This window comes from Desulforamulus aeronauticus DSM 10349 (genome assembly GCF_900142375.1).
Lineage (GTDB): Bacteria > Bacillota > Desulfotomaculia > Desulfotomaculales > Desulfotomaculaceae > Desulfotomaculum > Desulfotomaculum aeronauticum.
On record NZ_FRAR01000015.1, the window covers coordinates 57,672 to 115,342 of the forward strand.

The window sequence follows — 57,671 nt, forward strand, 5'->3', positions numbered from 1 at the left end:
GCCTGCAGGTTTGTCCAAAGGGTGCCCTTGTAAAGCGGGGTGAAGAAAATGCGTAAATCCTTAAATATCTTATTAGTTGGCGTGGGGGGGCAAGGTACGATCTTAGCTACCCGCGTCTTAGCCAAAGCTGCTCAGGAGGCAGGCTACGACATCAAAGTATCTGAAATCAAAGGCATGGCCCAGCGTGGCGGCAGTGTCGTAACGCAAGTGCGTTTGGGCGAAAAAGTGTACTCCCCGCTCATTGCCGAAGGATCTGCCGATGTTATTTTAGCCTTTGAAAAAATGGAAGCACTGCGTTGGTTGCCTTACCTAAAACAGGATGGTCACATCATTATTAACGACCAAGCCATTGCACCGGTACCTGTCTTAACGGGTGCCGCTGTATACCCCGAAGATTGCCTTGAGCGTGTAAAACAATTGGCCTGCCATACCATGGTAGTGGATGCTTTGAACATTGCTGTGGATTGCGGCAATCCCAAGGCTGCTAACGTTGTCCTGATGGGCATGTTAGCGAAGCGCCTACCCATCACCAAAGAAACCTGGCTTAAAGCGTTAAAAGCTCGTGTCCCGGAAAGATTTATCGACGTCAATCTAAAAGCCTTTGAACAAGGATTTAATTTATAGAAATAGTCTTTAAAAATCATACCGGTAGTCACTATTAGCCATCGGCTCAAAAGCTGATGGCTAATAGTCGATAGTTCGACACAAAGTTACCTTCCAGAAAAACCTACGAGACAAGCTTAGCAGCATGTGCTATAATGTAAATCGCAACGAGGAATTGTGACTAATCCATTGACAAACAGGAAATAAAATTTACACTATTCAGATTTTGTGCAAAACTCAGCGATATGTATACGGAATATCTGTTGACAGACCAATAGGACAGGTGTTAATATTTCTGTGGAGTATACTTGTATACGGTTGCTCTGGATTGTGCATTTTTAGACAACTTATTGCCTGCTTTTCCAGGGTAAGGACAAGTTTGTCTTTTTTTGTCTAACTTGAATCAAGCGTTAGATACTAAGTAACTATCTAACGAACGATTTGGTTAATGGAAAAGAGGCTGTGCCATTTATGGCGGGATAGAAAAAAACTATCCTTTTTTCTCACAAAAAAACGGAGGTGAACTTAATGACCGAAGCCAAGAAGACTCCTCTCTTGGACGAACTCGAAAAAGGCCCCTGGCCCAGTTTCGTAACAGAAATGAAGAGAGCCGCTGCCGCAAACCTTTCCGCCCAAGACTTGCTTGGTCAGCTTGAGCTTTCTTATGAAGACAAGAAAGCCCACTGGAAGCACGGTGGTCTGGTAGGTGTTATGGGTTACGGTGGTGGTGTAATCGGTCGCTATTCAGACGTACCCGAGCAATTCCCCAACGTAGAACATTTCCACACTGTACGTATTAACCAGCCTTCCGGTTGGTATTACAACACCAAGGCTCTGCGTCAGGTTTGTGATGTTTGGGAAAAGTATGGTTCTGGTCTGACCAACCTGCACGGTTCTACCGGTGACTTGGTTCTGCTGGGTACCAAAACCGAACACATTCAAACCATCTTTAATGAAGTTTCTAACTTCGAAGAGCATCCCATGGATTTAGGCGGTTCCGGTTCCAACTTGCGTACCCCCAGCTGCTGCGCTGGCCCCGCTCGTTGCGAATTCGCTATGATTGATACCTTGGATCTCTGCCATGATTTAACCAACGAGTTCCAAGATTACCTGCACCGTCCTATGTGGCCCTATAAATCCAAAATCAAGATTTCTGGTTGCCCCAACGACTGCGTAGCTTCTATTGCTCGTTCTGACTTCTCCATCCAGGGTACCTGGAGAGACGATATCAAGATCGACCAAGAAGCTGTTAAAGCTTACGTTGCAGACGGCTTAGATATCGAAGGTTTGGTTGTTTCCAAGTGCCCCACCAAGTGCATGAGCTTTGATGGCAACGAACTGACCATCGACAACGCTAACTGCACCCGTTGCATGCACTGCATCAACAAAATGTGCAAAGCCCTGCGTCCTGGCGATGATCGTGGTGCTACCATCTTAGTTGGTGGTAAAGCTCCCATTCTGCAAGGTGCTATGATGGGTTGGGTAATCGTACCCTTCATGAAACTAGAATCCGGCTCCGGCTACGAAGAACTCAAAGAGTTCTTAGAAGCTTGCTGGGAGTGGTGGGATGAAAACGGCAAAACCCGTGAGCGTATTGGTGAACTAATCCTGCGTCTGGGTATGCGTAACTTCTTACGCGGTATTGGCCGTGAACCCATTCCTCAAATGGTAGTTGCACCACGTGCAAACCCCTTCTTCTTCTGGTGGCCTGAAGAAGTTATCCAAGATTAATTAGAAAAATGTGCGGGATTATACTGCATAAAATAATCAAACGGGGAGAGGTGAACCATTTTGGCACAAGCAAGAACCGATATCGGACCGCCGCTCTATAAAGAAATGTTGCCGCCCGTTATCCTAGAAAACTATGGAAAATGGCGTTATCACGAAATTGTTAAGCCCGGCGTTCTGGTACACGTGTCCGAATCCGGAGCCAAGCTGTACACTGTACGTGCTGGTTCTCCGCGTCTAATCAGTATCTTTTTCATTCGCGACATCTGCGATCTAGCTGACAAATATTGCGATGGCTACCTGAGATTTACCAGCCGTCACAACGTGGAATTCTTGCTTTCCGACGAAAGCAAGGTTGATCCTTTAATTGAAGACCTGAAAGCTATGGGCGTTCCCGTTGGTGGTACTGGTAACTCCATTACCAACATCGTTCACACCCAAGGCTGGGTACACTGCCATACCCCGGCTACCGATGCTTCCGGTATCGTTAAAGCCGTTATGGATGAGTTGTTCGAGTACTTCACCAGCATGAAGCTGCCTGCCAAGATGAGAATTGCTTTGGCTTGCTGCCTGAACATGTGCGGTGCTGTACACTGCTCCGACATCGCTATCCTGGGTATTCACAGAACCGTACCCAAGATTGACCATGAAAACCTGCACAAACTGTGCGAAATTCCTACTTTGACTGCTAGCTGCCCCACTGCAGCTATCCGTCCCAACCCCAAGTTGAAGTCTGTGGATATTAAAGCTGAGCGTTGCATGTACTGCGGTAACTGCTACACCATGTGCCCGTCCGTACAAATCATCGACGCTAAGAACGACGCAGTTTCTATCTGGGTTGGTGGAAAGATTTCCAACAGCCGTATCGGTCCCAGATTCTCCCGTTTGGCCATTCCTTTCATTCCCAACAACCCTCCCCGCTGGCCGGAAGTTGTTGAGTCTGTTAAGAAACTGGTTGAACTGTGGGCTGCCAATGCACAACCTGGCGAGCGTATGTCTGAGTGGATTGAGCGCATCAGTTGGGAGAAGTTCTTCGAACTGTCTGGTTTGGAATTTACCGACAAGCACATCGACGACTTCACCTTGGCTCAAACTACCTTCAGGAGCACCACTCAGTTCAAGTGGTAAGTATATAGCTGCTTGACTCTGAGTATAATATTGTAGGAGCCGCCGCCGTAAGGCGGCGGCATCTCATCATTTTACCACCCGTAAGGATGGTAGGAAACGGTGGTGTAATTAATGGAAGAGTTAAAAGCCCAAATTCTGGCCTTCCTGGAAGGTGTAAGCAAAGAGAAGCCACGTGTAATGGCTGAAAAACTCGGCGCTAAGAAAAAGGATGTAGACAAGGCTTGCTCCGACTTGGCTAAAGAAGGTAAGATCGAGTACCTGTACATCGGCACCTCCTTCGTTACCCTAGCCGGTAGAGACCACACCCCTGGCGTAGCTCACGAAGAATAATATTATACTTAACCGAAACACCCAAAAAGAGCGGACACTGTCCGCTCTTTTTGGTGTGACTCAAGGGGACGGTTCCCTTGAGTCACACCAAAAACACAAAAGGGTGACTCAGGAGAACCGTCCCCTTGAGCCTTTTGAGCCTTGAGCTTTTACATTTGCATAAAAGGTTACACTAAGGAGAAGGAGGTGCGTTGATGGGGAAAGAAGTGTTGGTTACAATAAAAGCTACTAGAAGGGATCTCGGGGATGAAAACGAGATTATTGAGTTAATTTCCCAGGGTATCTTTTATCGTAAAAAAGATTGTTATTATATTTTATATAAAGAAACAGAATTGTCGGGGTTGGCCGATGCTTCTACTACCCTTAAGGTAGAAGGTAACACCGTCACCCTTATCCGTAACGGTAGCATCAATATGAGACAAGTCTTTGAGCAAGGGCAAACCCACCGATCCCTCTACCAAAATACCTTAGGTTGCATGGAAATGGTAGTTAGACCTTGGAACGTAGAGGTTGACTTGACAGACTTTGGGGGAAGTATTAAGCTAGAATATGAATTAGAATTGGACGGAGCGGCGGTGGGTGTTAACAGTCTTGAAATTGCTGTTAAAGAAGTTTAGTCCGAACCGTCGGCCATCGGCTCTTAGCCATCGGCCTGTTTTGTAGTAGCCTAAGGTATACCTATAAAAGAAGACCATACGTTTATCCCTAGTCTTCTTTTATAGGTAAATCACGGGGTGAGGCAATAAAAGGCCGATGGCTGATGGCTGATAGCAAGGTATGAAAGCTAAATCTCCGACTATTCACTAGCCCTAAGCAAAGAACCTATCCCCCGAAGAAAGAACAGAAGGAGGTCCCCCCTTGCAAGGATTGGTAGAACAAATTAAATCTTCCCTTGTTGCCGCTTTGCAAAATGCGATTAAGCAGGCAGTGGACAAGGGTCAGGTAAACCAGACGGAAATACCGGATATTATTATTGAAGTACCCCGGGAGAAGGGGTACGGTGATTTTGCCACCAATTTAGCTATGCAGTTAGCACGTTCAGCGAAAATGGCTCCCCGAAAAATTGCCGAAGCAATAGTAGAAAACCTGGAACTGGCGGAAACTCAAGTAGAACGAGTAGAAATTGCCGGCCCGGGCTTTATTAATTTCTACCTGCGGACTAGCTGGGTCTATGGGGTTCTTCCTTTGATTCCGCAGCAAGACCGTAACTATGGCCGGGTAGAACTGGGTGATGGGAAAAGAATTCAAGTAGAGTTTGTTAGTGCCAATCCGACTGGACTACTGCACATGGGTAATGCCAGAGGTGCTGCACTGGGGGATAGTCTAGCAGCCATTTTAGATTTTGCCGGTTATCAAGTTAGCAGGGAATATTATATTAATGATGCCGGGAACCAGATAGAGAATTTCGGCAAGTCGCTGGATGTACGCTTCCAGCAACAATTAGGCCAAGATATTGCCATGATTGAAGAAGGTTATCATGGAGAGGATATCATTGATACTGTTAAGGGATATATTCAAAAACACGGTAGCAGTTTGGCTGAAGCTGATGAAAGTACCCGGCGTAAAACCTTGGCTGCCTATGCCTTGGAAGAAAAATTAACCAATATTCGTAACACCCTGTTGGATTTCGGTGTAGTGTATGATGAATGGTTTTCCGAGCAATCCCTGCATAACAGCGGTGCCATTGAGGACACTCTAAAAGAATTACAAAAAAAAGGTTATATCTACGAACAAGAAAGTGCTCTTTGGTTTAAGGCTACCGAATTTGGTGATGAGAAAGATGAAGTGGTAGTTCGCTCCAACGGTATTCCCACCTATTTTGCTGCCGACATTGCTTATCATAAAAACAAATTTGAACGTGGCTTTGACCAGGTAATTGATATTTGGGGTGCTGACCATCATGGGCATGTCAACCGCATGAAAGGTTCCATGGAGGCCTTTGGCTATAACCGTGATCAACTAGAGATTATTCTAATGCAGTTGGTTCGCCTCTTCCGAGGTGGTGAGATTGTCCGTATGTCTAAACGTACCGGTCAGTTTGTCACCTTAGAAGAATTGGTGGAAGAAGTGGGTCGTGACGCCGCCCGATATTTCTTTGTCATGCGGAGTCCAGATAGCCACTTGGATTTTGATTTGGATTTGGCTAAATCAGAGTCCAACGACAACCCTGTTTTCTATATCCAGTATGCTCATGCACGCATTTGCAGTATTCTACGACAACTACAGGAACAGGGACGTCAAGTACCCAAAGTAGAACAGATCAATGCTTCCTTGCTCACCGAGCAGGCTGAATTGGAGCTGCTACGAAAATTAGCCGAATTTCCGAGCGAAATTACGTCCGCTGCAGAGCTTAAATCACCCCACCGGATTGCCCGGTATCTGCATGATTTGGCAGGTTTGTTTCACAGTTTCTACAACAGTCACCGTGTAATTACCGACAATGAAGATCTCTCCCAGGCACGCCTGGTGTTAGTAGACTGTGTACGGATAGTCCTAAGAAATGCGTTGGGGCTGTTGGGGCTCACAGCACCAGAGAAAATGTAGGAGTAGATTTTTATGAATGAATTAATACTGTCCACTGTAACGGGTTTTGCAGTGGGCGTCCTTTTTGCAAAGCTAAAATTACCGGTACCCGCCCCTGCTACTTTGGCAGGAGTTTTGGGAGTTGTAGGATTATTCTTGGGCTATTACTTAGCCGGGCGTCTTTGGATACGGTAAACTATTGACAGGCTCATTCTGGATAGTTAAAATAATGGGATGGGCAGCCAAAATTAGACTGATTTTGACAGGAGGCAACTCATGGCCAAGTTTATCTTCGTGACCGGCGGAGTGGTGTCATCCCTGGGTAAGGGAATTACAGCGTCTTCATTGGGCCGGCTGTTAAAAAGCCGTGGTCTAAAAGTAGCAATTCAAAAATTAGACCCCTACATTAACGTAGACCCAGGAACAATGAGCCCGTACCAGCATGGTGAAGTCTATGTAACCGAAGACGGTGCAGAGACAGACCTGGATTTAGGCCACTACGAACGGTTTATTGATACCAATTTGAACAAAACCAGTAACGTGACCACCGGCCGCATTTACTCCACGGTGATCAACAAAGAACGCCGCGGGGATTATCTGGGCGGTACAGTACAGGTGATTCCTCATATCACCAATGAAATTAAAGACCGTGTTTTGCGCATGGCTCGGGAATTGGAAGCTGATGTAGTTATTTCCGAAATTGGCGGCACCGTGGGGGATATTGAATCACTTCCCTTTCTGGAAGCCATTCGCCAACTACGCAGTGATTTAGGTCGCAATAATGTTATGTACATTCACGTGACCCTGGTACCTTATCTGAGAATGGCGAATGAATTTAAAACCAAGCCAACTCAGCATTCCGTAAAAGAATTAAGAAGCATTGGGATTCAGCCCGATGTAATTGTCTGCCGGACAGAAAAAACCTTCCCTAAAGATATGGAAGAGAAGCTGGCGTTATTCTGCGATATTGATAAGGATGCCGTTATCCAGGCTGTAGATGCTTTCTCTATTTATGAAATTCCGCTGCAGATGGAACAAGAAGGGTTAGATGATATCGCCGTCGAGCGTTTGGGTTTGGAGTGCGGTGAAGCCGATATGGCTGAATGGCGGGATATGGTCAACCGGATGAAAAACCTGGAGAAAACGACTACCATTGCCTTAGTTGGTAAATATGTTTCCCTGCCCGATGCTTATCTCAGTGTTGCTGAGGCCCTGCGTCATGCTGGACTTCACCATAGCTCTGCGGTAGAGATCCGCTGGATAAATTCCGAGGATTTGGAGAAGGTTCCGGCCGAGAAGTTTCTTCAGGGAGTAGACGGTATCTTAATACCCGGTGGTTTTGGGGACCGGGGTATTGAGGGTAAAATTAACGCTATCAAATACGCCCGCGAAAATAAGATTCCTTTCTTGGGCATTTGTCTGGGTATGCAACTGGCTGTGGTGGAATACGCCCGTAACGTACTGGGTTGGCAGGAAGCCAATAGTGCTGAGTTCAACCAGAGTTGCCAATATCCGGTGATAGACCTGTTGCCGGAGCAAAAGGACCTGGATAAAATGGGTGGCACCATGCGCCTGGGAGCCTATCCCTGCAAATTAGCACCTGGTACCCATGCCTTCCGGGCCTATGAACAGGAAATCATTTACGAACGTCATCGCCATCGCTATGAGCTAAATAATGAATACAGAGCAGAATTAGCCCAGGCTGGCATGATTTTCAGCGGCACTCTGCCTAACGGCAAACTTGTGGAAATTATAGAATTGCCTGACCATCCCTGGTATCTGGCTACACAATTCCACCCGGAATTTAAGTCCAGGCCCAACAGACCACATCCGGTATTCCGGGATTTTGTAGGAGCAGCGATAAAAAATAGCAAATAGGCCTATTTGGGCCCTCAGCCTTTGGTCTTTTTAGCAATAAATCAAAGTTTATCTCAAATAGCATTGTTATCCGACACTTCTAAGTTTTCATCAGCTTTGGTCTATACCAAAGCTTTTTTCTTATCCAAAAGGTATGTTTTTATCTCACACGCGTAAAGATAACTATTGTGGATTTATCTCTTAGTCCCAGCATTATGTAAAAATGAAAAAGCCGATGACCAAGAAAAATACCCCAAAGCGAAGGAGTGGTTTTACTTGCGCAAAAAACTAATCACTGGCATTATCGTAGGCTTAGTCCTTTTTTCTCTTGCTGCCGCCGTTGCTGTTAAAGGTAACAACCAGGTTGGTGCTAAGGCTGTAGGCACTGGGGAACAAATCGCTGTCATACATATTGAAGGCCCAATAATGTCGACCGAGCCCGGTGGTTTTGGTGCTACGGGAGTAGCCGCAGCGGATAGAATTGTGGCAGACCTAAAAGAAGCTAGGGAGAACCCAAACATTAAAGCGGTTATTCTAAAACTGAATACCGGTGGCGGTACTGTTGTGGGTTCTGATGAGATTGGCCGGGAAGTGGACAGAGTAAAGAAAGCAGGTAAAAAAGTGGTGGCCTCCATGGGAGAAATGGCGGCTTCCGGTGGTTACTGGATCTCCTGCAAGGCAGATAAAATTGTGGCCAATCCCGGCACTTTTACCGGCAGCATTGGTGTGATTATGCAGCTCACTAAAATGAAAGGGCTGTATGATAAACTGGGTGTTGAAATGTATAATTTTAAAACCGGCCCGCATAAGGATATGGGTGCTACCAATCGTGACGTAACACCAGAGGAACAAGAAATTTTTCAGGGCCTAGTCAATGATACTTATGAAGATTTTGTTAAAGTAGTGGCAGATGGCAGAAAAATGGATGTGGACCGAGTACGCCAATTGGCCGATGGTAGAATATATACCGGCAAGCAGGCTAAGGAACTGGGCCTGGTGGACGAATTGGGAGATTTCACAACCGCTGTTAAGGTAACCGCGGATTTGGCGAAGATTAAAGGGGAACCGGAACTGGTGGATATAACGGGGAGCCGAAATATTTGGCAGGATATTTTCGGGGGGCTGCAGGGTAAAGGGAATGTGCTGCCTTTTCCACTGGAAGGGCTTTTGTTTATGCCAGACCCGGCGCTTTTGCCAATGAATGCAGAGCTACAATAAGGGGAGGGAATACTTTTGAGTGAAATAAATGATAATCAATCTAACCAATACGATATTCCTCAGGACCCCGACCACAACTCAGTACCTGTTAATCCAGAGGCACCAGGCCCTTTAAATTATTATGAAATCATTTACGGGGTGTTGTTTGAACCGGTGCAAACCATGAAACGGGTAGTCCAAAACCCTCCTTTGGGAGCCACCCTGGTCATTGTTATATCACTATCCTTGTTAAGCTTATTAACCAGTTTATACACTTCAGCCCATGGCGGATCAGCTAATTTTGGGCAAGAAATAGGACTACCGATTGCAAAGGCTAAGGTATTTTCTGATGCCCTGCGGGCGGCCGCCCCGATGTTGGCGATCCTAGGGTCATTATTTTTCTTTGTTAAATGGTTTTTTTACAGTGCTCTACTGCACCTGTTAGCTGATTTTTACGGCGGCCAGGGGAAGGCCCGGACGGTCTTTGTGATATACGGCTTGGCGGGTTTACCCGCGGTGTTTTTAATTCCTTTGGATGTTCTTACTACCTTGGTACTACCTAATTTAGCCACTGTAGTCAGTACCCTGGGTGGCCTAATGGTTTTGGTTTGGGGCTTCATTTTGCTCACCATTGGCATGCGAGAAGCACATTTACTTAGCACCGGCAGGGCTGTGGCAGTTATTTTAACACCTGTGGCGGCAGTATTTATTCTTATTATTCTTAGTATGGTAGGGCTGATGTCTGCTATGTCGGCTTTTATACCTAGATGGTAATAGGACAAACTGCTCAAATTCAAAATATACGTAAGAAGAGGCAGGTATTCATCCTCTAACGTCGAAAACTATGGCTACGTAAAGCTGTTATGATTTTAGGGGGAACTGAATACAATGTCTCAAGAAACTATTGATATTCTTATAGTAGATGATCAGGTGGGAATACGTAGATTATTGTTTGAGGCGCTGGCAGACGAAGGATATCTGGTTAAAATGGCTGGTAGCGGGGCAGAGGCTTTGAAAATTTTGTCTTGTACCTTGCCCGCCTTAGTTTTGCTAGACATGAAAATGCCGGGAATGACTGGTTACGAAACACTGCAGGAGATTCGTAAGCACTATGGTCCTTTGAACGTGATCATGATGACAGCCTATGGCGATGTGGAAATAATGGCCCAGACCAAAGATTTAGGGGTTAGGCATTATTTGAATAAACCCTTTGATTTGGATGAGGTTAGGGTTCTTGTTAAGGGTCTATTGGCCGAAGTTTCAAGTCTCCAGTTGTTTCAACAGGATATCAGCTAGATAATTCGGAAGTCCTGGTATTTGAACTAGAAAAAAAGGAATTTTATCTCCGGTGGCGAACTCTTTATCTCAAAGAGGAGGTTATCGAGGTGCTAATAACCACAGTCACCACGTTGGCTATTCGATGCCCGGAGTGCGGCGCTCTAGAATTTCATAACCTCTCACGTTTTGCCCTTTCAGGTCGGGGAAAACTGCAGATAAGTTGTTCTTGCGGGGCCTTTTTACTGGGGATTGTTAGCAAACCTTCCAGAAGTTATTGGCTTCAATTGCCTTGCGTTTTTTGCGAGACTAAACATGTTCGTGAGATCTCTGGATCTCGCCTGTGGGGAAAGAAAACCAATACTCTTGCCTGCCCAGAATCCGGTCTGGAGTTAGGATTTATCGGAAGTTATGAAGAAGTTAAGGGCTTGGCAGAAACATTGGATACAGGCTTAGAGACCCTCATGGACGAATTGGGTTATGATGAATATTTCAATAACCCCGAGGTCATGCATCAAGTTATGCAGTGTCTTCAGGACATTGCTGACAACGGTGGCCTGTATTGTCAGTGTGGCAACACCAGAATTGAAGTAGACGTTTTTCTAGATCGGCTGGAACTGCACTGTAAAGAATGTGATAGTATTAACATTGTTTATGCAGAAACGGAAGAAGACCTAACCGTAATTCAGCAGGTGGATTCTATAGAGCTGGCTCAGCACGGTTTTAAATGTCTTGATAGCTTCTCCAACTCACCGAAGTTAACCAAAAAGACCCGGCGTAAGCGTAATAAACAGTCGTAACAAGCCAGGCAGTATTGACATAATTCTGGGTAACTATGGTGATACTGTTCCTATCCCCTCATCAGGGGGACGACCGCCTTGAGATTTCCGCCGGAATATGGTTCCCGAAGATATGGCCTTGGCACCAGTTCGTCGGCTCGGACGCGGTCCGGGCTTTTATTATTTTGAAGCAATATGCTTCAACAGAAACAGATAACACCATACCCAAACTAACCTTTCCGTTATTTTTCGGATATGGCATTAATTATTAAAAGGAGGTTTTTTCTAAAATGCCGTTAGTTCCTGTCAAAGAGTTATTGCAAAAAGCCCAAGAAGGTAATTATGCTGTAGGGGCCTTCAATGTTAACAACATGGAAATTGTGCAAGCCATTTTGGCAGCCGCTGAGGCTGAAAAAGCACCGGTCATTATGCAGGCCAGCCAAGGTGCCATTAAGTACGCCGGTATCGAGTATATTTATGCCCTGGCCAATTTGGCAGCCAACCAAGCCACTGTACCTGTAGCTTTGCATCTGGATCATGGTACCAGCTTTGAACAATGCATGAAATGCATTCGGGTAGGTTTTACCTCGGTGATGATCGATGGCTCTAAATATCCTTTGGAAGAGAATATTGCCCTCACCAACAAAGTGCTGGAAGTTGCCCGGGCCACGGGTGTCTCTGTGGAAGCAGAGCTGGGTAAAATTGGTGGCACGGAAGATGATATTCACGTGGATGAAAGAGATGCCTTCTTCACCGACCCCGAAGAAGCCCGGTATTTTGCAGAGAAAACTGGCGTTGATGCACTGGCCATTTCCATCGGTACCGCTCACGGTCAATATAAAGGAATTCCCAAACTGGATTTCCCTCGCTTGGAGAAAATTGTGAGCCTGGTGAACATCCCCATTGTACTGCATGGTTCCTCCGGCGTGCCAGATGAGGCTATCCAAGAGGCCATTCGTCTGGGTGTCCGTAAAGTAAACATCGATACCAACATTCGTGAAGCCTTTACCAATGCCTGCCGGCAGGTAGTAATGGATAACCCTAAAGAAATCGATCCCCGTAAAGTCCTCGCTCCTGCACGGGAAGCAGCTACGCAGGTGATCAGGCAGAAGATTCGGGTGTTTGGCAGCTCAGGGAAAGCATAGTCCGGATATAACTGCCAATTCCAATAAGGAGGGTATTATATGATTCTTTTCCTTGACACGGCCAACGTGGATGAAATTCGTGCTGCCAATTCCCTTGGTGTGATTTCAGGGGTTACCACCAACCCATCCTTAATTGCTAAAGAAGGCCGGGATTTTGCAGAGGTGGTAAGGGAAATAACTTCCATTGTTGATGGCCCCATTAGCGCTGAAGTAATAAGCTTGGAAGCCGCAGAAATGCTGAAGGAAGCAGTGGAATTGGCGGCCATCCATCCCAATATCGTCATAAAAATCCCCATGACTGCTGAGGGCTTAAAGGCCACTAAGGCCTGTGCCGAAAAAGGCATTAAGACTAATGTTACATTAGTGTTCTCAGCTAATCAGGCTCTATTGGCAGCCCGGGCGGGAGCCACTTACGTCAGCCCCTTTGTGGGACGTTTGGATGATATTGGCCACGACGGCATTGGTTTAATCTTTGAGATTGCAGAGATTTTTGATAACTACGCACTGGAAACTCAAATCATTTCCGCCAGCATCCGGCATCCCCTTCACGTGCTACAATCAGCCAAAGCCGGTGCCCACATTGCCACCATACCGTATAAAGTCCTTCTACAAATGACTAAACATCCTCTGACGGATAAGGGAATAGAGTCATTTCTAGCGGATTGGGCGAAGCTTACAGGAGTTTAGGTTGTGGCGTATTATTTATTGTGTTAATCTGTGATTTAACTATAAAAGAAGACTACGCATTAATGCATAGTCTTCTTTTATAGGGATTACCCAAATAAGCCGAGGACTGATGGCTGACGGCCGATAGCCAATTCCCAATCCTCAATCTTCCCTAGACAACCGGCCCTTCCCTGGGGTATACTAAAATCTGGCGAATATTGCCGCTCGTCAGTTTACTATATCCCGTAGAGGGGTTTTACTTTTTGGAGGTTTCAAGGTGGCTAACATTATAAATTCATTATTATGTAAATGCAAAGAATCTTACCACCGGCTTCTAAATCTCCCGGAAGCACCTCAAAAAGTTGCCCAGGGAATTGCGTTGGGGGTCGCTTTTGATTTTTTACCGGTTCCTTTTATTAGTATCCCGATATCCTTTATTGTGGCCAAGCTTATTCGGGTGCACGCCGTAGCTGCAACCCTAACAGTGATACTTTTTAAGCCTGCAGTGCCATTATTTTTTACTCTCAATATTTTTGTCGGAAAAATATTGGTGGGAGCTGCTGCTTCCCCACCAATTACCCCGGATATTATGGGGGGTATCCCGATGGTAACCAAGGCTATTTTAAAAATTAAAACTCTAGGGTTACCCTTTTTGGTAGGTAGTGCGGTAAATGCCGCTATTGCCGGTATCCTGGTCTACTTTGTGGCTATTAAGCTTCTGGAAGCTCGACAAAAAGCTATTAAAAAAAACCCTAAACAGCTTGCAATGAATAAAACCTAAGTGACTTGGTTATGCTCATTCAAAGCAGGCAAGCTAAGTTTTCTAAAGAAGGTGGAATATACTTGCCAGAAATAGATAAGCCTGCCAACACGCAGGTTGAATTAGAAGCCAAGACGATGCGAGAATTGTATACCCTAGCTCGGGATCTAGAGATACAAGGTTATTATAAACTACGAAAAAAGGAACTAATCTTTGAGATATCCAAATTGCAATCCAAACAAAGTGGTGTATCCTATGCCGGAGGAGTACTGGAGATCTTACCCGACGGCTACGGATTCCTAAGACCCTCCACCTATGTTCCCAGCAACGATGATATCTACGTATCAAACTCGCAAATCCGTAGATTTGATCTAAGAACCGGTGACATGGTCTACGGTCAGGTTCGAAAACCTAAGGATAATGAAAGATACTACGGCCTCTTACGGGTAGAACAGGTAAATGGCGGCCGCCCCGAACTTGCCGCAGAACGGATGCACTTCGCTGGTCTAACCCCCCTTTATCCCAATGAACGAATCAGGCTGCAAACCGCTTCAAATCGAGTCTCAACTCGGATCATGGACCTCATTTCCCCCCTTGGAAAAGGCCAAAGAGGATTAATCGTTGCCCCTCCCAAAGCAGGTAAAACCATTCTTATCAAAGAAATCGCCAACAGCATTACTGCCAATCACCCAGAAATAGAGTTGTTTATACTGCTGATTGATGAGCGTCCGGAAGAAGTTACGGATATTGAGCGATCAGTTAAGGCAGAAGTGGTTAGTTCTACCTTTGATGAACCACCGGAGAATCATGTTAAAGCTTCGGAGATGGTACTAGAGCGGGCTAAACGGCTGGTGGAAAGTGGCCATGATGTGGTGATTTTGTTGGATAGTATTACTAGGCTAGCCAGGGCACATAACTTGGTTATTCCCCCCAGTGGCCGCACTCTGTCCGGTGGTGTGGACCCGGCTGCGCTCCATAAGCCCAAGCGTTTCTTTGGTGCTGCCCGTAATATGGAAGAGGGCGGCAGCCTAACCATCTTAGCGACCGCATTAATTGAGACAGGCAGCCGTATGGACGATGTGATCTTCGAGGAATTTAAAGGCACCGGTAACATGGAACTCATTCTAGACCGCAAACTGGCCGATCGCAGACTATTCCCCGCTATCGATATTCAACGCTCCGGCACTAGGCGGGAGGATCTGCTGTTAGTAAAGGACGAGTTGGACTATGTTTGGAACCTGCGCAAAGCCATTGCTGGCATGAGCCCCATTGAAGCCCTGGACAACCTTCTGGAGCGCATGAGAAATACCAACAGTAATGTAGAGTTGCTAGGAGATTTTAAGCCAAAGGCTCAAATGCAAGCGAACACCAGCGAATTGAGGGAACTTCCGCAATCTCCGATACAACCCGCTGTTCACCCCCAAAAACGTCAGTATCGACGCAGGACGGGGGAGGGGAGCTAGCCATGTCCTTTGGCCATTAGCGCCCAAAAAATATGCATATTTTCCCATCACCTCGGATATACTATTAATGGTGTGTCTCCCTTCAGACCCACTTATTACTATTCGAGGTGATTTTTCTATGTTTCCGATAAACAAAAAATACTGGCTGGTGGTGATTACCGCTGGATTGATAGTTGGTAGTGCATGGGGTGTGATTCCAGCCAATGCAGGCTTGGACGAGGCTATGTATGAAGGGGCTTATACCCCTCCGATGGCTCGTCAGGTAGAAGTAGAAGTATTCCAAGAAAGATCCGCCACGGAGGCTCCTAAGGCTACCCAAGCGAAAAAGGTAGATATGGAATACCAGGTTCGGGCAGGAGATAGTCTTTGGAGTATTGCTGAGCGTACGGGCATTACAGTAGACATGCTGGCTAAGGCTAATAACCTAAATCAAGATAATTTTCTTGTGGTGGGAACTACTTTAACTCTACCTGGAACAGATATCGAGCAACATCGGGTTGCTGAGGGAGAAACTCTCTCCCATATTGCTGGTCAATACGGCATTACACTGTCTGAGTTATTAGCAGCTAATCGCATAACTAACCCAGACTTAATTAAAGTGGGTCAAAATTTACAGATACCCGGAGAGAGTCCTCAGCCAATAGTCTCTGCAGCTACCACCACCGGACAAGCCGGTAAAATTCAAATTGGTGGTTGGGGTTGGCCGGTAGCCGGGGAAATAACCTCACAATTTGGTATCCGGGGCGACCGTCCCCATGAAGGTATTGATATCGGTGCCGCATCTGGTGCTGCTATTAAAGCGCCGGAAAAGGGCCGAGTGGTTTGGGCAGCACCCAGAGGTACCTATGGTCTAACTGTGATTATAGACCATGGCAACGGCATTCGCTCCCTGTATGCCCACTGTTCCAAACTGTTGGTTCAGGAAGGTCAACAAGTGGCTAAAAATCAAGCTTTGGCCCTAGTGGGGACTACGGGTCGTTCCTCTGGACCGCATTTGCATATGGAAGTGCTGCGGCAAGGTGTCCCCCTGGATCCGTTACTCTTTTTAAAAGAAAGGCTATTTGCTTAACCAGTAGAGTTTCATGACTACTAAAAAAATCCCCATCTGCCAACAGATGGGGTATTTTATGGTTCTTTATTCAGTTATCCGTAACGCCGTCCCGCATCTCCCACATAAATACAATCAACGCTTTATTATACTCGCCACGGGGTCACTCTCCGGAAAGTGACCTTTAGTTTGCGACAGGTTGAGATAGGAGAAAGGCATCTAAGCCTTATGTTACACGAGGACAGGGCGTCTTGTAAAATTTTCGTCTGCATGATTCCCGTGACTTGGCTTCTTGGGTTATGCAGGGCCGAGAAAGGCTAAAAAAGCTATATGGTCAAACTGTCTGTTACTTTGTTCAATTAAAGCGGGTCTTTCAAGAGCGGTGGCTTGCTCGACCACCTAAGACATCACATCCTTTCAATAGTTTTATTAGTTCTTCCCTGGTTGGTGGCCTGGGAATTCCTGGGTCCCCTGACAGGGAGGGAGCGGAGTCTTGCACAGGCCCTCCCGGTGGACTAAATGAGTCACCTGGGCCAAGTTGCGATGTCGCCGCCCCACCAACCTGTTCGGAGACCTTCCTTAGCTTTGGTCTGCCGACATTTTGCGGTGGTGGTTGCACCTCCTCTTCTTTGAACAGTCTGCTAGGCGGGCCTAATGGCCAGTTTATCATAGTCCCGAGGATCTCAGGTGAATGTTTGATGGTACACATCCAAATCGCCTCCCTCAACATGCAGGTACTGTCAAAGGACCAACAATATTTAGTTGTCCTTGGTCCTGCAGAAATAATGTTAGGCCTGTCAGTGGAGCATCACTCCCGGCGGAGGCATATCTCTTCCCCGCATACCGCAGAACCTAATCAAGCAGGACACAAATACCAATTTTGGTATTTATATACATATACGACACCGTGTTAAAATTTCCTTTTTATGGTAATAATATTTTTAAAAAAGATTTTTTGCCCTCTAGCTCTTAAACTAGTGACCTTTAAGGCCAATGGTCAAAAGCCTCTGTTATTACCCAACAAACCTCGTCCAACTCCTTGCAAAATTCCCGAATACCGTGCTATAATACTCACGTGTGTTTTCAAGAAAACCGATGCTCCTAGAGCATTGCATTTGTAACAGGTTGAGAAAGAAGGTGAGTTTGTGAGAGAGAAGATTCATCCCAAATACAATGAAGTCGAAGTAAAGTGTGTTTGTGGCAATACCTTTAAGACCGGTTCCACCAAGAAGGAGATTAAAGTTGAAATTTGCTCCAATTGCCATCCCTTCTACACAGGCGCTCAGCGTCAAATCGAAGTTGGTGGTCGGGCTGAGAAGTTCCGTAAGAAATACGGCTTGTAATAGCTTAGTTAGCAGAGCGGTGGCTCTGCTTTTTCCTTATCTAGGAACCTTTAGGAATATAATGGCTTCCACTCCAAGAAGGTAATCAACACTCAACCAAAGATGGAGGTATGAATTTATGTCATTTCAATACGGGGGCCAGGCAGTTATTGAAGGTGTGATGATGCGGGGGCCGGCACATCGAGCCGTTGCTGTACGTCGTCCCGATGAAAGCATTGTCGTTGATGAAAAAAGCGTAGGTTCCATTACCCAGAGGTTTCCGGCTCTTAAACTACCGTTTATTCGCGGCGTGGTAATGCTGTTTGAATCCTTAATTATGGGAATTCAGGCGCTGGCCTACTCGGCGGAACAGGCCATGGGGGAAGAGGAAGAAGAGCAATTAAGCAAATGGGAAATCTTCTTAACCATTGCTTTCTCACTGGGTTTAGCGATTGTGTTGTTTATCGTCATTCCAACCTCTTTAACCTACTTTACAGCTTCCGCCATTCAAGATAACTTCGCTCGAAATATTATAGAAGGTGTTATCCGTCTGGGAGTCTTTTTAGGTTACGTGTTGGCGGTTTCTCGCATGAAAGATATCCAGCGGGTGTTTATGTATCATGGAGCGGAGCATAAGGTCATCAATGCCTTTGAAGCGGGCAAAGAGCTAACTGTAGAGACAGTGCAAAGGTTTTCCACCCTGCACCCTCGTTGCGGTACCAGCTTCCTGTTGATCGTAATCTTAATCAAAGTGGTCATTTTCTCAGGCGTTACTGCTTCAGGTCTGTTCGGCCAGATTTTCTTCCGTATCCTACTGTTGCCGGTGGTGGCCGGCGTAGCCTACGAGCTTTTAAAGCTCTCGGGTAAGTACCAAGACCGGGGATTATGTCGAATCTTTATAGCACCCGGCTTGTGGATGCAAAAATTAACCACCAATGAACCCGATGATAGCCAAGTAGAAGTTGCCATCAAGGCATTTTGTGCAGTTCATAAGGAAGGTGACATCCATGTTCGGTAAACTCCAGGCACTGGAGGATAAATATGTTCAACTGGAAAGCCAAATCAGCGATCCGGAGGTAATGTCCGACCGGTCTAAGTGGCAGCAATTGGTGAAAAGTCACTCGGATTTGGGGGATGTGGTGGAGGCATTTCGCCAATATAAAAAGGCTCAAAAAGATCTGGAAGAAAACAAATTGATGCTGGAAGATAAAATAGAGCCAGATTTCAAGGAAATGGTTGAACTAGAGGTAGCGGAACTACAAAGTCAGATAGAAGATTTGGAGAAACAGCTAAAGGTTCTGTTGCTGCCCAAGGACCCCAACGATGATAAAAACGTTATTGTGGAAGTCCGTGGGGGGACTGGCGGTGACGAGGCAGCTCTCTTTGCTGGCGACCTATTTAGAATGTACTCCCGTTACGCCGAAAAGAAAGGCTGGCGTACCGAGATTATGGAGGCTAACGAAACTGACCTCGGCGGTTTTAAAGAGGTGACCTTCGTCATTGAAGGAAAAGGAGCCTACAGCATCCTCAAATTTGAGAGTGGTGTGCATCGGGTACAGCGGGTTCCTGCCACCGAAAGTGGTGGACGGATCCATACCTCTGCCGCTACCGTGGCTGTATTGCCCGAAGCCGAGGAAGTGGATATTGATATCAGTCCCAATGATATCCGCATTGACCTGTTCTGTGCCAGTGGTCCCGGCGGTCAGTGTGTAAACACTACCCAATCGGCGGTGCGCATTACCCATATTCCCACTGGTACCGTGGTATCCTGCCAGGATGAAAAATCCCAACATAAGAACAAAGATAAAGCTATGCGGGTCTTACGAGCTCGTCTGCTGGATAAAGCCCAGGAAGAGCAGCAAAAGGCCATCGCCGGTGCCCGAAAATCTCAGGTAGGCAGCGGGGACCGCAGTGAACGTATCCGTACCTACAACTTTCCCCAAAACCGCATCACTGACCACCGCATTGGTCTGACGGTACACCGTCTGGAGCAGGTGCTACAAGGGGATCTGGACGAAATCGTCGAATCTCTCATCACCACCGACCAAGCGGAAAGATTGAAAGCGGTGGAGGAGTAGATCAGTTATCGGCCATTAGCCTTCGGCTTAGGGGTTTACCTTCGCTGAAGGCTGCTTTTATTGGTCGTTGGCTTTTAGCTTTCAGTTATTATCGAGATGGAAAAATGAATGCTTCCGCTAATTTATGAAATGACCAATACAAGAGGTGACCCCATCCTATGAACCTGCGCCAGGCCCTTACTCTGGGCCGCGAACTACTAAAGCTCCATAACAGCCCATCCTACTTCATTGATGCCCAAGTCTTGCTTTCCAAGGTCACTGGACTGGATCGTACTGGTCTGTTGCTAAAGGAAGAGGTAGTGCTTACCGATGAACAACAGCAGCAGTATAAAAATCTGCTGGATCGGCGGGCTTGGGGGGAACCGGTGGCATATCTTACCGGCTCAAAAGAATTCATGGGATTGGATTTTGTCGTATCTCCAGCCGTTTTAATTCCTCGCCCGGATACCGAACTGATGGTGGAAACAGCATTGGCTTTTCTCCAATCCCAGGGGGAGGGGGCTTGTCTGGCTGCGGATGTAGGCACCGGCAGTGGAGCCATTGCAGTTAGTCTGGCCAACTATCTACCGGGATTGCAGGTCTATGCCATAGACCTTTCGCCCGATGCCTTAGCAATTGCCGGGCAGAATGCCATACTCCATCAGGTAGACCGGCGGGTTACCTTGCTGCAGGGCAATCTTCTGCAGCCAATTTCGCTAGAGCTTTCGGGTAGGTTGAATGTTATTACTGCTAACCTTCCCTACATACCTAGTGGTGAGATAGCGGGCTTGATGTCCGATGTTAAAGATTATGAACCTCACTTAGCCTTGGATGGAGGGTGTGACGGCTTGGATTTGTATCGTTTGTTCCTGCCGCAGGCCTATAACTTACTAAAGCCCGGCGGCCTTTTACTGATGGAAATCGGTCCCGGACAAGGAGAAGCTGCGAAAAAGATGTTACCGGAAGAGCGGTGGCAAGCTGAGATAAAACTGGATCTGGCCTGCCGCGAACGTCTGGTAGTAGCCCAAAGGAAATAGCCAGGAAGGAACAAAATTCCGCCTGGCTTTTTGACCTATCGGAAAGTATAAAATTTGCCCACAGGCATACGGGCAAACTGAAAATTAGTTAGCTGCCAGCATAATAATAGATAAATTCCTCCAGCGTGGCAATTCCTTTGTGGTGCATAAAGGCTGCAATAGGCAGCCCAATATAGCGAAAATGCCAGGGTTCAAAGGAATACCCTGTGATGGTCTCTTTACCCTCGGGATAACGTAGGATAAAACCGTGCTGCCAACTGTTTGCTGCTAACCAGGCATAGGCTTTACCATTCCCGGCTATATCAACAGCCAAACCTGTTTGGTGCTCGCTATGTCCCACCGGAGCTACGGTGGACGTTGTCATTTTTAGGCCTAACTGGCTGGCCCGGTTGTTAAAAATGGCTTGCTGTTCAGCCGCCGTACGATAACCGGAGGTAATGGTTAAAGAAACCCCTTGCCCTGCAGCGGCAGTAAATAAATTTTGCAGTGGCTCTTGTAATAAGGAAGAAAAGGGATACCCCTTAAAATGAATGAGTGAGTCCCCTCCCACTCGATAATCTGTGGGTAGCCGGAATTGTTTATTTACCAGAATAATCTTCACTGGCAGCGGAGGCCGAGGTTTCAATTGTTCGGAGGGATAAATTAGCACAGCTTTGTTTGCTGTATCCCAATCCACGGTATAGCCAAAGTACGCTGCGACCCAACGGGCAGGCAGGTAGGTTCTGGCGCCAATGATTTGGGGTGTGGCATCTGCTTCTATCATGCCTTCTTGACGAATCAGCTGATTACTCCCCACTTGCAAGGTAAGCTGTTTATCTGCCAATAGTAGCTGCACAGTTTGAGAAGCTGGGTCCCAAAGAATATTCTCATCGGTTACGCCACAAGCATAGGCTAAATAACGAATGGGTACAAAAACCCGGCCGTCCTCGATAAAAGAAATGGTATCCATTTGCTGTTCTTGATTATTGACGATATACTTGTCACTGCCAGGCTGAAATACCGCATTATTCAACGGGGTAGCCTGGACTCCTGGGGCATAAAGCAAACAGAAAAGACAAGTAAGTAAGACCACGGTCAACCTTTGCATGAACAATCAAATCTCCGTTTCAAGTAATTTTTTAGAGATAGCCAAGCTTCCAGCGGGAGATTTTCACCCAAGTAAGTTAGAGTTTGAGCAGCGCTCCGTAAGTGGTGACTCCGCCAATGGCAAAAATCAGCAGGCCACTTAATTTGGGCAGCAGCCGCCAGGCCCCCCGATCAAATGCTCCCCCCGCCAGGAAGGATAGTTTAACAAATACTAGACCGATCGTCACCAGAGCTATGGCACCACCAATGCCAAAGGCGAAAACCAGGGCTAAGCCGCTGATTAAAGCACCGCTGCTAACCGCTAGCAGTAGGACAGCCAAAGCACTGGGACAGGGCAGAAGACCGTTTGTAAAGCCCAGCAATAGGATATCCAGCAGATTTCCTTTGGCTTGTGGTTGGCGTCGCAGGAGCTTAGACGGTGCATGATGGGAATGACCACAGCCACAACTGCAAGTGGGACTTCGACGAAAAACCATGCGCAGTCCCACCAATACAATGATCAAGCCAGAACCTAATTTTAGCCAGGTTTCCACTCTATCTTGTGGTATGGATACAGTGGATATAGCCAAAGCAGTGGCAGAATGAGTCAGTATGGCCAGCACTACAATGACCATAGTATGAGTGATGGCAGAGGTAAGCCCTAACACGACCGCATCCCGCGACCTACCTCGGGACATAATTAAATAGGCTCCCATAATGCTCTTACCATGCCCTGGTTCCAAAGCATGCAAAGCCCCAATTCCCAGGGCCGAGAAAAAGTACAGCCAGAAATCCATGGTACTAACCTCCTGAATTAGCAATAGAGCATACTACTGCACAAAAGAACTGGTCATGGGCTTTTCGGGTGTTGTAAAAACCCGAGTGTATTTCTTTTATTCCTATTCTTAGCACGGGACAATTTATGCCAATTCCGGCACCTATATCCATAAAATCCAGCTATCTAATAAACATTGGTAGATAACTAAAATAGCCAAAGGCCAATGGCTATCCACTATAAATCATGTTATAATTTCCACCGTAAGGATGAAGATACAATAGTGCAGATGCATAAAACGGAGATACAAAAAAATGGAGAACATCACTACCCAGGTGTGGCAGCTACATCCTAATCACCCGGATCAACAGATTATTGAAAAAGCGGCAGCTATTATTAAGGCTGGGGGGTTAGTGGCCTTTCCCACGGAGACCGTGTATGGTCTGGGTGCCCACGGCTTAAGCAGTGAGGCAGTGGCCAAAATATATTGTGCCAAGGGTCGCCCTTCAGATAATCCTTTAATATTACATGTGGCTAACTTACAAATGGCAGTAGGCCTCAGTCGGCAACTACCTACGGCGGCTAAACTACTCATGGAAACATTTTGGCCGGGCCCCCTAACCCTGGTGGTTCCTGGGGTTGCAGAAATTCCTCGGGAGGTTACCGGTGGACTAGACACTGTGGCTATCCGTATGCCAGATCACCCGGTGGCTTTGGCCCTGATTTCTGCTGCAGGGATACCCATTGCAGCTCCCAGTGCCAATAAATCGGGCAAGCCCAGTCCTACTACCGCAGACCATGTAAGAACGGATTTAGCAGGATGCATCGACGCCCTGTTAGATGCCGGTCCCGCAGGTGTGGGCTTGGAGTCAACCGTTCTCGATCTCACCGGTGCTGTGCCGGTGATCCTGCGTCCCGGCGGGGTAACCTACGAACAGCTTAAACAGGTTCTGCCAAAGGTCATCATTGATCCGTCAGTCTTGGGGGAGAAATTGCCGAAAAATCAGGCACCTCGTTCCCCGGGGATGAAATATAAACACTATGCCCCAACCGCCCCGATGATTCTCTTTACCGGAGTACCGCAGAGGGTAAGAGAGAAACTGGCAGCTCACCTAAAGGAACTTGCGACCCAGGGCAAACGCGTAGGAATTTTGGCGAGCAAAGAAAACATCCATTACTATCCTGGTGAGGCCATTGTTCTGCCCTTGGGAACCAGAGAAAATCCTGCTACAGCAGCGGCGTCACTTTTCGAGCTACTAAGGCAATTCGATAAACTCCAAGTAGATACCATTCTCGCGGAGGGACTAGACACCAAAGGTATTGGCCTAGCTGTCATGAATCGCCTCCAACGTGCTGCCACAGAGATCGTCGAGTGCTAGAATACTTGTGTGCACTTTATCAATAGATACAGGTCATAATTTTAAAGTTATAAAGTAATTTTTTGCTGGGGTATACATATAGTAGCAAAAGATACTTTGATAATACTTATAAAAGCCAATGGACAATGACCAAAGGCCCAACAAACAAGCCGCTAGCCAGTAGCTTATGGCTTGTCGGTCGATACAAGGACGGTGTTATCTTGTCAATCCTTACTCTCCTGGCCCTGGCTGTGGCTTTGGGGTCAGATGCTTTTTCTTTGTGTGTAGGCATTGGCATTGCTGGTGTTAACCGCAGGCAGATTGCAACGATTAGCCTAATGGTACTAGTCTTCCATATCTTTATGCCCCTGCTGGGTTGGTATGTGGGAGGTTTTCTCGGTGCTAAAGTAGGGCAAGCGGCCTCTATTGCCGGCGCATTGCTGCTGGTTTTCCTAGGTGTGAAAATGATTTGGGATGCCATTAAACCCGGCGATGAAGAACCGGGCTTTAGCATTACCACTATTGGTGGTCTGCTATTATTATCTGCCAGTGTCAGTATGGATGCCCTTAGTGTGGGGTTTACTTTGGGTACCCAACATGTTAACTTGGCCTTAGCAGCTGGTGTCATCGGGGTGGTGGCAGGGCTGATGACCTTCTGCGGGCTAACCCTGGGAAAATACGTAGGGGGTAAGATTGGTGACAAAGCCCAACTGGTGGGTGGGATTATTTTAACAGGTATCGGTATAAAATTATTTTTTTAGAGGAAAAACAACATAATTGTAGAAATAAAGCGTCCATGTATGTTTCCAAAATGGGTCGCTTTTTCTTATGCGGATAAGCTGCCCTGGGAATAATACAATTGGAGGAAGATAATAAGCGATGGAAAAGAAAATCCTTTTTGTATGTACAGGAAATACCTGCCGCAGCTGCATGGCTGAAGCTTTGGCCAGAGTAATAGCAGAAGAAATGGACCTAACGGGTGTAATTTTTGCCTCTGCCGGGATTATGGCATGGCCTGGAGAAAAAGCCGCGGAACAAGCTGTTCAAGCTTTGTCCGAACAGGGTGTCGAGTTATCTCATCACCAGGCCTCAAGGCTGACGCCGGAAATGGTTTTAGAAGCTGACTTGGTACTTACCATGACAGAAGCTCACCGGCAGCAGATTCTAAGCATACTACCCCAGGCCAAGGAAAAAGTATTTACCTTGGGAAGCTATGTGGGAATTGCCAGAGACATCTCTGACCCCTATGGTAGCCCGGTGGAGGTGTATCGTACTTGCGCCGAAGAACTAGCAATTCATATTAGAACAGCTTTACGTAAATTCATCAATATGGAGGTTTGACAGTGAAGGACATGACAATAATAGTTGGCAGTGACCATGCAGGGTTTGCCATGAAAGAACAAGTTTGCCAGTACCTACAAAGCCAGGGTATTACCGTAGAAGATACGGGTTGTAACTCTACAGATTCCTGCGATTACCCCGACTTCGCTTTGGCTGTAGGAGAAAAAATTCGTTCCGGTACCTGCCAATTAGGTATTCTTATTTGTGGCTCTGGTGTTGGCATGGCCATTGCCGTTAATAAAGTTCCCGGCATCCGTGCCGCTAACGTTTTTGACCCCGAAATCGCCGGTCTGGCCCGCGAACACAACAACGCCAATGTCCTAACTTTAGGCTCCCGCTTCCTTACCTTAGAAAAAGCCCAGGAAATAGTAGAAAAATTCCTAACCACCGATTTTGCAGGAGGGCGTCATGCGGAGCGGGTGGACAAGATTACTGCGATAGAGAAGAAGTATGGTTGCTGATATTTCCTAGACATAAATTGAATGAAATAAGGAATCAACTTTGTTACATGCTCTTGGGTCGAACTATGAAGTAATAGTTCTTAGAAATGATAAAAGATCCAGGTTATATAACTGATGAGAATTATTGTTTATTAAGTCTGACTTATATCCCTATTACAACAGGATGTAATATCTACAAGATCCCAAAGAAATACCAAATAAAAAGCCAAAGGCAAAGGCCCCAGGCCTAAAAAAGGAGAGGAACCCCCATGCAAAAAACCACATTGGCCCAAACCGACCCTCAGCTACACGAGGCTATCCAACTGGAATTCTCCCGCCAACAACGTAACATCGAGCTCATTGCTTCCGAAAACTTTGTCAGCCCTGCGGTACTAGAAGCCCAAGGCTCCGTGCTTACTAACAAATATGCCGAGGGATATCCCGGCAAGCGTTACTATGGCGGCTGTGAGTTTGTAGATATCGCCGAAAGTTTGGCTATCAGCAGAGCCAAAGAAATATTCGGAGCGGACCATGCAAATGTGCAACCCCACTCTGGGGCACAGGCAAACTTTGCCGTTTACTTTGCCCTGCTGCAGCCAGGAGATAAAATCCTTGGCATGAATTTAGCCCATGGTGGTCACCTAACCCATGGCAGTCCGGTTAATGTCTCCGGTAAATACTTCAATGTTGTAGCCTACGGAGTTGATGAGGCTACCAGCCGTATTAACTATGATGAACTACGGGAAATTGCTTTGCGTGAAAAGCCGAAAATGATTGTGGCCGGGGCCAGCGCCTATCCCCGGGCTATTGATTTTCAAAAAATTGGAGAAATTGCTAAAGAAATTGAAGCTTACTTTTTTGTAGATATGGCCCACATTGCCGGACTGGTGGCTGCGGGCTTGCATCAAAATCCCGTACCCTATGCTGACGTGGTTACCACCACCACCCATAAGACCCTGCGTGGTCCTAGAGGTGGCTTGATCCTGTGCAAAGAAAAATATGCTCAACTCATTGATAAAGCCATCTTTCCCGGTAGCCAGGGCGGCCCTCTAATGCATGTAATTGCTGCCAAAGCCGCGGCCTTTGGCGAAGCTTTAAAACCGGAATTCAAAGCCTATCAGCAGCAAACCATCAACAATGCTCAGGCTCTGGCCAAGGGATTAATGAGTCGCGGCTTCAACCTGGTTTCCGGCGGTACAGACAATCATCTTATGCTGGTAGACCTTAGAGGAACCGGCACCACTGGTAAAGAAGCGGAAAAACTATTGGATGAAGTACACATTACCTGCAACAAAAACGCGATCCCCTTTGACCCAGAAAAACCTTTTGTTACCAGCGGCATCCGCCTAGGAACCCCCGCTATTACCACCCGGGGCTTTAAAGAAGCAGAACTGGATCAAGTAGCAGAAATCATCAGCATAGCCCTCAAGGCCAAGGATGATCAGGCAGTTCAAGACAAAGCCCGAGCTATGGTAAAAGAATTGTGCGATAAGTATCCGCTGTACGCTTAAGGGAGGAGGTGCACCATGCCCCGCCCTTCCTGGAATGAATACTTTATGGAAATCACTCGGGTAGCAGCCACCCGGTCCACCTGTTTACGCCGCAAGGTAGGTGCGTTGATTGTGAAAGATAACCGCATCCTAGCCACCGGCTATAATGGTGCTCCGGCGGGATTAACCCACTGCTTGGAAATCGGTTGTCTACGAGAAAAGCTGGGCATCCCTTCAGGCCAGCGGCATGAACTATGTCGTGCTCTACACGCCGAGCAAAATGCCATCATCCAAGCAGCGGTGCATGGAACAGCCATCAAAGGAAGTATCATCTACGTAACTAACCAACCCTGTGTCATGTGTAGCAAAATGATCGTCAATGCAGGCATTCAAAAGGTTATCTACAGTGGTGACTACCCGGATGAACTGTCCCTCGATATCTTTAAAGAAGCAGACGTAGAACTAATCAAGTTCCCCTAAAAAGCCTTCTAGGCCAAGTAAGCATTTCTTTGGGGTCTTGTCTAAGCTAAAGGTATTCCTTAAGGGCCTGGTATCTTACCAGAATCCAAAGAAATACAGTATTAGCTTAGGCAGGGCCCCAAAGCACTTCCTCAAGCCGTGGACAGGACCCAATAAATACTCAATAGCTGCCCCAGAAAACTCTCCATGAATTTTCTTATCTGATTTAATGAAAAATATATAAATATGAAGGATTTTTTTAGTCGCTGGATGAATGCTTACTAAGTAATTCTTTTTAATCTTAGGAGGCACCAGTGCGAACTAAAAATATTGCCTTACCCAGGTTGAACCAACTCTCTCCCACCATGGAATCCACCGCCCTTAAGCTAATGGAAGAGGCTGGTGAATTGGCCCAGGCTATTGGCAAACTCCGCGGCATGAGTGGTGAACAGGCGCGGTGTGAAGAAAAAGAAGTGATGGAGCTCATCACCAAAGAACTGCTAGATGTCGCTCAAACCGCTGTCAGCATGATGTTTGTACTTGAGGAACACTACGGCGTAAACATAGAAAAGGCTCAGGAACAACATATAGAAAAACTAATACGGAAGGGCTACCTAAGTGAGGAGTAAATAAACTCATACAAACCATAAAAGACTAAAACCAAATACCAGGATCCAAAAAGAAATACCCATTAGCCCAGACAAAAAAACGGAGGATAACATGATCAAAGTATTAACTGTATTCGGGACTAGACCGGAAGCCATCAAAATGGCGCCCTTAGTTCAAGAACTAAACCGACGCAGTGACAAAATAACGTCGCTGGTGGCTGTAACTGCCCAGCACAGAGAAATGCTCGACCAGGTTCTCGATTTGTTCAATATAGTGCCGAACTACGACCTGAACATTATGCAGGAAGGCCAAACCCTTTACGATGTAACCACCCGTGCCCTAAGCGGCTTAAAGGATGTCCTCAAAGACTGCAACCCAGATTTAGTGCTAGTTCATGGAGATACCACGACCACCTTTGTGGCCGCCCTAGCGGCCTATTACCGCCAGATTCCTGTGGGCCATGTGGAGGCAGGCCTGCGTACTCACAACAAATATTCCCCCTTCCCGGAGGAGATGAACAGGCACCTTACCGGGGCCTTGGCGGAGTATCATTTTGCTCCAACACAAAAGTCTTTGCAAAATTTACTACAAGAAAATATCAACATAGACAATATTTTTGTCACAGGAAATACCGTCATCGATGCTCTCAAGGCAACGGTAAAGGAAAACTATGTATTTTCTGACCCACTTTTGAATAAGATAGATTTTGGTAGTAGTCGAGTCCTGCTGGTAACTACCCACCGTAGAGAAAACCTTGGTGAACCCATGCGCGCTATCTACCTGGCTCTCAAGGAAATCGTGGAAACCCATCCCGATGTGGAGATTGTTTTCCCGGTACATATGAATCCCGCAGTTCGCCGGGTGGTCCAGGAGGTATTAGGGAACCTACCCAGGGTGCATCTCATCGAACCGTTGCAGTACGAGCCCTTCATCAACCTAATGCAGCGCTGTTATCTAGTACTCACCGACTCCGGTGGCTTACAGGAGGAAGCACCTTCCTTAGGCAAACCCGTACTAGTCCTGCGCGATACCACGGAAAGACCAGAGGCTGTGGAGGCAGGTACTGTTAAATTAGTCGGTACTGATCGCCAGATTGTACTGTCTGTCACAAGGGAGCTGTTAAATAATCCCAAGGCATACCAATCTATGGCTGAAGCCGTCAATCCCTACGGTGATGGACTGGCCGCCAAAAGGATTACAGATTTTATTTGTCACAAATTTAATCTAGCTGAGGACCTGCCTCAAGAATTTTTAGCTGCAAAATAACATAAAATAAATCCATATTTGGAAAATTAAGATAAACATATTGAAAAATTATTTAAAAAGTTTGCTAATTTCATGATTTTACTGGAGGAATTAAGAAAATCTTGTAGAAGTTAATAAAGTAATCCAAAAAGAAATGACGTCTGGCTGACAAAAAATACAATGTCTTGGTGACGACAATTGTGAATAAAGGAATAAGCCAATCTAAATTTTAGCAAAGAAGGCCGACGATCATGAGTGAAAAATCTAAAGGAGCCCCGTTAAGAGCCTTGGCGCTCGCATCGTCCATCAGTATAGAAATTGCCACAGCAACCGTGCTTGGTTTTATGGCAGGGCGATGGCTCGACAATAAGTTTCATACAGATCCTTGGCTGATGCTGGCAGGGTTACTGCTGGGAATGGTTGCAGGGATGTGGGGGGTTTACCATACATTGGAAACCTTCCGCAAGAAGGACGAGGAGTGAGTCGATGCTGGGTCAGGGTGCTGAAATTATACCAAGTTTAGAAATACAATTGAAAAGAACGGTAAAATCCACTGCCATCATTGTTGCTTTTATGGCTTTGGCCCTTGTCTTCGATTTTCAAAATAGTGTGTATAAGGGACTTTTTATCGGCTCACTGGTGAGTTTACAAAACGCCATCCTGCTGAGCAAGAGAATTAAAAGGGCTTCTGCTATAAAAGATGTTGGCAAAGCAATTGCACATATGCGCAGGGGCTTATTTATCCGCCTAATCATTATTATGGCCACCCTGTGGTTGTCTATCAGAATTCCCACTGTCAACGTGAATGCCGCAGCGGTAGGCTTGTTTGTTGCCCCGGTGTTGTCTGTAGCGGACTTCATTATCACGTTAATTAAAGAGAGCACTTTAAAACAAAATGCTCTCAATAATAATAAAGTTAAGCAAATTCAACGTGAAGGGGGTGAAAACGCATGAGTGCTGCGGCGGGAGCCGCGCAAGCGGCAGGTGAACACCATGATATGCTGCACGCGGTGGAGCTAGAACTAAACTACTGGGGTATCCCACTGTTCACGGATTACGATAAGTACTGGAACATTATGGGTCTTAGTATTAGTCCCAGGACCATGATCATGACCTGGATTGCAATGGCACTGGTACTGCTCTTTGCCTGGTTCTGCACCAGAAACCTGAATATCAGAAGGCCAGGAAAAGCACAGTCTACCTTTGAACTACTCTGGCAATTCTTAGGGGAACAAGTATTTAACAACTTAGGCAACAAACTAGGCGCTGCTATGATGCCCATTATTGTGACATTCTTTATCTACATCGCCTTTTCCAACCTGTTGGGTCTAATACCAACATTAAGTTCCCCCACGGCGGATAAAAACACGACCTTTGGTTTGGCTCTAATTGTTGTCCTTTTAATTCACTTCCACGGTCTTAAAGCTAACGGAGTAGGCGGCCATATCGGCCACTATTTCCAACCCTTTAAACCCTTTGTGGTTATTCACCTAATCGAAGAAATTGCCAGACCAGTTACACTGGCCTTCCGTCTTTACGGGAACATCTTCGCCGGTGAAGTTCTAATTGCTGTATTACTAGGCCTAATCAACATTAATGCTTATGTCTTTGGTGGCTTTATTCCGTCCGTAATTTGGTTAGCTTTCTCAGTGTTCGTAGGTATGGTTCAAGCTTTCGTATTCTCTATGCTTACCATCGCATACGTTTCCCAGTTTGCTGCACATCACGACGCTGACCACCACTAGGTTTAAGTGATTAACATCTCATGAAAGGAGGGGAAATAAATGGAAGTAGGAGCTGCTGCTGCTATCGCAACTGGCTTAGCCGTAGGTTTAGGTGCTCTGGGTGCTGCTGTTGGTGATGGTATCTGTACTGGTAAAGCCATCGAATCCATCGCTCGTCAACCCGAAGCTAAAGGTACCATCCAAACCACCATGTTTATCTCTGTAGGTCTAATTGAATCTATCCCCATTATTGCCGTTGTACTCGCCTTCATGTTGTTTGGTAAGCTTGGTTAATCCCTAAGAATCTAGTGTTTCTATGGACGGGGGCGATTGGCGGGCTTAATGCTTTCTCCAAGCCCGCAATCGCCTTCCTTATTGTCCGCCCAGACGGAAGGAGGGGAATTTGTGGAGAGCTTAGGTTTTAATGGCACGTTGTTAGCCCAGATGTTCAACTTCCTGGTCTTATTAATCCTGCTCCGGGCGGTGGCCTACAAGCCTTTTATGAACATGCTGGAAAAACGCAAAGAACTGATCGAAAGCAGCATTGCTGCCGCCGAAGAAGATAAAAAGCAAGCGGAAGCCCTACGGGCTTCCTTACAAGCCGAATTGCAGCATTCTCGCCAAGAGGCTGCAGAAATAGTGGCCCGTGCCGCTAAAAATGCCGAAGAACAGGCCCAGCAGATTATTGAAGCTGCTAAGGCTGAAGCTGTACGCGTTAGAGACGGTGCCCTGGCTGATATCCAGCGTGAAAAAGAAAAGGCAGTAGCCGAACTCAGAGATCAGGTTGCTACTCTCTCCATTTTGGTGGCTGGCAAAATTATTGACCAGAAACTCAACGATGACATTCAAAAGGATCTGGTTAACAAATTTGTTAAAGAGGCAGGCGATCTGCCATGTTAAGAGGGGCTGTGGCCAGACGTTATGCCCAGGCCTTGTATGAGATTGCCCAGGCCAATAACACCCTGGAAACCATTGAACAGGAATTAAAGGGTGTAGCCGAAGCAGTCGAAGGGACCCGGGAACTCCAAAGAATATTATATCACCCGCAGGTATTAGCCGGCGATAAGAAAAACCTGTTAAAGACTCTCTTCGCCGATAAGGTTTCTGCCGAAACCATGAAATTCCTTGGACTCGTTGTAGACAAGCGCAGAGAAAACTATATAGCTGGTATTTCTGCCGAGTTTTCTGCACTGGCCAACGAAGCTCGTGGCAAAGTGGCAGCCGAAGTAATCACCGCGGTGGAAGTTAACGAAGAACAAAAACAAGAGCTAGTCAAAGTAGCTTCTCGCTTAGCCGGTAAAGAAGTAGAGCCTACCTTCGCGGTAGATGCTTCTCTCATCGGTGGCGTTATCGTAAAAATAGGTAGTAAAGTTATTGATGGCAGCATCAAAACTCGCTTAGCTACCTTACAATCACGCCTCATGTCCAAAACCAGTTAATAGATAGGGGTGAACCAGTACATGAATTTGCGACCTGAAGAGATCAGCTCGATCATTAGGCAGCAAATCGATAAATACGAGGCCCAGGTAGGAGTATCAGACGTGGGCACCGTTATCCAGGTCGGTGACGGTATCGCCCGTGTTTATGGCCTAGAGGATTGCATGTCTTCGGAATTATTAGAATTCCCCGGCGGCACCCTTGGTATGGCCCTCAACCTGGAAGAAGATAACATCGGTGTTGTTATCATGGGTCCCTACACCCACATTAAAGAGGGTGACCCTGTTAAGCGTACCGGTCGTATTATCTCCGTTCCCGTAGGCGATGCCCTGATTGGTCGTGTTGTTAACCCGCTGGGCCAGCCCATCGATGGCAAAGGTCCTATTAAATCCGATAAATTCCGTTCCACCGAGCGTATTGCTCCTGGTGTTATTACCCGTAAATCCGTTTCTGTACCTCTGCAGACTGGTGTTAAGGCTGTTGACGCCATGGTTCCCATTGGCCGCGGCCAGCGGGAATTGATCATCGGCGACCGCCAGACTGGTAAAACTGCAGTTGCTGTTGATGCCATCATCAACCAAAAGGGCCAGAACGTTATCTGTATCTACGTAGCCGTAGGTCAGAAAGCTTCCACCGTAGCTGGTGTTGTGCAATCCCTGGAAGCCCACGGCGCTATGGAATATTCCATCGTTGTGGCTGCTAACGCTTCCGAACCTTCTCCCTTGCTCTACCTGGCTCCCTATGCCGGTTGCGCCATGGGTGAAGAATTCATGGACAACGGTAAGGACGTGCTAATTGTATACGATGACCTGTCCAAACAGGCCGCTGCCTACCGCGAATTGTCCTTGCTGCTGCGTCGTCCTCCCGGACGTGAAGCGTTCCCTGGTGATGTATTCTATCTACACTCCCGCCTGTTAGAGCGTGCTGCCCGTCTGAACGAAGACTTCGGCGGCGGTTCCCTAACCGCTCTACCCATTATCGAAACCCAGGCCGGTGACGTGTCTGCTTACATTCCTACCAACGTTATTTCCATTACCGACGGCCAGATCTTCCTGGAGTCCGACCTGTTTAACGCCGGTCAGCGTCCTGCGATCTCTGTAGGTCTCTCGGTATCCCGCGTTGGTGGTGCTGCACAAATTAAAGCCATGAAGCAGGTTGCTGGTCAGCTTCGTCTGGACCTGGCCCAGTACCGTGAATTGGCTGCCTTTGCCCAGTTCGGCTCTGACCTGGATAAATCTACCCAGGCCCGTCTGAACCGTGGTGCTCGGACCGTACAAATTCTGAAGCAAGCTCAGTACAAGCCCTATCCCGTAGAAGAGCAAGTTGTTATCATCTATTCAGCCGTTAAAGGCTTCATCGATGATATTGACCTAAACCGGGTAGGTGCCTTTGAAGAAGGCTTCATTAACTTTATGCGTTCCAGCAAAGCTGATATCCTGAAGGCTATCAAAGAGCAAAAAGAAATTAAGCCTGATACCGATGAAAAGTTAAAGGCTGCCATCGAAGAGTTCAAAAAGTCCTTTGCTTAGCATTTAAGTTAAGGGAAGTAAGGTGGTGATTTAGTAGATGGCCAGTGCGCAAGATATTAGGCGCCGGATTACGAGTGTTAAAAATACCCAACAAATCACCAAAGCGATGAAAATGGTTGCTGCCGCCAAGTTACGCCGTGCTCAGGAGGCTGTTACCTCCGCTCGTCCCTTCGCTCTGAAAATTAGAGAGGTGTTAAGCCGTGTGGCTGCTGCCAGTGGTGGTGCTTCGCACCCACTGCTCGAAGTACGGGAGGTTAAAAAGACTGCCTATGTGGTAATTACTGCAGACCGTGGTCTTTGCGGGGGCTTTAATGCCAACGTGTTACGTCGTGCCGCGACGGAGGTAAAGGATCGTAACACCTCTGATGTTGTGGCGGTTGGGCGTAAGTCCAGAGATTTCTTTAGACGCCGCGGTTTTGAACTGGCAGCTTCATACGTTGGTTTAGGTGAGAATATCCAGTTCCACCAAGCCAAAGAGATTGCCCGGTTTGTTATGGACAAATACGTGGCAGGCTACTTTGACGAAGTGTATCTGGTATTTAGTGAATTCGTTAACGTACTTACCCAGCGTCCCGTGACAGTAAAACTACTGCCGGTGGAAACTCCTGCCGAGGAATCCAAGGGACCAAAGGTAGAATATATCTATGAGCCCAATGCGGAGGCTGTTTTATCAGAATTACTGCCCACCTATGTGGAGTCGACGGTTTTCCGTGCTATGCTGGAAGCGAAAGCCGGCGAGCAAGGTGCCCGGATGACTGCCATGGATTCCGCTACTAAGAACGCCAAGGATATGATTAACAAGTTAACCCTGTCCTTGAACCGTGCCCGTCAGGCTGCCATTACCAAGGAAATTTCCGAGATTGTGGGCGGTGCTGCGGCACTGGAGTAAACTAGAGGTTGTAAAATCTGACTGCAAGGAGGTCGGAGAACGTAATGAACGTTGGCCATATCGTTACGGTTATTGGCGTTGTTGTGGACATCGAGTTCCAACCAGGCCAATTACCCGCCATCTATAACGCGGTTAAGATTCGTACCGAGGACCAGGATGACAAGTCCACCGAAGTAAACTTAACCCTGGAAGTAGCCCAGCACTTGGGCAACAACCGTGTTCGTGCCATTGCTATGTCCTCTGCCGATGGCCTTAAGCGCGGCATGAAAGTGGTAGACACCGGCAAACCCATCTCTGTACCCGTTGGCCGTCCCGTTCTGGGCCGCCTGCTCAACGTACAGGGTGAAGAGGTTGACGGTTTACCTGCTGGTAACTACGACAAATATTATCCCATTCACCGTCCCGCCCCAGCTCTGGTGGATCAGTCCACCAAAGCAGAAATGCTGGAGACCGGTATCAAGGTTGTCGACTTGATGATCCCCTTCTTGAAGGGTGGTAAAATTGGTCTCTTCGGTGGTGCTGGTGTAGGTAAAACAGTTATCGTTATGGAGCTCATTAACAACATCGCCAAGCAGCACGGTGGTATCTCCGTGTTCGCCGGTGTAGGTGAGCGTACCCGTGAAGGTAACGACCTTTACCACGAAATGAAAGAAGCTGGCGTATTAGATAAGACCATCATGGTATTCGGTCAGATGAACGAACCACCGGGTGCTCGTCTACGGGTAGGCTTAACTGGTTTGACCATGGCTGAATTCTTCCGTGATGAAGAAGGTGCTGATACCCTACTCTTCATCGATAACATCTTCCGTTTCACCCAGGCAGGTTCCGAGGTTTCCGCGTTGCTAGGCCGTATGCCTTCTGCGGTAGGTTACCAGCCCACCCTGGCCACTGAAATGGGTCAATTACAAGAACGTATTACTTCTACCCGTAAGGGTTCTGTTACCTCGGTTCAGGCCATCTATGTGCCTGCGGACGACTTGACCGACCCGGCTCCTGCTAACGCCTTTGCGCACTTGGACGCCACCGTTGTATTAAGCCGTGCCATTTCCGAGTTAGGTATCTACCCTGCGGTTGACCCGCTGGATTCCACCTCTCGTATTCTTGACCCTCAAGTTGTGGGTAAAGAACACTACGAGTGTGCCCGTGGTGTACAGGGTGTTCTGCAGCGTTATAAAGAACTGCAGGATATCATCGCCATTCTGGGTATGGATGAACTTTCCGACGAAGACAAAGTTCTCGTTGCTCGCGCTCGGAAACTCCAGCGTTTCTTGTCCCAGCCCTTCAACGTTGCGGAAACCTTTACCGGCAGACCTGGTAGAATTGTCTCCCTGAAGGATACCATCCGCAGCTTTAACGAAATTCTTGCAGGTAAACACGATCATCTGCCAGAACAAGCTTTCTACATGGCTGGTGGCATAGAAGAAGTTGTTGAGAATGCAAAACGTATTGAGGCTGGTGCATAATTATGGCAAAGACCCAACGCCTTGATATAGTCACTCCTGAAAAAGTTGTCTTCAGTGAAGAGATCGATTTTATTGTGGCACCTGGTGCCGACGGTGAACTCGGTATCTTACCTGAACACGCTCCTCTGGTAACTGCCCTCAAGATTGGTACGATGAGGGTGCAGCAGGGCGGTAAGTTCTTTAAGGTGGCCGTCAGCGGTGGGTTCATGGAAGTTAAGAACAGCCGAGTGGTTGTTCTGGCTGACACCGCCGAACGTGCCGACCAAATTGATGTCGAACGGGCCAGAGCCGCCAAACAACGCGCTGAACAGCGTCTGTCGGGCAAAGCTGCCGAAATCGATGTCGTCCGGGCCGAAGTAGCTCTCCAAAAAGCTCTCAACCGGATTAAAACAGTTGAATAAACAAATTAAGCCCAGGATAGGCTGCCTATCCTGGGCTTTTTGTATTTTTAGAGGGCCATTATGGCAATACTAGAAGTTAGCAAAAAATCTTTTGGCCATTGGCATAAAAGAGATTTAATAGCATGGATTATATAGTTATTTACATCTAGGATAACAAAGGCATTATAACCTAAAAGAAACAAATGTAAAAAAGCCGATGGCCGACGGCCGGTAGCTGATGGCCAAATAATACCCTATCCAGGAGTTTCTATGGAAAAAATAATTATCACAGGTGGTAATCCCTTACACGGCTCCATCCGCGTCAGTGGTGCCAAGAACGCAGTCTTGCCTATATTAGCTGCAGCTTTACTAACAACGACAACAACCAAACTACTTGATGTACCTAACCTAGCCGACGTAGGTGTAATTTGTTCTGTCCTTGAAGAACTAGGTGCTCATATAGAAAAAGGCGAAAGCACATTAACCATCTCAGTTCCCTACCTTACCAGCGTCGAAGCACCCTACGAACATGTCCGCAAAATGCGAGCTTCCTTTCTGGTCATGGGACCACTCTTGGCCCGTACAGGCAGAGCCAGAATTTCACTGCCCGGTGGCTGTGCCATCGGCACCAGGCCCATCGACCTTCATCTAAAAGGCTTTGCCGCTCTGGGAGCGGATATTCGCTACGGTGCCGGCTACATCGAAGCAGCCGCCGAAGAACTTGTAGGCGCTAAAATATACCTGGACTTTCCCAGTGTCGGAGCCACCGAAAACATCATGATGGCAGCGGTATTGGCCCAGGGGCAAACCATTCTGGAAAACGCCGCCGAAGAACCGGAAATCGTTGACCTAGCCAATTTCTTAAATTCTATGGGAGCAAAAATAAAAGGTGCCGGTACCAAAGTAATAAGAATAGACGGGGTGGAAGAACTTACCGGAGCCACCCATGCAGTTATCCCGGACCGCATAGAAGCAGGTACCTACCTAGTGGCTGCTGCCATCACCAAAGGTGATGTCTTAGTAGAAAATATTATTATCGACCACCTAAAACCCGTAATGGCCAAACTAAAAGAAGCTGGCGTGGAACTAACTGAAGAAGACAATGGCATAAGGGTCATAAGTAATTCCCGAATACGAGGAGTAGACATTAAAACTCTCCCCTACCCCGGCTTTCCCACGGACATGCAAGCCCAATTCATGGCTCTCATGGCTGCAGCCGAAGGTACCAGCATTATCACTGAAACAGTCTTTGAAAACCGCTTTATGCATGTAAGCGAACTCAAACGCATGGGGGCCAAAATTAAAATAGAGGGCCGCGCTGCCATCGTCCAAGGCGTCAAAACCCTCACTGGTGCCGAAGTCAAAGCCACCGATCTCCGAGCCGGTGCCGCCTTAATTCTAGCCGCCCTCGCTGCTACTGGCGAAACAGAAATTGGCAACATCTACCACATCGACCGAGGGTACGAGCGGCTAATCGAGAAACTGCAAGGCATAGGAGCGAATATTAAACGGGTGGAGGAGTGCGCGTTGGTCTGAGGACCATCGACTTTTGCGGATTAAGTGAGACATTTCGTAGTAACTACTGCCGTATGCTACAGAAGTGATAAAAACTATTGAATAAGAAAAAGGGGTTGGCATATTTTGCCAACCCCTTTCATATAAATAAACTAGCCCTAAGCATGATCAGATAAGCAAGAATATATAAAACGCCTGTTTTAGAAAATAAAAGCTGACGGCCGCTGACTGATGACGGACGGCCCAAAAGGACGGTGCATCCCTTGCGCAAATTAGCCCTTGGCATCTTTGGCCTACTCCTGATTCTAGCAACCTTTCCAACACTTGCAGTCCAACTCCACAGTCTGATAAAACCATCGCAGGTAAAAAGCTCTGGGACTACGGTAAATATGTACAACCACCTAACAAATAAAATCCAACCAATACCCCTGGACGATTACCTGGTGGGGGTGGTAGCCGCCGAAATGCCAGCCTCTTTCCCGGCTGAAGCCCTAAAAGCCCAGGCTGTAGCTGCTCGGACCTACATCATGCAGCGCCTGTCTCCCGGTGGCATCAAAAATTCCCTTCACCCCGGAGCTGACGTTTCCAGCGACCCCAGGGAGGGACAGGCTTGGATTTCCCGTGAAGAAATGGAAAAACGCTGGGGCAAAATAAAATCCTTGGAATACTACTACAAAATCAAATGGGCTGTAGATAACACCCAAGGACAAGTCATCACCTATAAATCACAGCTTATCTTCCCAGCCTTCCACGCTTCCTGCGGTGGGAGTACTGAGAATGCCGAAGAGGTATGGGTAACCTCAGCCCCTTACCTAAAAGGGGTTCCTTGTCCCTTCTGCGCCGATCCCAATCCAGACAGACAAGTAACCTACACTTTGGCTGACTTAGATCAAAAACTAAAGACTAACCTCTCTGCCATCCCGGTATCAACCAGTAAAAATAAAGTAGTAGCCATCACCAAAGAAACCAATACCGGCCGCCCTAAGGAAATAAAACTTGGTAACAAAACCTACTCAGCCACCATGCTAAGAGAAATGCTCAATCTACGTTCAACCCGTATTACCTGGACCCTCACGGATGACAAAATCACCTTTACCACCAAAGGCTACGGCCATGGCGTCGGCCTCTGTCAATACGGCGCAAAAGGTCTGGCAGAACAGGGCAAGAGTTATAATGAGATTTTGAAACATTATTATACCGGCGTGGAGATTACAGAGATGAGGTAAAATAATTGGCTATTGGCTGTCAGCCATCTAACACTATAAATAAGATTAGCAGAGATAAAAGTTATAGCAAATAATCAACAACCTACAATTAACACAAAAAGGCCGAAAGCCGAGAACTGATGGCCGACGGCCAATGTATATCCTCCCCCCTTTTGGGCAATACTCTAACTAAAGAATTACACCCAAAAGTGAGGTTATGCAACCAATGTGGCCCTTCGAAGACTCCTTTGCGAATAAGCTGCGTAATCAAGACATACTTAAAAAATACCGTGAGTGGCTGAGGAAATGGCTGTACCAAGGCAATAAATTTAATGCTTCAGCAGTATTTAGCATCGTACTAGCCATTGCTCTACTATCAGCTGTGGGTTTTTACACCTGGAACAATAGCCAAACAAACCAAGCTATCATAACCAACAATACCAACCAAGTGACTGAAAAGAACTACCAGAAAGAACCAGCGGCTAACCAAACCCAGAGCAACGAGAGTAATCAAAGCATGGGTAAACCTGAAGAAAATGAAACCGCAGTTCCGTTAGCGGTAAACCCGGAAGAATTGGTAAAACCCGTTATGGGACATACCCTAACCTCTGTGGGGATAACCTTCTCCGAGGTGTTTCAAGATTATCGCTACAACACCGGTGTAGCCTTGGCAGCCAAACCTGGCTCTGAAGTTAAGCTAGCACTGCCAGGTACCGTAACACTGGTTGTTAGCGGAGAGAACAACACGCAAACTGTCAGCATCAACCACGGCAACGGTTGGGAATCCTCCTACAGCGGTCTGGAAGAAGTCAGGGTTAAAGCCGGAGATAGGCTGGAGCAAAATACAGCTCTTGGTAAACTGGGCAGATACGAGCGAGTCAACGGTGTGTTGGAAAATCATTTATACTTTAAACTCACCAGAAATGGTGAACCCGTAGACCCCAATATCTACTGGAAATAAATAATAGCTTGTCATTGCTTATTCAAATGGCCTATTTTAGGCCATTTTCTTTTATTTTTGTGACATTTCTCCTACCCCCCCGCATATATTTAAGTAAAAAGTAAGCTCGGCAACGTCAAACAACCTCGGACTTCCTTCAATACAACTACTGCTCGAATTATAGATAGCTAAGTAACTAAATACAGTTAACGAAAGACGACTTTAATTACTGACGTCCGATGTCCGACGAATGACGTCTAAAGACCGGCGTCCGATGACTGACGTCCGAAACAGGAGGTAGGGAAATGCAGGACTACATCCAAAAACGGGTGCTGGACATATGTGCATACATCCTGGAAACCAAAGCTACAGTCCGGAGAGCGGCCCACGTTTTCCAGGTTAGCAAAAGCACAGTCCACAAAGACATGACCGAAAGGCTCCCGTCCCTTAATAAACACCTGGCCCAGGAAGTGAAAACCATTCTAGACGAGAACAAAGCCGAACGCCACCTGAGAGGCGGCGAAGCCACCCGAAAGAAATACAAAGAAATAGTGTAATAAAAACTGAGAAATTTCACATACCGAGAGGAATTTTGACAGGAAAGAGAGAATCCTATTTTTTTAGGACAATCTGCCATTCCTGTTATTTCTTTGTTTACCATAAGTCAACCCAGTCTAATTAGCAGACAAGCCTAAAGATCTTTAAGAAAAGCATAGACAAAAAGCCAACAACTAAAGGCCAAAAGCCATGACTGATTCTTAAAAGGCTCAAAGCTCATCGAATATATTCAACCAGCTAGGAGGAACTCTCTAATGTTTGGACTCAGCACAGACATAGGCATAGATCTCGGTACCGCCAGTATTCTGGTCTATGTCAAAGGAAAAGGAATCGTACTCAACGAACCCTCAGTGGTAGCCATAAACAAAGATACCGGCCGCATCATCGCAGTAGGTGAAGAAGCCCGCCGTATGCTGGGCCGCACCCCCGGCAATATCGTAGCCACCCGTCCCTTACGGGAAGGTGTCATCGCGGACTACGATGTCACCGAAAAAATGCTCAAATACTTCATTAATAAAGCTAACGGCAAACGCTGGTTCTTCCGCCCTCGGGTGATGGTTTGCATCCCCTCCGGCGTTACCGGCGTAGAAGAACGCGCCGTTCGCCAAGCTGCCATCCAGGCCGGTGCCCGGGCCGCTCACCTCATCGAAGAACCCCTGGCCGCAGCCTTGGGAGCTGGCATCGATATCTCCGAACCCAGCGGCTCCATGGTGGTGGACATCGGCGGTGGTACCTCCGATGTAGCGGTACTCTCCCTGGGCGGTATTGTCTGCAGCCGCTCTATTCGCGTTGGGGGTGATAAATTCGACGAAGCCATCGTACGCTATATAAGGAAAGAATTCAGCCTCATGATTGGCGAACGCACCGGCGAAGAAATCAAAGTAGAAATTGCCACCGCCTTCCCGCAGAAGACACCGGAACGCACCACCCAAATCCGTGGCCGTGACCTGGTAACCGGCTTACCCAAAGCAGTTACCGTCAGCAGCCACCAGGTCTACCAGGCCATTGAAGAACCTTTGGAAGCTGTAGTCGGTGCCGTAAAGGAGGTTCTGGAAATGACTCCCCCGGAACTGGCGGCGGATATTGTGAATAAAGGTATCGTTATGACCGGCGGCGGAGCGTTGCTCCACGGGTTAGATACCCTTATTTCGGAAGAAACTGGCTTACCCGTTTATATAGCCGATGATGCTATTTCCTGCGTGGCCAGTGGGACTGGGAAGGCTTTGGCAATGATGAATATACTGCCGAAACCAAAGAGTAGTAAGCTTTTTAAAAAGGTAGTTGGATAAATAAGTAAAAATCATTTGTGTTTCCGGAGCCTCCCTTTTTAGTTACATACAAATAGGCCATTTAATTAATACAAAGGAGGAACCAAAATGAAGAGAATTATTGGCTTTACTTTAATGGTACTGATGTTAGTTGTGTTTTCTTTGCCTGCTTTTGCTGACACAACAGTAAATGTTGACGGTAAGACCTCAATTTTACCTACAATTAATCATCAAGATCGTGTCCTTATCCCCCTACGAGACTCGGCAAACTTGTTGGGTGCTGAGGTAACCTATTTGTCAGACGTTCAGCTAGCTTTTATCAAAAAAAATGACATTGAATTAAGAATTAAAATGGGTGACGCCTTATCCTACCTAAACAATAAAGAGATATCTTCCGGAGTCCCTCCGGTTGTTGTAGAAGGAAAAGCCTATGTGCCACTCCGTTTCCTGGCTGAATCACTGAATTATGAGGTAAGTTATACTGAGGGACTGGTTCAACTAGAAAGTAAACCCCTGGCAAAAATTCACTTCATAGATGTAGGTTTTGGGGATGCCATTTATATTCAACTGCTTAATGATAAAAACATTCTAATAGATGCCGGAGATAAAAGAGGTGGCGGTACCGTAGCAACATACCTGAGGAATCAAGGTGTCAAAGAAATTGATCTGGTAGTTGCAACGAAAACAGCCAGCGAACATATGGGGGGGCTGGCTTCAGTATTCCGTTCCTTCAAGGTGAAGCAAGTTATTGATACAAATACAGCCAGTACCGGGGATTTCTATAAAGAATATAAAGAGGAACTCAGTAAATATAAAATCCCCTGTGAACCGGCGAATAAGCAAACCTTTGAGATGAGTGGAGTAACATTCTCTATATTAAGTACGTATGGTCAAATGATTAACCAGGATCCTCCTACCAAAACGATTGTGTCCTCTTTAACCGTAGGAAACCAAAATATTCTCTTTATGTCAGATAGGACCGGGCAAAGGGAAGTCTCTGATCTGCCAAGCCATACTTTTAAGATCTTAAAAGTTTCTGATCACGCCGGAATAGATTCGACCAGCCAGCAACTATTAAACTTAGTTAAACCAGAAGTGGCTATAGTAACTTCGGATCAGAGTGTACCGGGTTATCCCAAGGGAACGGTTCTTCAACGAATTAGTGATACTGGAGCTAAATTATACAGTACAGGTACTAACGGAAACATCGTTGTCGAGACCAATGGTCAAACCTATAAGGTTATTGCGGAGAATAATCAACAGATTGAAATAGTACCTGAGAAAGAACATGACTTTCATATTATTACAGGATTAGAATACAGTGATTACCTTGGTGACAAAAGAACTAACCTATATCATCACCCTGCTTGTGAAGAAGCAAAGCAAATACCGCAGGAAGACAGAATATGGTTTTTAGATAAGATTCAAGCTGAAGAAAACGGATTTACTCCAGATGAATTATGTAGGCCCGAATAAAAAAATAAAAAAACTATTTTTTTAGGGAACTTTATAGAAATCCTTCGCGTCTATACCTGTGAAAGCAATAAAGGGTATAACAGAGAAGAAATGTAAACTCTGTTATCTGGGTGGAAATCAGGGTTACCACCTAAAAATACATCCCTGAGTAATTATTGAAACAAAAATTAGGAGGGAAATTACTTGAAAAAGACCAGAAAAGTAGTATCAACTTTAGTAGCAGTTTCTCTGGTAGGTGGCTTAATGCTTCCTGTAGCTGGACCAGCATTTGCTTACTCCAAGAACAGTGTAGACAAAGTAATTAGCATTGCCAATGATAATGAAACTGTGCAAGTGGGTCAAATCACTATACGGGAAGACAAAGACTATGGCGACCATTTTAAAGCCGGGGATTCTTTCCAATTAGTACTTCCCAGTGGAGTAAAATGGTCCGATAAAACCGGTGAAACAGCAGTTGGTTCTTGGGTTTATAATGATAAGGCTGCTAGTAACACAGGGGATGACCAAGTACTTATAAACCCCATAAGTGACCAAAAACTGGAAATCACCATGCCTGAAAACATTAACAATAGTGATGCTTCCATAGTTGACCAAATTATTTTAAAGAACCTATACATTAAAGCTGATTCAGGTGTTACTGGGGACATTAAGGTTAAAATTGATCCTAGAGAGTCTGGTGTATCCCAACAAGAATTAGTAATTGCTCGTGCTGCTGACGGGGACACCGTTACTATCGTTGAAGACGTAGAAACCATAGGCGATAGTGGCTTTGGTGGTACCTTTGCAGTTGAAGAGTCCGCAGTTAAATCCATGGGTGATGGTTCACAAGTTGTTAAAGTTAAACTTCCTTCTGACTTTGAATGGGCACTAACTGGAGATTATGCAACCGTTGTAACATTATCCGGTGGTTTTGCGGGCATGACCCAAAATGTTAGTGGTGGTGACGGAACCTACAGTTTTGATGCTGATGGTAGAACTCTTACTATTAAATTAGATCCTCTGTCTACCCGTAAAAATAACCAGCGTGGCGTAATTAACGTTAAACCTGGTATTAAAGCTAAGAAAGATGCTAAGTATGGCGAAGTAACCATTGATGTATCTGGGGATAAAGTTACCGATTTCGATGGTGTAATTGCTAAATATGCTGACTTTGGTGTCGATGTAACAATTAAAGAAGTTAAAGAACTTATGGCAGGTCGCTTTGATGAAGAAACTGAAAAAGTAACCATCGAAGAAAGCGTACCTAATACTATGGTTGATGGACGCAAGTTCCGTGTAGAATTCCCGTCTTGGGTTAAGGTGTCTGGAGTTAATGTTTCTACCCCTGGCTTCTTAGATAATAGCACTATAGATATTGATGACAACGTTGTTGAATGGCAGGTTAAAACAACTAACAGTTCTTCTACCGTTAAGGCAGAAATGAAATTCAAACTCTCTATTCAAGGAGATAAGTCTGGGGATATTACTGCCGTTATTTCCGGTAAGTCCGGCGCTACTGGTGAAATTGTTGTAGCTAAGGCTGTTACACCTGTTAGCATAGCATCTGAAAAGGCTCAACTTAAGATTGGTGTTAAGAACCAAGCTCTGAAAGACATTATTATTACTGAAAACAAATCAGAAGCTATTGCTGAAAAGGATGCCTATAATAAAAACAAGGCTGAACTTGTAGTCAAACTGCCTGACAATGTAAATTGGAACGACTACAAAGTAGAAGTTATCGAAGGTAACCTGGAAATCGAGGAAGATTCTGTCGATACAGGTTCAACTGACAACATTTTAGTTATTCCTATCAAGAGTGATTCCAGCAAAGCTTCTAAGATCAAGATCTCCGGCATCACTGTAGACCTGGATCGTACAGTTGCTGAGGGCGATATTGTTGCTAAGGTTCAAGGTAGTGCAGTAGCTCAAAACGATAAGTCTGCTCTAGGATGGGACACCGAAGATGGTGATGGTGCTCAAAAAGATTCTAAAGGCGATGTAACTGGTAAAACCGAAACCTTAGATGATTGCGAATTCAACGTAAGTACTGTTGCTAGCACAGTAGTAGCAACCGTTGTAACCCCCGCTCCCGAAGCTGGCACTGCTACCTTTAACATTGGCTCCACCATTTACACTGCTGGTGGTGTAACCAAGGTTATGGATGCTGCTCCTTACATTAAGGATGGCCGTACCTATGTACCTGTTCGTTACCTGGCTCTGGCTCTGGGTGTAGCTGAAACCGATATCGGTTTTGAAAATGGTGTGGTAACTCTGAAGAAAGGTGCTGACACTGTTACACTGACCATTGGTAGCACCACTCTGATGCAGAACGATACCACCGTAACCATGGACGTAGCTCCTGAAGTTGTAAACGGCCGCACCATGTTGCCCGCTCGCTTCGTAGCTGAAGCTTTCGGTGCAATTGTAGGCTTTGCTAACGGTCAGGTTGTTATCTCCAATTAATTAACTTAACCAAATAATTAGTTGTCCAGAAAGCCCGGGCCCAAGGCTCGGGCTTTCATTAATCATTAAAGGGGGCCTTGCAGTTGACTAAGAAAATGTTAACGGTAGTGGTTACCGTTCTACTGCTTTTGCTCCAATCTCTTCCTGCAATGGCAGAACAGAGTGCAGAAGAACTGAGTCTTAATCAGGCATTACAAAAAGCCCTTACTAGAAGCATAGCGTTACGTAATACTCAGCTAGATATAGATAAGCTAGAAATATCCAGAGATAATGCGAGTTTTAATATGAATGGAATCGTGTCCGGTTATAATATACTGGAGGACTCCATCATGGCTACTCACAAGACGTTTTTTGAGGCCGATATTAACTATCGACTTTCTGAAAAAAGATTGGATGAACAAAAGAAACAAATAAAAGCTGAAGTTACAGGCTATTACTATTCTATATTGCTTGCGGAGCAGGATTTTAACATTGCTAAGGAAAAATTTGCTCTTGATATGATAAAGAATTCGCAAGTTGCTTCGAAATATAAAGTTGGTATGGCAACACAGCTTGAATTGCTAACCAGTGAAAATCAATTAAAAGAAGATAAGAAAGATATAGAAGAAAAGACAAATGCCTTAACAAAAGCCTATACTGCTTTTAATAAGGCCATTGGTAATGAGCAAAACGCTAGGCCTGTGCTGATTGACAAGATCAACTATACGCCTGTAGAAGAGTTAGATGTTGAAACAATGGTTCTCAAAGCTGTTAACAACTCCTATGAAGTATGGGCGCAACAGGAGAAGGCGAAAAAAGCTAGCTACGTGAAGTATTATGAGACTTTCTATGATATAGGCGACTATAATGAAGCTCAAGAGAAGAACACTCTTGCTGATACAAAAGAAGCTATTCGTTTGCAGGCCAGAGGTTATTGTCTTGACATCATTGATAACCAAAAAAATTACGCTCAATATGAAATTAAGGAAAAGCAGCTTGAAGAAAGTCTAAAAATGGCAACAGTGAAATATGAAGTTGGCCTAGCAACAAAAGATGAGCTAGATACTATTAAGCTAGGCCTGAATCAAACTAAACTGGCAAAAGATTCATCGGCTGTGACCCAGGTTACGTCATTGTTAAAGCTGCAAAGGTTAACCGGTGACCTTTCACCTACCATATAAAGACCACCCTAATGGGTGGTCTTTCCATTTTTTGTATTGTTATATGGCTTGGCATTTAGTAATATAAAAGTAAAAAATGGGGAGGAAATCAAAATTGAAAAGAGGTATTAGGTTATTACTGGCTTCATTGTTTTTACTACTACTAACACCGTTTTCGGCCTTCGCAGGAATTATAGTTATGGTTGATGGGACACCTTTGGATAGCCAAAGCGAACCTGTCATTATTTCCGGAAAATTAATGGTTCCAATGAGAAGTATTTTTGAGCGATTGGGAGCTGAAGTCAAATACGAAAACGGAAGCATTAGTGCTTTATTAGGCCAAAAAGAAATAAAACTAACCATTAATCAGTTACAGTGTAAAATTAACAATCGACCTGGCTTACTGCCTGTAGCCCCTGTAATACATAATGGAAAAACTATGCTGCCTCTTAGGTTTGTTAGTCAATCGTTAAATGCTGATGTAGATTACTTAAATGAGCACCAATTAGTACTAATTACATCGCCTAATTATAAAAGTAGTTCCTCTTCAACTGATAGGGAATTGGCAGCAGCTATTAAACAGTACAGCATTTATAAGAATACAGTTATGACCAATGAAAGATTTATTGCGCTTTTTAATAGTAATAAACAAGTCATATTAGAAGATATAGATTTATTAAAAAAATACAATACACTAATAAAAGGGTTTGTTCAAAGTGATGACTCTCGGGTGATGAATGTAGTAATAGAAAATATAAACCAACTTAAAGATCTTAACCAACAAATTAATCAAGATATACAAAGTTTATCAAAGGGTACTTTGACTAACCAGCTTAGTAAGGATTTGAAAGAATACTATACATCATTATCGTATTTATATACACTTCTTATTGACGAAAAGAAAATAAGCTCAATAGCTAAAGAAAAACTGCAAGCAGTTTTAATAGCGGAGCAAACAGTTATAGCGGATTTGACAAATATTGAACAAACCATCAATAAGCAACTTAGCTATGGCAGGAGTGGGGTGCAATAAGGTTAAAGACGCTGTAATATAGCGTCTTTAACCTTATTGGGAAAAAATACTCTCTGAAGAATTTATCTATAAATATAGCTATTATGATATAATAAACTTCGAGTAAAAATACAGGGGGTTTATATAGAAATGAGTGTTAACTTAAGGCTTTCTCTTCACCGGGACGAAGTATTTAAGAAATCTGAAATAGAAAAAAATATGATGCTGCAGGAAATTTCTGAACTTCCAGAGATATCGGATGGACAAGTCTGTATTGATGCAATCTACTCAGTAAATTGGGAAGATAAAATAGAAATTGGCTTTTATCTAAGAAATGCAACCGCTACAACAATTGTCATTAATCAAACTCCCTTAAAATTATTTAACCCCCAGGGGGAGCAATTAACCGAGCAAGTTATTGATCTGAGTCAAATGGATGAGATACCCCCTTATAGCGTTCGACCTTGGAAAATATATTTTAATAAAGAAGACAATCTAAACCTAACTGGAATCATAAGTGATTTAAAGTTGACCTTTGGAGATCTTGGCAATCAAACGCCTTATGTTAAAGTAGTTGAAGATAAAAATCCCGAACCACTTACACCAGAGCAATTAAATCATTTAGGTCAAGTACTTAAAACATTACCTCCAGTTGAGAAGGATCAAGTTAGCCTAAGTTTATTTGAGATGGAGCAAATTGAAAATGGATCTATTAAGGTGACCTTGATAATAAGGCAGGGATTTGCAAAACCTGCTTCTCTACCTAGATTTAAAATTGGTCTGTTAAACAGCAACAATATTTTAGTAGCAAAGGCTGCCTTTGAAATTGAGCCATTTGTCTTGGAACCAGAAATGTTCTTCCTAAGAACATTTACATTCCCGGAATATACTATTTTTGAAAAAGATATTGACCTGGATGACTTATCAATAGTATTTTTATAAAAAATAACCCTGTGATAACTGTCACAGGGTTTTAATTTGAGTTTTGTGAATCAAATAGTAAGGGGAGAGGAAAAATACTTTTATTAAAGATATAATAAAAAGGAAAAATGTACAAAAATATTGTATAATCAATAGTTAGTATAATTAAAAAGGGGTGTCCTTAATTGGAATTATTTAAGTCATTAGAAGATAAGATTACCTATGTTGAGACGTTGACAGCATTAGCCACGGCAAATGAAAAGATAACCGAATCCCAAAAGTTAGTAGTTTATAACATAGCAAGAAACTACAACATACCGGAAGAGTATGTTGATAGAATATGGGAAAAAGTACGTCGCAAATATAGCTTAGCAGAAATACTTGCTCCAATGCTAACTCAAGATTCAAATATAAAATTACTCCTTATTCAGGAATTAATTATGATATTCATTGTGAGTAATAAATATCTAGAGCATAAAAGTATGCTCAGAGAACTATGTCAAACGTTAAATATTGATATTAAACTGGAAGATATAAAAAATCACGTATTACAGGCACTTAAAGAAAGAGAACAGTCTTTAAAACACTAGTGAAATAGAAAAAAGTGGTGCTAAGTTTGAAGTTTAACTAAACATATTACAGAATCCCTGCCAACTGAAACCTGGTAAGGGATTTTTTTATAAGTAAAACCACCTAGATATTGGTATTGAAAGAAATCAATTGACCTGCCCCCAGGTTTTGTACCACAGGGAATGTTAGTCACGAAACAATAATATTAAAAATGGATATATTGTCGATTTTTGCAAGCACAAGAAACTAAGAATAATAAAAGGGATATTGTAATTAATTGTAGAATAAAAAATGTATAATAATAAAAGGTTAAAGAACGGTATCAAGGAGAATCGTTATGGAAAATGCAAAGGCACTGCCGTTACGGGACAGGATTAACTTAGAGACAGAGAGTTTTTTTCAACAAATAGCATTTGGGGGATTCTGTTTTCTTTTGTTTATATCTCCTTTTTTTAGTGGGCTCTTTTTTCCCGAAGATCAAAGAATTGCGCTGTTATATGCGACAATAATATTCTTATTTACCTCAATCATTAGTTTTCAACTGAAAACACATCGTTTCTTTTCCCATCAGTTAGATTACCTGATTTTAGGGCTGCCAATCGTTTATCTAATAGCGACATTTACAGCCGCTAATTATGCCTTATCCATAGACGAAGTAGTGGAAAACCTATTATATTTTCTTATGTTTTGGTCGGCGGTTCGACTAATTCGTACACCGATACATATACAAAAAATCTTTACGGTATTGTTCTTTGCAGCGATTTTTGTGTCCCTGGTCGGCCTCTTCACAGCGTCGGGTTGGTTAGATATTAAGAGCGGTTTTATTACTAGCGACGGTGGTACCATAGCCTCTACCTTTCAATACAAAAACACCTTAGCATCCTTTTTAACTGCAATAATACTTATTGGTTTTTATCTAAGACAAATTCAGGAGAAGCAGGTTAACCAGATACTTGTCACTCTGGGTAATTTTATTTTGTTGCTAGTTCTTTTCTCTACCCAATCCCACGGAGGATACATGGTTTATGCAATTTTTATAGCATTACTGTGGTTTCTCTCGCCAGCAGAAAAACGATTAGATTTGATAATTATCTCTCTGCTATTATCATTGATAGGATTGGTAGGCAGCAAACTATTTCTTGCAAATATTGCAGCACAAAATAGCTTTAAGGCTTGGCTATATATTGGACTTGGCGTAATAGTTGTAACTTTTGCTCAATGGGCAGTAATGAAGTGCATAAAGAGGGATAAGCAAATTCTAGTTTCCTTAAAGCATCTGTTAATTTTAGCTTTAATCGCTGGGGTTGCGATTTCAATAGTTATGAGTTATATGGGGGTATTTCGACTACTCTTAGAGAAGCTTCACATGCTTGGTGCCATGGAACGTCTAACTATGTATGAAGACGGACTAAGGATGATTAAAGAAAGACCCTTTACTGGTTGGGGCGGTGGTGGTTGGCCTGAAGCCTATAGCGTTTTTCAGAGTTATGGTTACACAGTAAGACAGACACACAGTTATTTTCTACAATTAGCTATTGAAACAGGCCTATTAGGATTAACTTTAGTTATATCGATCTGGGGGTTATTCTTAGTAAAAGCCTATAAAGCTTATAGAACCTTTAGGAAAAATGCTGAACTTCAGGCCCTTACAGCTACCCTAATAGGCTCTGTCTTAGCAATAATTTCACACGCAGTTTTTGACTTTGATTTGTCTTTAGCTGCTTTGACGATGACTATGTTAACATTAATGGCTTGCCTAGTCAGTCTAGACCGATATTCTGATGCTGGTGAAGACAATAAGTTAAATACAGGCAATATTTATTCCGGCAGCACCTTGGCAGTTTCAATAATCGCATCATTAGTAATATTTGCCGGAGGTCTAATGCTAATATCTTCTGAGAATTTAACATCAGCAGCAGTTGAGGCAATTAATACAGGAGATGGCAAAGAAGCTATACGATTAACGAAAAGTGCCATTACAATGAACCCACTAAGATCAGAGAACTATGGTTTGGCAGCTCAGTTATACGCTGGATATCAAAATAAAGAGGAATCAGTAAAAAATGCTGAATTAGCAGTTAGTATGGCAAAATATAATCCAGACAGATATCTAGAGCTTGCTAATATATATTTATATACCAAACAATCAACAAAAGCTGTTGCTGTAGCACAAAAAGCAATAGAGTTAACACCATTAAAGTTACCGTATTATGAGAGATATTCAGATATTGTTATCTCCGCATCTATTAATGACTTAAGAACCGGAAATCGTAATGAGGCATTACATTATTCAAATGAAATACTTTCAATCCCATCTATTATAGATGAAACACTTAGTAAATTAGATTCGGATAAGAAGAAGCTTTGGATGTCGATAGGTGCCCAGCCACTGGTGATATCAGATAAAATAAGGCTGAACATGGGTATTGCTTATTTAATACATGGAAACCTCGACCAGGCAATAGTTATGATAGATCAAGCCGCCAAGAACCAGGAAGTACAAAAAACGGCAGTTCTCTGGCAAGCATTAGTTGCCCAAAAACAAGGTGATGTAGAGAAAGCCGAAGCATTATTAAACTCGGAACAGAAGAATAACTCTAATATTAAAAAACAATTTGAAGAAATGGCAAAGTTAATTTAAAGCATAAAGATTAGTTCTAGGACAATAATGCACTAGTCAATTAGAAAAAAAATTCGAAACATTGCTTAAGATTGAAGGCGTGATAAACTAAAGATTTATCAAGGAGGGTAAGTATGTTTGGTGGACCAGCAGTAAAGCATTCAGAAACTGTACCATTGCAATACCAGCCTGACATGTCAAACGCAATGGCGTCAACCAGAAGTATACTGGCCATTCCGCTGCTTATTGTACTAGATGGCCTGGCAATTGGTATTAGCTTACTGATGGCCTACGTTATTAGAATCTACGCTTTACCAGAACTATTTCCTGGCTATTTCAAGCCTGAACTATTAGCAGATACCATTCAAAATATCTGGTGGCTACCATTAGTGTTAATCTCTTGCATGGCCTACGAAGACCTATACCAAAAAAGGATACCCTTTTGGAAAGAGGTAGAAAAAACGCTTAAAGCCTGTAGCTTAGCACTGATATTCTCAATATCATTGTTATATCTGGCCAAAATGACTGGGGAAATATCACGTACCCTAATTATGATTACCTGGTTTTTTTCGATTGTATTTATTCCATCTTTCAGATACTACGGTAAATTATTGCTAATAAAACTAAATATCTGGAACAAATCAGTATTTATCTTCGGTGCAGGAGCAACTGGCGAGTTAATTTTAAAGGCATTAGCCCGTGAACAAACAATGGGATATGAAATTGTTGGTTTTTTGGATGATAATAAAAAGCTTAGTCAAATCACTCATCCTTTGAATGGCCGTGTAATACCGGTTCTGGGTGCCTTTGAAGAGGCAGAGAGAATTATCTCCAGCTATAAAGTAAGTGAAGTCATTGTAGCGGCTCCCGGTATGCCTGCAAAACAGCTGGTTGAACTTACAAACAGGCTTCAACCAATGGTAAGTAATGTTATGTTAGTTCCAGATCTATTTGGTCTGTCTATGAATGGGATTGAAGTGGAGTATTTCTTTGATGAACAGGCACTGTTACTTAACGTAAGGAACCAGTTAAAATCAACTTTAAATAGAAGTGTTAAGCGCGCGTTTGATTTAGTAGTGGGTCTCCTGCTATTGCTACTATGTACTCCCTTTTTGTTACTTATGGCGATGGCAATAAGATTTGATTCCAATGGACCAGCTTTTTTTGCGCAAGAGAGATTAGGACAAGATGGTACTACTTTTGTTTGTTATAAATTCAGAACCATGTTTCTCAATGGGGATAGACTATTAAAAAGGTATCTATCATCTAATGAGCTAGCCAAGGAAGAGTGGGAAACCTATAACAAGTTAAGGGAACATGACCCCCGAGTTACTAGGGTGGGTTCGATCTTAAGAAGATTTAGCATTGATGAACTACCACAACTGCTCAATGTCATTATCGGGGATATGAGTCTGGTAGGCCCTCGGCCATACCTGCCTAGGGAGAGAAAACAAATGGCAACCTGGGCTCACGATATTCATGTAGCAAAACCGGGGATTACCGGACTCTGGCAGGTAAGCGGGCGCAATGAAATAGAGTTTGAAGGTAGGTTGAAATTAGATACCTGGTATGTTAGAAATTGGTCGATGTGGCTGGATATTGTTCTTCTATTAAAAACATTTAAGGTAGTTTTAAAACGTGAGGGAGCCTATTAGACTAAAAGGTGTGTAAAAATGATAGAACAAAAGGATCCAGATGTAAGCTTAATAATAGTTACCTATAATGCGGAAGAATTTATTGCTGATTGTCTACTTTCAGTTAAAGAGCAAAGCTACTCCAGTCTGGAGATACTTATAGTAGATAACAACTCGCAGGATAAAACCACGGAGATAATTGAGACGTATTTTCCTTTTGTTAAGTTGATCAAGTCCCATATAAACTTAGGCTTCACAGGTGGGGTTCAGCTTGGTTTTGAGAATTCAAAGGGTAAGTACATTGCATTGTTAAACCCCGATACACGGGCAGAAAAAAAATGGTTAGAAAACTTGGTATCAGCCATGGATATAGATGCTTATTGTGGTATATGTGCTTCGTTAATGTTAAAGTGGGGAACCCAACTAGTCGATACAGCAGGAGATGGATGCACAAGAGCAGGAAAGGGTTATAAGTTAGGACATAATGAGTTAGCAAGTAATCATCAAGAAACCAGAGAAATATTTGCTGCTTGTGGTGGAGCGGCATTGTACCGGCGAAAAATGCTTGATGAAATAGGATTTTTTGACCCGGATTTTTTTCTGCTACATGAAGATACCGACCTGAGCTTTAGGGCTCAACTTGCTGGATGGAAGTGTAGCTATATTTCCGCTGCAGTAGTTGAGCATAGGGTTAGTGCATCAATAGGATATAAAACATCCTTGGCAGTATACCATTCTGTTAAAAACTCGGATATTGTTTGGTTAAAGAACATGCCAGGATTACTTTTATGCGGTACGATTTTTGAAAAAATAGCAAGTGATATTGCCTCGTTAATATACTTGGGAATTATACATCGAAAAATGATCGATGTTTTAAAAGCAAAAATTTATGTGGTTAAAAACATATTTAAAATATTAGACAAAAGAAGGAAAATTCAAAGGGGAAAAAAGGTTAGTAACAAGCAAATATATCAACTTTTAACCCCCTTTCTATCAGTAAATTATCTAAAGAAAATATGGAAAGAGAAAAATAACGAGCTAAAAAATTTTTCCCAAAGCGGGGGTGGCTCTAATAAAGCTAGTGATATCGGTAATAATACCAACTCTTAATGGAGCTAAAGAACTTCCTAAACTTCTTGAACAGCTAACATTACAGACTACAAAAGTACAAGAGATTATTATTATAGATTCGGAATCAGTGGATAAGACACTCCAAGTGGCCAAAAGCTATGGCGCAAAGATACTAAACGTTTCTAGAGATAATTTTGATCACGGTGGAACCAGAAACCTAGCTGCAACGAAGGCCACAGGAGATATAATAGTATTTATGACTCAAGATGCTGTTCCGGCTAATAAAGAAACTATTGGTAAATTAATAGAACCCTTGGCGGAACAGGGTATCATTGTGTCCTATGCTAGGCAGTTGCCGAAGACAGGGACAAAAACAACAGACAAATTTCTCCGGCAATATAACTACCCTGCTAGCAGTAAGGTAAAATCAAAAGAAGATATTCCAGCTCTGGGCATTGGAACTTTTCAAAATAGCAACGTTTGTGCCGCTTACCAGCGAACAGAATTTGAAAAGCTCGGTGGATTTCCACAATCGATTGTATCCAATGAAGATATGTTGTTTGCAGCCCGAGTCATAATGGCTGGCTATAAAGTAGCTTATACGGCAGAAGCGATGGTACTTCATTCTCATAACTATAGCTGTTGGCAATTATTTAAACGTTACTTTGATATTGGGGCGTCGCTGAATAACGCACCTTTCATTAAACAGCTAGGAAAAGCGGAAACCAAAGGACTCGACTTTTTATCTAAACAGTTAAAATATGTATATACAGAAAGCGACTTGCCGTCTGTTCCAACTGTTTTTTTGGAGGCTTTCTGTAAGTATGCAGGTTTTAAATTAGGAGAAAACCATCGTCTGCTCCCAAAGGCTTTTAAAAAATACTTGGGATTACACAGGGGTTATTGGAGCAGAGTTAGCAACATTCTGTAGGGGGCGTGCTCCTCAATGCCATTAGCTTTAGCACAAACAACAAGGAAATAGGCTGTTTTTTGGAGGGAAATATGAACATACTAATTGTCGGAGCCCACGGCATGTTGGGAAAAGACCTTGCAGAAACACTAAAAACAAAGCACACTCTACTATTATCCAGCAGAAACAACCTAGATATTACTGACTTAAAAAGCTGCAGGGATTACATTAGCCAAGCAAAACCGGACTTAATCATAAACTGTGCGGCTTATACCCAAGTGGATAAATGCGAAGAAGAAATAGAATTAGCCTACAAAGTTAATGCCCTTGGTCCTAGAAATCTTGCCGTTATCAGCAATGAGCAAAATATACCCCTAGTACAGATAAGCACCGACTATGTTTTTGACGGTACTAAGGGCACAAATTATCTGGAAGACGATACTAAAAACCCCCTTAGCATCTACGGTAAATCAAAATCCCTTGCAGAGGATTATATTATGGCTCTGCTCAATAAATTTTACATTATCAGAACCTCTTGGTTATTTGGCGAGCATGGCAATAATTTCATTAAAACCATGCTGCAAATAGGCAAGACAAGGGACAGCCTGGCCGTTGTTAACGACCAATTTGGTAGCCCAACTTATACCCGAGATTTGGCCCAAGCCATTGCCGATCTTATCGAAGAGACGAGGTATGGGATATACCACATTACCAACAGTGGCTATACCAACTGGTATGAATATACCAAAGACATTTTTACACTGTCCGGGTATAATGTAACTGTTCGACCAATTAGCACAGAAGAATTTAATCGGCCGGCACCTAGACCCAAATATTCGGTACTTAATAACAGGCTTTGGCAATTAGAGGGATTTACACCATTACGCCCTTACCAAGAAGCAGTTAAAGAATATATTGAGAACTACCTTAAGAAAGAGGTACAGCCATGAAAGGAATTGTGTTAGCAGGGGGATCGGGAACAAGACTCTATCCCATTACCAAAGCAGTATCTAAGCAGTTACTTCCCATTTACGATAAACCGATGATTTACTATCCATTATCTGTATTGATGTTGGCTGGCATCAAAGAAATACTAATTATTTCAACTCCCCGAGATCTACCGCAATACGAAGAACTTCTGGGTGACGGAAGTCAACTGGGCATCTCTTTTTCCTATGCCGTTCAGGAAGCGCCTAGGGGATTGGCCGAAGCTTTTATTATAGGTGAAAAATTTATTAGCAATGATAATGTTTCCCTTGTTTTAGGAG

General features: G+C 44.6%; 60 protein-coding genes (2 of these 60 cut by a window edge). 57 read left to right on the plus strand and 3 right to left on the minus strand.

Annotated features, from left to right (window positions below; all coding sequences use genetic code 11):
- The 18 genes from iorA to BUA78_RS10250 all read left to right on the plus strand — a co-directional run.
- Positions 1-56 carry the 3' end of an indolepyruvate ferredoxin oxidoreductase subunit alpha gene (iorA, locus tag BUA78_RS10165; protein WP_072914010.1) on the plus strand. Its footprint begins 1,726 nt before the window's first position, so only the last 56 of its 1,782 coding nucleotides appear in the window; the start codon falls outside the window, past its left edge; its stop codon occupies positions 54-56.
- Positions 49-624, plus strand: coding sequence for an indolepyruvate oxidoreductase subunit beta (locus BUA78_RS10170; RefSeq protein ID WP_072914012.1), 576 nt, complete (start codon positions 49-51; stop codon positions 622-624). The genes iorA and BUA78_RS10170 overlap by 8 nt, the downstream gene beginning before the upstream one ends.
- Positions 625-1,131: 507 nt before the next feature.
- Positions 1,132-2,334, plus strand: coding sequence for a dissimilatory-type sulfite reductase subunit alpha (gene dsrA, locus BUA78_RS10175; protein WP_072914015.1), 1,203 nt, complete (start codon positions 1,132-1,134; stop codon positions 2,332-2,334).
- Positions 2,335-2,394: 60 nt separating this feature from the next.
- A complete protein-coding gene (gene dsrB / locus BUA78_RS10180; protein ID WP_072914017.1) occupies positions 2,395-3,459 on the plus strand; it encodes a dissimilatory-type sulfite reductase subunit beta in 1,065 nt (354 codons plus the stop codon).
- Between the two features lie 111 nt (positions 3,460-3,570).
- Entirely contained in the window at positions 3,571-3,789 is a 219-nt protein-coding gene (locus BUA78_RS10185; protein WP_072914020.1) for a hypothetical protein, read from the plus strand.
- A 194-nt stretch (positions 3,790-3,983) separates the two neighbouring features.
- A complete protein-coding gene (locus BUA78_RS10190; RefSeq protein ID WP_072914023.1) occupies positions 3,984-4,406 on the plus strand; it encodes a YwiB family protein in 423 nt (140 codons plus the stop codon).
- Between the two features lie 241 nt (positions 4,407-4,647).
- Positions 4,648-6,333, plus strand: coding sequence for an arginine--tRNA ligase (argS, locus tag BUA78_RS10195; protein WP_072914024.1), 1,686 nt, complete (start codon positions 4,648-4,650; stop codon positions 6,331-6,333).
- 12 nt (positions 6,334-6,345) lie between these two features.
- A complete protein-coding gene (locus BUA78_RS10200) occupies positions 6,346-6,507 on the plus strand; it encodes a XapX domain-containing protein (RefSeq protein WP_072914027.1) in 162 nt (53 codons plus the stop codon).
- Positions 6,508-6,588: 81 nt separating this feature from the next.
- Positions 6,589-8,190, plus strand: coding sequence for a CTP synthase (locus BUA78_RS10205; protein WP_072914029.1), 1,602 nt, complete (start codon positions 6,589-6,591; stop codon positions 8,188-8,190).
- A gap of 255 nt (positions 8,191-8,445) precedes the next feature.
- Positions 8,446-9,387: a signal peptide peptidase SppA gene (gene sppA / locus BUA78_RS10210; protein ID WP_072914032.1), complete on the plus strand. Its 942-nt coding sequence runs from the start codon at positions 8,446-8,448 to the stop codon at positions 9,385-9,387.
- 15 nt (positions 9,388-9,402) lie between these two features.
- Positions 9,403-10,140 carry a Yip1 family protein gene (locus BUA78_RS10215; RefSeq protein ID WP_072914033.1) on the plus strand — a complete coding sequence of 246 codons (738 nt, stop codon included), beginning with the start codon at positions 9,403-9,405 and terminating at the stop codon, positions 10,138-10,140.
- A 114-nt stretch (positions 10,141-10,254) separates the two neighbouring features.
- Entirely contained in the window at positions 10,255-10,662 is a 408-nt protein-coding gene (locus BUA78_RS10220; protein WP_072914036.1) for a response regulator, read from the plus strand.
- Positions 10,663-10,751: 89 nt separating this feature from the next.
- Entirely contained in the window at positions 10,752-11,441 is a 690-nt protein-coding gene (locus BUA78_RS10225) for a hypothetical protein (RefSeq protein ID WP_072914038.1), read from the plus strand.
- A gap of 269 nt (positions 11,442-11,710) precedes the next feature.
- Entirely contained in the window at positions 11,711-12,565 is an 855-nt protein-coding gene (locus BUA78_RS10230) for a class II fructose-1,6-bisphosphate aldolase (protein ID WP_072914040.1), read from the plus strand.
- A gap of 39 nt (positions 12,566-12,604) precedes the next feature.
- Positions 12,605-13,252 carry a fructose-6-phosphate aldolase gene (gene fsa, locus BUA78_RS10235; RefSeq protein ID WP_072914042.1) on the plus strand — a complete coding sequence of 216 codons (648 nt, stop codon included), beginning with the start codon at positions 12,605-12,607 and terminating at the stop codon, positions 13,250-13,252.
- A 256-nt stretch (positions 13,253-13,508) separates the two neighbouring features.
- Entirely contained in the window at positions 13,509-14,012 is a 504-nt protein-coding gene (locus BUA78_RS10240) for a DUF2062 domain-containing protein (RefSeq protein ID WP_072914044.1), read from the plus strand.
- A gap of 62 nt (positions 14,013-14,074) precedes the next feature.
- On the plus strand, positions 14,075-15,454 hold the full coding sequence (gene rho, locus BUA78_RS10245) for a transcription termination factor Rho (RefSeq protein ID WP_072914046.1): 1,380 nt from the start codon (positions 14,075-14,077) through the stop codon (positions 15,452-15,454).
- Between the two features lie 118 nt (positions 15,455-15,572).
- Positions 15,573-16,523: a peptidoglycan DD-metalloendopeptidase family protein gene (locus tag BUA78_RS10250; RefSeq protein WP_072914048.1), complete on the plus strand. Its 951-nt coding sequence runs from the start codon at positions 15,573-15,575 to the stop codon at positions 16,521-16,523.
- Positions 16,524-16,875: 352 nt separating this feature from the next.
- Here BUA78_RS10250 and BUA78_RS10255 read toward each other — a convergent pair whose 3' ends face one another.
- Positions 16,876-17,211, minus strand: a complete 336-nt coding sequence (locus BUA78_RS10255) for a hypothetical protein (protein WP_072914050.1) — start codon at positions 17,209-17,211, stop codon at positions 16,876-16,878.
- 436 nt (positions 17,212-17,647) lie between these two features.
- Between BUA78_RS10255 and rpmE the strand changes: the two genes are divergently transcribed.
- From rpmE to prmC, 4 genes are all read left to right on the plus strand, one after another.
- Positions 17,648-17,845 carry a 50S ribosomal protein L31 gene (rpmE, locus tag BUA78_RS10260; protein ID WP_072914053.1) on the plus strand — a complete coding sequence of 66 codons (198 nt, stop codon included), beginning with the start codon at positions 17,648-17,650 and terminating at the stop codon, positions 17,843-17,845.
- 118 nt (positions 17,846-17,963) lie between these two features.
- Positions 17,964-18,842 carry a DUF1385 domain-containing protein gene (locus BUA78_RS10265; protein ID WP_072914055.1) on the plus strand — a complete coding sequence of 293 codons (879 nt, stop codon included), beginning with the start codon at positions 17,964-17,966 and terminating at the stop codon, positions 18,840-18,842.
- Positions 18,832-19,902 (plus strand): peptide chain release factor 1, encoded by a 1,071-nt coding sequence (prfA, locus tag BUA78_RS10270; protein ID WP_072914057.1) that lies wholly within the window; start codon positions 18,832-18,834, stop codon positions 19,900-19,902. The genes BUA78_RS10265 and prfA overlap by 11 nt, the downstream gene beginning before the upstream one ends.
- A 158-nt stretch (positions 19,903-20,060) precedes the next feature.
- Complete coding sequence (gene prmC, locus BUA78_RS10275; protein ID WP_072914060.1) at positions 20,061-20,918, plus strand: peptide chain release factor N(5)-glutamine methyltransferase; 858 nt, start codon at positions 20,061-20,063, stop codon at positions 20,916-20,918.
- 88 nt (positions 20,919-21,006) lie between these two features.
- Here prmC and BUA78_RS10280 read toward each other — a convergent pair whose 3' ends face one another.
- Complete coding sequence (locus BUA78_RS10280) at positions 21,007-21,930, minus strand: stalk domain-containing protein (protein WP_072914062.1); 924 nt, start codon at positions 21,928-21,930, stop codon at positions 21,007-21,009.
- Between the two features lie 151 nt (positions 21,931-22,081).
- A complete protein-coding gene (locus BUA78_RS10285) occupies positions 22,082-22,780 on the minus strand; it encodes a nickel/cobalt transporter (protein ID WP_072914064.1) in 699 nt (232 codons plus the stop codon).
- Between the two features lie 292 nt (positions 22,781-23,072).
- Between BUA78_RS10285 and BUA78_RS10290 the strand changes: the two genes are divergently transcribed.
- The 35 genes from BUA78_RS10290 to rfbA all read left to right on the plus strand — a co-directional run.
- On the plus strand, positions 23,073-24,137 hold the full coding sequence (locus BUA78_RS10290; RefSeq protein WP_072914065.1) for an L-threonylcarbamoyladenylate synthase: 1,065 nt from the start codon (positions 23,073-23,075) through the stop codon (positions 24,135-24,137).
- A gap of 200 nt (positions 24,138-24,337) precedes the next feature.
- Positions 24,338-24,877 (plus strand): manganese efflux pump MntP, encoded by a 540-nt coding sequence (locus tag BUA78_RS10295; RefSeq protein WP_072914067.1) that lies wholly within the window; start codon positions 24,338-24,340, stop codon positions 24,875-24,877.
- A 118-nt stretch (positions 24,878-24,995) separates the two neighbouring features.
- Positions 24,996-25,457 carry a low molecular weight protein arginine phosphatase gene (locus BUA78_RS10300; protein WP_072914069.1) on the plus strand — a complete coding sequence of 154 codons (462 nt, stop codon included), beginning with the start codon at positions 24,996-24,998 and terminating at the stop codon, positions 25,455-25,457.
- An 11-nt stretch (positions 25,458-25,468) separates the two neighbouring features.
- The gene (gene rpiB / locus BUA78_RS10305; protein ID WP_072914167.1) at positions 25,469-25,918 is read left to right on the plus strand and encodes a ribose 5-phosphate isomerase B; all 450 of its coding nucleotides are present in this window, start codon (positions 25,469-25,471) and stop codon (positions 25,916-25,918) included.
- Positions 25,919-26,166: 248 nt separating this feature from the next.
- A complete protein-coding gene (locus BUA78_RS10310) occupies positions 26,167-27,408 on the plus strand; it encodes a serine hydroxymethyltransferase (protein WP_072914071.1) in 1,242 nt (413 codons plus the stop codon).
- A gap of 15 nt (positions 27,409-27,423) precedes the next feature.
- Positions 27,424-27,867, plus strand: a complete 444-nt coding sequence (locus BUA78_RS10315; RefSeq protein ID WP_072914073.1) for a deoxycytidylate deaminase — start codon at positions 27,424-27,426, stop codon at positions 27,865-27,867.
- Between the two features lie 293 nt (positions 27,868-28,160).
- On the plus strand, positions 28,161-28,475 hold the full coding sequence (locus tag BUA78_RS10320; protein ID WP_072914075.1) for a MazG-like family protein: 315 nt from the start codon (positions 28,161-28,163) through the stop codon (positions 28,473-28,475).
- Positions 28,476-28,566: 91 nt separating this feature from the next.
- On the plus strand, positions 28,567-29,721 hold the full coding sequence (gene wecB / locus BUA78_RS10325) for a non-hydrolyzing UDP-N-acetylglucosamine 2-epimerase (RefSeq protein WP_072914077.1): 1,155 nt from the start codon (positions 28,567-28,569) through the stop codon (positions 29,719-29,721).
- Positions 29,722-29,951: 230 nt separating this feature from the next.
- On the plus strand, positions 29,952-30,182 hold the full coding sequence (locus BUA78_RS10330; protein WP_072914079.1) for an AtpZ/AtpI family protein: 231 nt from the start codon (positions 29,952-29,954) through the stop codon (positions 30,180-30,182).
- Positions 30,183-30,186: 4 nt separating this feature from the next.
- Positions 30,187-30,654 (plus strand): ATP synthase subunit I, encoded by a 468-nt coding sequence (locus tag BUA78_RS10335; RefSeq protein ID WP_072914081.1) that lies wholly within the window; start codon positions 30,187-30,189, stop codon positions 30,652-30,654.
- Positions 30,651-31,445, plus strand: coding sequence for a F0F1 ATP synthase subunit A (atpB, locus tag BUA78_RS10340; RefSeq protein ID WP_072914083.1), 795 nt, complete (start codon positions 30,651-30,653; stop codon positions 31,443-31,445). The genes BUA78_RS10335 and atpB overlap by 4 nt, the downstream gene beginning before the upstream one ends.
- 39 nt (positions 31,446-31,484) lie before the next feature.
- On the plus strand, positions 31,485-31,718 hold the full coding sequence (gene atpE / locus BUA78_RS10345; RefSeq protein WP_011879445.1) for a F0F1 ATP synthase subunit C: 234 nt from the start codon (positions 31,485-31,487) through the stop codon (positions 31,716-31,718).
- Between the two features lie 111 nt (positions 31,719-31,829).
- Entirely contained in the window at positions 31,830-32,324 is a 495-nt protein-coding gene (atpF, locus tag BUA78_RS10350) for a F0F1 ATP synthase subunit B (RefSeq protein ID WP_072914085.1), read from the plus strand.
- Positions 32,318-32,863 carry a F0F1 ATP synthase subunit delta gene (locus BUA78_RS10355; protein ID WP_072914087.1) on the plus strand — a complete coding sequence of 182 codons (546 nt, stop codon included), beginning with the start codon at positions 32,318-32,320 and terminating at the stop codon, positions 32,861-32,863. The genes atpF and BUA78_RS10355 overlap by 7 nt, the downstream gene beginning before the upstream one ends.
- 21 nt (positions 32,864-32,884) lie before the next feature.
- Positions 32,885-34,390 carry a F0F1 ATP synthase subunit alpha gene (gene atpA / locus BUA78_RS10360; protein WP_072914088.1) on the plus strand — a complete coding sequence of 502 codons (1,506 nt, stop codon included), beginning with the start codon at positions 32,885-32,887 and terminating at the stop codon, positions 34,388-34,390.
- Between the two features lie 37 nt (positions 34,391-34,427).
- A complete protein-coding gene (atpG, locus tag BUA78_RS10365; RefSeq protein ID WP_072914090.1) occupies positions 34,428-35,279 on the plus strand; it encodes an ATP synthase F1 subunit gamma in 852 nt (283 codons plus the stop codon).
- A 44-nt stretch (positions 35,280-35,323) separates the two neighbouring features.
- Positions 35,324-36,742 carry a F0F1 ATP synthase subunit beta gene (gene atpD / locus BUA78_RS10370; RefSeq protein ID WP_072914092.1) on the plus strand — a complete coding sequence of 473 codons (1,419 nt, stop codon included), beginning with the start codon at positions 35,324-35,326 and terminating at the stop codon, positions 36,740-36,742.
- A 2-nt stretch (positions 36,743-36,744) separates the two neighbouring features.
- A complete protein-coding gene (locus BUA78_RS10375; RefSeq protein WP_072914094.1) occupies positions 36,745-37,143 on the plus strand; it encodes a F0F1 ATP synthase subunit epsilon in 399 nt (132 codons plus the stop codon).
- Between the two features lie 249 nt (positions 37,144-37,392).
- Complete coding sequence (murA, locus tag BUA78_RS10380; RefSeq protein ID WP_072914096.1) at positions 37,393-38,658, plus strand: UDP-N-acetylglucosamine 1-carboxyvinyltransferase; 1,266 nt, start codon at positions 37,393-37,395, stop codon at positions 38,656-38,658.
- Positions 38,659-38,891: 233 nt separating this feature from the next.
- Positions 38,892-39,863 (plus strand): stage II sporulation protein D, encoded by a 972-nt coding sequence (spoIID, locus tag BUA78_RS10385; RefSeq protein WP_420795502.1) that lies wholly within the window; start codon positions 38,892-38,894, stop codon positions 39,861-39,863.
- A 205-nt stretch (positions 39,864-40,068) separates the two neighbouring features.
- Positions 40,069-40,803, plus strand: coding sequence for a M23 family metallopeptidase (locus tag BUA78_RS10390; protein ID WP_072914098.1), 735 nt, complete (start codon positions 40,069-40,071; stop codon positions 40,801-40,803).
- 284 nt (positions 40,804-41,087) lie between these two features.
- On the plus strand, positions 41,088-41,339 hold the full coding sequence (spoIIID, locus tag BUA78_RS10395; RefSeq protein WP_072914101.1) for a sporulation transcriptional regulator SpoIIID: 252 nt from the start codon (positions 41,088-41,090) through the stop codon (positions 41,337-41,339).
- 255 nt (positions 41,340-41,594) lie between these two features.
- Positions 41,595-42,629: a rod shape-determining protein gene (gene mreB / locus BUA78_RS10400; RefSeq protein WP_072914103.1), complete on the plus strand. Its 1,035-nt coding sequence runs from the start codon at positions 41,595-41,597 to the stop codon at positions 42,627-42,629.
- 87 nt (positions 42,630-42,716) lie between these two features.
- Positions 42,717-44,084, plus strand: coding sequence for a stalk domain-containing protein (locus tag BUA78_RS10405; RefSeq protein ID WP_072914106.1), 1,368 nt, complete (start codon positions 42,717-42,719; stop codon positions 44,082-44,084).
- Between the two features lie 183 nt (positions 44,085-44,267).
- Positions 44,268-46,526 (plus strand): stalk domain-containing protein, encoded by a 2,259-nt coding sequence (locus tag BUA78_RS10410; protein WP_072914108.1) that lies wholly within the window; start codon positions 44,268-44,270, stop codon positions 46,524-46,526.
- 83 nt (positions 46,527-46,609) lie between these two features.
- Entirely contained in the window at positions 46,610-47,686 is a 1,077-nt protein-coding gene (locus tag BUA78_RS10415; protein ID WP_072914111.1) for a TolC family protein, read from the plus strand.
- Positions 47,687-47,780: 94 nt separating this feature from the next.
- Complete coding sequence (locus tag BUA78_RS10420; RefSeq protein WP_072914112.1) at positions 47,781-48,698, plus strand: copper amine oxidase N-terminal domain-containing protein; 918 nt, start codon at positions 47,781-47,783, stop codon at positions 48,696-48,698.
- 129 nt (positions 48,699-48,827) lie between these two features.
- Entirely contained in the window at positions 48,828-49,619 is a 792-nt protein-coding gene (locus BUA78_RS10425; protein WP_072914115.1) for an SLAP domain-containing protein, read from the plus strand.
- Between the two features lie 164 nt (positions 49,620-49,783).
- Positions 49,784-50,188 carry a hypothetical protein gene (locus BUA78_RS10430; protein ID WP_072914117.1) on the plus strand — a complete coding sequence of 135 codons (405 nt, stop codon included), beginning with the start codon at positions 49,784-49,786 and terminating at the stop codon, positions 50,186-50,188.
- 317 nt (positions 50,189-50,505) lie between these two features.
- Entirely contained in the window at positions 50,506-52,809 is a 2,304-nt protein-coding gene (locus BUA78_RS10435) for an O-antigen ligase family protein (RefSeq protein ID WP_072914120.1), read from the plus strand.
- Between the two features lie 113 nt (positions 52,810-52,922).
- The gene (gene wbaP, locus BUA78_RS10440; protein ID WP_072914123.1) at positions 52,923-54,443 is read left to right on the plus strand and encodes an undecaprenyl-phosphate galactose phosphotransferase WbaP; all 1,521 of its coding nucleotides are present in this window, start codon (positions 52,923-52,925) and stop codon (positions 54,441-54,443) included.
- An 18-nt stretch (positions 54,444-54,461) separates the two neighbouring features.
- Positions 54,462-55,532 (plus strand): glycosyltransferase family 2 protein, encoded by a 1,071-nt coding sequence (locus tag BUA78_RS10445; RefSeq protein ID WP_072914125.1) that lies wholly within the window; start codon positions 54,462-54,464, stop codon positions 55,530-55,532.
- A complete protein-coding gene (locus BUA78_RS10450) occupies positions 55,504-56,424 on the plus strand; it encodes a glycosyltransferase family 2 protein (protein ID WP_238456791.1) in 921 nt (306 codons plus the stop codon). Before BUA78_RS10445 ends, BUA78_RS10450 begins: the two co-directional genes overlap by 29 nt.
- A 71-nt stretch (positions 56,425-56,495) precedes the next feature.
- Positions 56,496-57,353, plus strand: a complete 858-nt coding sequence (gene rfbD, locus BUA78_RS10455) for a dTDP-4-dehydrorhamnose reductase (protein WP_072914131.1) — start codon at positions 56,496-56,498, stop codon at positions 57,351-57,353.
- Positions 57,350-57,671, plus strand: the 5' portion of a protein-coding gene (rfbA, locus tag BUA78_RS10460; protein ID WP_072914133.1) for a glucose-1-phosphate thymidylyltransferase RfbA. Its footprint extends 548 nt past the window's final position; 322 of the gene's 870 nt are visible here — the first part of the coding sequence; it begins with the start codon at positions 57,350-57,352; the stop codon falls past the right edge of the window. The genes rfbD and rfbA overlap by 4 nt, the downstream gene beginning before the upstream one ends.

What these genes read in the sequence shown, in the direction of transcription:
- BUA78_RS10170 (WP_072914012.1), top strand. Translation starts at nt 49, where the DNA reads ATGCGTAAATCCTTAAATATCTTATTAGTTGGCGTGGGGGGGCAAGGT.
- dsrA (WP_072914015.1), top strand. Translation starts at nt 1,132, where the DNA reads ATGACCGAAGCCAAGAAGACTCCTCTCTTGGACGAACTCGAAAAAGGC.
- BUA78_RS10185 (WP_072914020.1), top strand. Translation starts at nt 3,571, where the DNA reads ATGGAAGAGTTAAAAGCCCAAATTCTGGCCTTCCTGGAAGGTGTAAGC.
- BUA78_RS10190 (WP_072914023.1), top strand. Translation starts at nt 3,984, where the DNA reads ATGGGGAAAGAAGTGTTGGTTACAATAAAAGCTACTAGAAGGGATCTC.
- BUA78_RS10200 (WP_072914027.1), top strand. Translation starts at nt 6,346, where the DNA reads ATGAATGAATTAATACTGTCCACTGTAACGGGTTTTGCAGTGGGCGTC.
- BUA78_RS10205 (WP_072914029.1), top strand. Translation starts at nt 6,589, where the DNA reads ATGGCCAAGTTTATCTTCGTGACCGGCGGAGTGGTGTCATCCCTGGGT.
- BUA78_RS10220 (WP_072914036.1), top strand. Translation starts at nt 10,255, where the DNA reads ATGTCTCAAGAAACTATTGATATTCTTATAGTAGATGATCAGGTGGGA.
- BUA78_RS10230 (WP_072914040.1), top strand. Translation starts at nt 11,711, where the DNA reads ATGCCGTTAGTTCCTGTCAAAGAGTTATTGCAAAAAGCCCAAGAAGGT.
- fsa (WP_072914042.1), top strand. Translation starts at nt 12,605, where the DNA reads ATGATTCTTTTCCTTGACACGGCCAACGTGGATGAAATTCGTGCTGCC.
- BUA78_RS10250 (WP_072914048.1), top strand. Translation starts at nt 15,573, where the DNA reads ATGTTTCCGATAAACAAAAAATACTGGCTGGTGGTGATTACCGCTGGA.
- BUA78_RS10255 (WP_072914050.1), bottom strand. Translation starts at nt 17,211, where the DNA reads ATGTGTACCATCAAACATTCACCTGAGATCCTCGGGACTATGATAAAC.
- BUA78_RS10265 (WP_072914055.1), top strand. Translation starts at nt 17,964, where the DNA reads ATGTCATTTCAATACGGGGGCCAGGCAGTTATTGAAGGTGTGATGATG.
- prfA (WP_072914057.1), top strand. Translation starts at nt 18,832, where the DNA reads ATGTTCGGTAAACTCCAGGCACTGGAGGATAAATATGTTCAACTGGAA.
- prmC (WP_072914060.1), top strand. Translation starts at nt 20,061, where the DNA reads ATGAACCTGCGCCAGGCCCTTACTCTGGGCCGCGAACTACTAAAGCTC.
- BUA78_RS10285 (WP_072914064.1), bottom strand. Translation starts at nt 22,780, where the DNA reads ATGGATTTCTGGCTGTACTTTTTCTCGGCCCTGGGAATTGGGGCTTTG.
- BUA78_RS10290 (WP_072914065.1), top strand. Translation starts at nt 23,073, where the DNA reads ATGGAGAACATCACTACCCAGGTGTGGCAGCTACATCCTAATCACCCG.
- BUA78_RS10300 (WP_072914069.1), top strand. Translation starts at nt 24,996, where the DNA reads ATGGAAAAGAAAATCCTTTTTGTATGTACAGGAAATACCTGCCGCAGC.
- rpiB (WP_072914167.1), top strand. Translation starts at nt 25,469, where the DNA reads ATGACAATAATAGTTGGCAGTGACCATGCAGGGTTTGCCATGAAAGAA.
- BUA78_RS10310 (WP_072914071.1), top strand. Translation starts at nt 26,167, where the DNA reads ATGCAAAAAACCACATTGGCCCAAACCGACCCTCAGCTACACGAGGCT.
- BUA78_RS10315 (WP_072914073.1), top strand. Translation starts at nt 27,424, where the DNA reads ATGCCCCGCCCTTCCTGGAATGAATACTTTATGGAAATCACTCGGGTA.
- wecB (WP_072914077.1), top strand. Translation starts at nt 28,567, where the DNA reads ATGATCAAAGTATTAACTGTATTCGGGACTAGACCGGAAGCCATCAAA.
- BUA78_RS10330 (WP_072914079.1), top strand. Translation starts at nt 29,952, where the DNA reads ATGAGTGAAAAATCTAAAGGAGCCCCGTTAAGAGCCTTGGCGCTCGCA.
- BUA78_RS10335 (WP_072914081.1), top strand. Translation starts at nt 30,187, where the DNA reads ATGCTGGGTCAGGGTGCTGAAATTATACCAAGTTTAGAAATACAATTG.
- atpB (WP_072914083.1), top strand. Translation starts at nt 30,651, where the DNA reads ATGAGTGCTGCGGCGGGAGCCGCGCAAGCGGCAGGTGAACACCATGAT.
- atpE (WP_011879445.1), top strand. Translation starts at nt 31,485, where the DNA reads ATGGAAGTAGGAGCTGCTGCTGCTATCGCAACTGGCTTAGCCGTAGGT.
- BUA78_RS10355 (WP_072914087.1), top strand. Translation starts at nt 32,318, where the DNA reads ATGTTAAGAGGGGCTGTGGCCAGACGTTATGCCCAGGCCTTGTATGAG.
- atpA (WP_072914088.1), top strand. Translation starts at nt 32,885, where the DNA reads ATGAATTTGCGACCTGAAGAGATCAGCTCGATCATTAGGCAGCAAATC.
- atpG (WP_072914090.1), top strand. Translation starts at nt 34,428, where the DNA reads ATGGCCAGTGCGCAAGATATTAGGCGCCGGATTACGAGTGTTAAAAAT.
- atpD (WP_072914092.1), top strand. Translation starts at nt 35,324, where the DNA reads ATGAACGTTGGCCATATCGTTACGGTTATTGGCGTTGTTGTGGACATC.
- BUA78_RS10375 (WP_072914094.1), top strand. Translation starts at nt 36,745, where the DNA reads ATGGCAAAGACCCAACGCCTTGATATAGTCACTCCTGAAAAAGTTGTC.
- murA (WP_072914096.1), top strand. Translation starts at nt 37,393, where the DNA reads ATGGAAAAAATAATTATCACAGGTGGTAATCCCTTACACGGCTCCATC.
- BUA78_RS10390 (WP_072914098.1), top strand. Translation starts at nt 40,069, where the DNA reads ATGTGGCCCTTCGAAGACTCCTTTGCGAATAAGCTGCGTAATCAAGAC.
- spoIIID (WP_072914101.1), top strand. Translation starts at nt 41,088, where the DNA reads ATGCAGGACTACATCCAAAAACGGGTGCTGGACATATGTGCATACATC.
- mreB (WP_072914103.1), top strand. Translation starts at nt 41,595, where the DNA reads ATGTTTGGACTCAGCACAGACATAGGCATAGATCTCGGTACCGCCAGT.
- BUA78_RS10405 (WP_072914106.1), top strand. Translation starts at nt 42,717, where the DNA reads ATGAAGAGAATTATTGGCTTTACTTTAATGGTACTGATGTTAGTTGTG.
- BUA78_RS10425 (WP_072914115.1), top strand. Translation starts at nt 48,828, where the DNA reads ATGAGTGTTAACTTAAGGCTTTCTCTTCACCGGGACGAAGTATTTAAG.
- BUA78_RS10435 (WP_072914120.1), top strand. Translation starts at nt 50,506, where the DNA reads ATGGAAAATGCAAAGGCACTGCCGTTACGGGACAGGATTAACTTAGAG.
- wbaP (WP_072914123.1), top strand. Translation starts at nt 52,923, where the DNA reads ATGTTTGGTGGACCAGCAGTAAAGCATTCAGAAACTGTACCATTGCAA.
- BUA78_RS10445 (WP_072914125.1), top strand. Translation starts at nt 54,462, where the DNA reads ATGATAGAACAAAAGGATCCAGATGTAAGCTTAATAATAGTTACCTAT.
- rfbD (WP_072914131.1), top strand. Translation starts at nt 56,496, where the DNA reads ATGAACATACTAATTGTCGGAGCCCACGGCATGTTGGGAAAAGACCTT.